Source organism: Undibacterium sp. Ji83W, from assembly GCF_049340385.1.
In the GTDB taxonomy this organism is placed as follows: Bacteria; Pseudomonadota; Gammaproteobacteria; order Burkholderiales; family Burkholderiaceae_D; genus Undibacterium.
In genome coordinates this window covers 57,672-115,342 of the sequence record NZ_JBMPOZ010000011.1, presented here as the reverse complement: position 1 = coordinate 115,342, position 57,671 = coordinate 57,672, and the positions used below count along the sequence as shown (strand labels likewise).

Genomic DNA, 57,671 nt, shown 5'->3' with positions numbered 1-57,671 from the left:
CACAGGCAGTGGCGCCACATTCAGCATGCAGTACCGCGCAATGACCGATGCTGAAGTCTACCAGCATAGCTCTTCCGGTTTGTCCCCCACTGGCTTGCAGGGAGGAGGAAGCACGGCTATTGGTGCCACCTACACCCCTTCGTCAGGGCAAATTCTGGCTGGATCAACTGGCGCAGTTGCTCCTGTGATGACGGCAGCATTTCCTAAATACGTGTTGTCCTCGTATACCAAATCTGATGGGCGCGGCAATGCTCACGAGTACCGCTATGGCTACAGCAATGCCGCTATTGACATTGTCAGCGGACGTGGCTGGCTGGGATTTCAACAGCAAAAGTCCTGCGACATGGATGTAGGAACAACGACCCTAAGTTCGTTCCATCAGCAATTCCCCCTTGCCAGCATGATGAGCGAGAGCACAGTTTCCCGTACGAGAGATGCTGCACGCCTCAATCATACCGCCATGCATTACCAGATTTTGCAACCCGACAAGAAAACATACTTGCCGCTTTCCTCAGAGATAGTGACGCAGTTATTCAGCTTCGGCCATCTTGATGCAACGCAGCGCAGCACGACCAGTTATGATGCCTACGGCAATCCCGTACTGAGCTGTGAATTTGGTGATGGCAGCGGAGCCGCCCTATTTACCCATCGTAGCTTCATCAACGATAGCAAAAACTGGCGGCTGGGATTTAAAACTTCAGAGAAAAAAACAGCCGATATGGAGGGAAGAAAAATCCTCTCCTCTGAAAAAACGGAATTTTCTCCCGGATTGATGAACGCCATCACACACAGTGTATGGCACGATCATCAAGAAGTCTGGCTCAATGCGCATATGTCCTACGATATGTTTGGCAACATCATTGCGCAGACTGATCATGCTGGTGCAAAAAAAACGACGGTCTATGACAGTCTCTTTCATACCTTCCCCGTGTCCGCTGAAGGGCCGCCAAATGCAGATGGCCTGAGCCTTACCACCTCCTATGAACATGAGCCCTGCTTCGGCGAACTGATACGTGCGGTGGACAGCAATAAAGTGCAGACACGTCAGCGCATAGACGGCTTTGGACGGGTCACCGCCAAACTTGGCCCGGATAACCAGGGTAAGGAAGTCGAATTATTGCTGACCGAATGGAAAGAAGACGACACCGGCGCCTACCAGGAAAACCGCGAACGCTTCGACTGGCAAGGTGGCAGATGGACCTGTATCCGTGAGTATCTCGATGGGTTTGAGCGCGTCTACCGCACAGTGTCCCTGGCCGCCGACGGCATCACGCCGGTCACGGTTGACAAACGCTACAATAGCCGCAATCTCGTGACTTATGAAACCCTGCCCTGGTCACCAGGGGAAAATATTTTATCAATCAAGCGCACCTTTGATGAATGTGACCGGGTGTTACGCGTAGAAAGACCGTCAGGCGATGGCGCCGTGCGCACCGACCTTTTCAGCTATCCTGACATCCATACCTTGCAACTGACCGCCGGAGCAGGAAGCACGACAGAGCGACATACGACATCCGTGCAAGGAAGTTACAACGGCAAACAGCTACCAGTACGTATCGTCGATGGTTCCGGGAATACCGCCCAACTGGCTTACGATGCGCTCGGACGTACTATCCGTACCGAAGATGGCGTCGGCAACATAACCCTGATTACCTACGACTCACTCGACAACAAAGTCAGCGCCAAAGTGAGCAATGGCACGCACGTGAGCCGCGCTGAAACTGCCAGGTACAATATGTTGACACGCGAAGTGTCAAAACAGGATGCGCGCGGGCATATCACTGTCATGAAACTTGATGCGCTTGGCCGCCCCCTGTCCAGCATGGAAAATGGCAAGACCAGCACCACTTACTGTTATGACGATAGTGATAACGGCCATGGACTGGGACGATTGACTTCCGTCTCTTTGGAGCACGGAGCAAAATATGCGTTTGTATATGATGCCTATGGTAACCAGACCAAGGTAAGCGTCACGCTGGGTGGTGAAAAATATCAGTTCAAACGCAGTTTCCTGCCATCCAGCCGGCCTGAATCCATCGTCTATCCTGATGGCGCGGTACATGACATGCGCTATACGGCTGGCGGCATGCTGGAGTCATTGACAGCCACAGCAGAGAATGGCAACCAAGAGGCATCAATCAGTATTGGTGCTTATAATGCCTCCGGCAAGCCAGCGAGCCTGCGCCACGGCAATGGCTTTATGGAAACGCTGCAATACAATGTTGCCCAGCAACTACGCAGCCAGCAGATAGTCGATGCCAATAAAACTCCGGTACTTCATCAGCTCTTCAAGTGGAATGCGATTGATGACCTGATCGCCATAGAAGACCAGCTGGATCAGGCGAATAGCTATGCTTTTTCATATGACCTGGCAGGCCGTCTGCTCAAGGCCGATGGCCCCTATGCCAGACCACAGCAATTTTCCTATGATGCCGCCGGCAATTTGACGATGAAGGACGATGCCAGCCTGCTGTACGCAAATGGACTACTGGTTGGTGCCGGCAAACTGGCGTTTGAATACGACAAAATGGGCAACACCACCCGTATCAAAGGGAATGGCAGCAATCAAGAACTCGATTACGATGTTGCGGGCAAATTGACAACGGCCAGCGGTTGCAGCTTTACCTACGATCATCAGGGACGCCGTCTTAGCAAGCGTCTGCCCGATGGCAGCACCACATGGTACATCGCACCTGACTATGAAGTTGTCACCCGCCCCAACGGCAGCCGTCAACATACCAGAGCTTTGCGCACACCTTTTGGTCTGGCTGCAACGATCACCGCAATTGACAAGGGTATAGCTGCCGATCCCGTACAGGAGCCCGGCGTGCCCTCTCCAGGAGTTTGCTATTTCCACCGCAATCAGGTCAATAGCACAACGATCGTATCTGATAGCCATGGTGCTATCGTAGCAAACGTGGAGTATTTGCCATTTGGTGACATATCACGTATCCGGGGAATACAAAGCTTCAGGGCGAAATTTGCCGGACGTGAGCTGGACCACGAAACCGGGCTGTATGATTTTGGGGCGCGCTACTATCTTCCACAGATAGGCCGCTTTATCACTGCAGATGACGGCTTTGGCGGGCCCCTGGATAGACATGACACCCTGAACCCATATGCCTACGTACTGAATAGTCCGGTATGCAACGTCGACCCTAGCGGCAGAAACGTGTTCGACGCGATACGCGACGGCTTCAATACAGTGGCAGGTGCGGTAGAGACTGGCGCATCATGGCTGGCGAACAACCCAAAAGAGTGGGCTCCTTATGTTATAAGCGGACTGCTGGTAGTGGGCGGTATCGCGATATTGGCGACCACGCCATTTGGCGGCGCAGCATCAGCGGCTATTGGCGGCATGTTGCTTGGCGCTGGCATTAGCGGCATCGTGTACGCAGCGACCCATCATGGAGATAATTTCAACTGGAGTAGCTGGGGCATACAAACGGGGGTCGGTGGCGCCGTAGGCCTGGTATCAGGCGGACTCAGCTTTGGCGCAACGAGTGCCTCCAATGCCTTGATGGCTGGTGGCAGGGCAGCTTTTGCCCTCGGTGCAGCAGGACGGGTTGCCTTGCAGGTTGCCGCAGGTGTGGTGGACGGTGCGGCAGGAAATGCCTTTGCTGCCTGGATTACCAATCTGGATAATGGGCAATCTGCTGGGCAAGGCGTAGGATGGGCTGCCCTGGTAGGCGGCATTACAGGCGGAGTAGGAGCAGGAATTGCATCCAAGCTCGCAGGTAGCGCACGCTTTTCCAGGGGGGCAAATTACGCCGAGAGAGTGAATTTCATGCCCGAATTTGGCGGCAGAGGTATCGCTAATGCAAGGGTGGCAACCTCTTCCGGTATCATCGGCAAAGCTGTATTGAGAGCCCCGGCAATGCTGTTTGGTGCGGGCGGGAAAGCACTCATCAATTTCGGCCCTCAGCAAAGCTGGTAAGAACAGCTTTGCTTCATTAATAGAGGCTCATGAACTCTCCATTCATGAGCCTCTATCTGCATGTAAATCTGCTGCGGCTACCCAGGCATCTGCCAGCCTGCACTCAATCGTCCAGCAAACGCCAGGCACCTTAGCCCTATTACAAATCGTGGACGGCCGATATCCGCGCCCGGCACGCACTGGCTGAAATTGAGCCAGACCTTGATGATTGCCTGGCCGGGACATCAAGAACTATGTACACAAGGAGGTGGCTCCGTATGTCAGCGCTTCTACCCCGCAAGATATGAATATTTGATAGCGCTGACATCAGTCCGGTTCGCGCAAAATTGCGGCCCTCAAAGCAAGCATATTTACCTGTCTGAATTCTTGATTGACGAGGCATTTTCCTACATACAAACAAATATCGACGGCGCACTATTACTCCAAGGAAAAATCAGTGCTAACCACAAAAGAGTCAACAAATGCAAATTAATCATATCAATATTGCAGCGATATAGACAATTGCATAATATAAATGTAAATTTGGTAATCATGATATATAAGCACTGATTCATGTCTTACTTTCAGGCTATGAATAACGCTGGTTTCATAGGTAAATTGTGTTGCCGCTGAGATTTGTTTCACATGCTCTGTTACAAATTTCGCGTTGCAATAATGTTGCCTTGGAGTATTATTAATCATTGTGCGCAGGCGAAAGGTGTCAAATGAATGACAGCATTCCGCAAACCAGACCGGTCACTATCCTGGTCGTCGATGACGACGATGTTGATGTGCTGGGTATAGAGCGCGCACTGAAAAAACTCAAGATCGCCAACCCCATCGTGCGTGCCCATGACGGCGTCGAGGCGCTGGAAATCCTGCGCTCACCCGAGGGCTTGCCACGACCCTATCTGATTTTGCTGGACATCAATATGCCGCGCATGAACGGGCAAGAGATGCTGGCAGAGCTGCGGCAAGACAAAAATCTGTCGTCCGCAGTTGTATTCGTACTGACCACTTCACAGGATGACCAGGACAAGCTCATGGCTTATTCCAAACATGTGGCCGGTTATATCGTCAAACAGCATGTTGGTGATGGCTTCATGCGTGTGACGGAAATGCTCGACCATTACTGGCGGGTAGTTGAACTACCTGTCGCCTGAGGTGTAATCATGATGCTGACCGCGCCACCGCAAACTTCTACGCTCGATATCCTCATCATTGATGATGATGAAATCGACAGGCGCAATGTTATCCGTGCGCTGAAACAGGTTTCTGTCAGCGTCAAAATCGTTGAAGCCAATAATGCCCTGGATGGTTTACTGAAAGCCAAGGAGACTCTGTTTGACGTTATCTTGCTCGACTACCGCCTGCCTGACCGTGACGGCATCGAAGTATTAAAAAGTCTGCGTCTGGATAAAACCCATCACGCTGCCATCATCATGCTGACGCACCAGGAAGACGTGAGCCTGGCCGAGCAAGCCATAGAAGCCGGTGCGCAAGATTTTTTGCTGAAAGAAGAAGTCAATGCACGCCGCCTGATGCGTGCGGTGCACCAGGCACGCCACCGCCACAAGCTCGAATCTGAACTCAGCCGCAGTTATAACCAGCTGCGCGAACTGGCTGAACATGATGCACTCACTGGTCTTGCCAACCGCTATGATTTTGAACGGGCGCTGGCCTTTGCCGTCAGCCGCGCCAAGCGTGAAAACCTGCATGGCAAGATGGCGGTGCTGCTGCTTGACCTTGATCGTTTCAAGAATGTGAATGACACCTATGGCCATGCGATAGGTGACCAGTTGCTCATCAAGGTGGCGCGCCGCCTGGGCACCACCACGCGCGGCAGCGACTTGCTGGCGCGCCTGGGTGGGGATGAGTTTGTGGTGCTGGTGCAGGACATGGACAGGGTTGATCAGGCGATTTTGCTGGCCACCCGCATTGTTGAAGCATTCAAAAAACCTATCGTGCTGGATGGCATCGAATGGCATGTCACCATGAGCATAGGCATTGCCGTGTTTGGTTCTTGCGCCAATGATGCGACTGAGTTGATGAAGTGTGCCGACATTGCCATGTACCGCGCCAAGCAAGAGGGCCGCAACCAGAGCCATTTTTATTCTGACCAGTTGCACCAGGCGGTGCGCCATCGCATGTACCTGGAACGTGATTTGCGCCATGCCCTGCGCAACGAGCAGTTGCAAGTGTATTACCAGGCCAAGATCAATCCCTTTGATGGTCGCATAGGTGGCATGGAAGCGCTGCTGCGCTGGCACCACCCGGTAGAAGGCGTGCTGACGCCCGGCATTTTCTTGCCCATGGCAGAAGAGTTGGGCCTGATGTTTGAAATAGACCAGTGGGTCATGCGCACGGCCTGTGCGCAGTTGCAGGAATGGCGTTCGCTGCCGTTCCTCCATGCGCAAGACCTGACGATGGCGGTGAATGTATCAGCCATACAATTGCAGGGTGATAACCTGATCTATACCGTGGACGAAGCCTTGCGCACCAGTGGCCTGGACCCACGTTACCTGGAGCTGGAAATCACCGAGAATGCCCTGATCCGTGACCCTGGCCATGTTGCCGCGATCTTGCACAAGCTGGTCGGGCGCGGGGTCAAACTGTCGCTGGATGATTTTGGTACTGGCTATTCATCTTTCGGGCATTTGAAGTTATTCCCTATCCATGTGCTGAAGATAGACCAGAGTTTTGTCGCCGGTGTTGGCAAGGGTGAGTCGCAAGAACGGCTGTTGTCTGCCATGATCGCCTTTGCCCAGACCATGGAATTGTCGCTGGTGGCCGAGGGTGTAGAGACTGAGCGGCAGGCACAGTTCTGTGCTGAACGTGGTTGTGAACTGTTGCAGGGTTACTTGTATTCGCGCCCTATTCCATCGAGTGAATTTGAAGACCGCTACCTGACCGGAAGCTTCCGCCATGACCCAATCGGACCGCAATGAAGCAGATAGTAATCTCAAGTCGGGGCACAAGTCAGAGCGCGTCAATGAACAACATGCCTTGCTGGCGGCCATCGTCGCCTCAGCCGACGATGCCATCATAGGCAGCGACCTCAGCGGCAACATCCTCAGTTGGAACCATGCGGCAGAAATCCTGTTTGGCTATAGCGCCACGGCGATTTACCAGCGTCCGTTCGCCAGCCTCTTCCCCGCCGGGCAATTACCTGACCATCTCTCGCTCATCAAGCTCTTGCAGCAAGGTGCCTCGATAGGTCATTTTGAAACCATGCGGCGCTGCCAGGATGGTACAGAATTGCCGGTAGCACTGACCATCTCTGCCATGCGTGACGAGGGCGACAATATCATCGGCCTGTCGCTGATTGCGCGCGATTTTAGCGTGGGTTACCGCATGGCTGCCCGTCTGACACAAAGCGAGCGCCATTTCCGCCAGGTGGTGGATGCGGCACCCAATGCCATGGTGATGATAGACCGCCGTGGCCTCATCGAAATGGTGAATTCGCAGACCGAGACCATCTTTGGTTATACCCGCTCTGAGCTGCTGGGCAAGCCGCTGGAAATTTTGATCCCATCACGCTTTCAGCGCCACCACCCCAGCCTGCGCACCGGGTACTTTGCCAACCCTGTCAGCCGCGTCATGGGACGCGGGAGTGAACTATTTGCCCTACGCAAGGATGGTACAGAATTCCCGGTAGAGATAGGCCTTAACCCGATAGAAACTGCCGATGGCATCAAGGTCTTGTCGGCGATTGTGGACATCACGGAACGCAAACGCCAGGAAGAACGCTTCCGCCTCGTGGTAGAAGCTGCGCCGAATGCCATGGTGATGATAGACAGCCAGGGCATCATAGAAATGGTGAATGCCCAGACCGAACAAATCTTTGGTTACGAGCGTGAAGAATTGCTGGGCCAGGCCATGGAGATCTTGATACCCGCGCGCTTCAGGGCGCATCACCCCGGTTTGCGTACCGACTTCTTTATGCACCCCAGCAGTCGTACCATGGGTACCGGTCGCGACCTGTTTGGCTTGCGCAAAGACGGCACAGAATTCCCAGTAGAAATAGGCTTGAACCCGATTGAAACCGCCGATGGCCTCAAGGTCTTGTCTGCCATTGTCGATATCAGCGAACGCAAGCGCCAGGAAGAACGCTTCCGTCTCGTGGTGGAAGCTGCGCCCAATGCCATGGTCATGATAGACAGCCGTGGCATGATAGAAATGGTGAATGCGCAGACTGAACACCTGTTTGGTTACCAGCGCGCAGAATTGCTGGGCCAGCCTATGGAAGTGCTGATCCCTGCACGCTTTCGCCCGCAGCACCCGGACTTGCGTGCCCATTATTTTTCCAGCCCCAGCACCCGCGCCATGGGCACAGGCCGCGACCTGTTTGGCCTGCGCAAGGACGGTAGTGAATTCCAGATAGAGATAGGCCTGAACCCCATACAAACTGCGGATGGTTTGAAAGTACTGTCTGCGATCGTCGATATCTCGGAACGCAAACGCTTCACCGATGAGCTGTCAAGGCGTAATCAGGAGTTGAACAATTTTGCCTATGTCGCCTCGCATGATCTCAAGTCACCCCTGCGTGGTGTTGATCAACTGGCTACCTGGCTGACAGAAGACCTGGCTGGCAAGATCGATGACGAAACCAATGAACACCTGCGCCTGATGCGCGTACGTATCAAACGCATGGAAAGGTTGCTCGATGATTTGCTGCTCTACTTCCGCGCCGGACAACTGGGCGGTTCGGTAGAGCACATCGACTTTGCCGACCTGGTACGCGATGTGTTTGACCTGTGCTGCCCTGACCAGTCTTTCAGGCTGGAGTTGCAAGGCGATTTCCCGCGCTGCCATACCCACAAAGTACCGCTGGAACTGGTGTTCCGCAACCTCATCAGCAATGCCATCAAACATCATGATACCAAACGCGGTTGCATCGCCATCCACTCTATCCCGAATGAACAGTGGCTGGAATTTGCAGTCTGTGATGATGGCCCCGGCATCGCGGCAGAACACAATGACCGGGTGTTCGCCATGTTCCAGACCCTGCGCCCGCGTGATGAAGTCGAGGGCAGCGGCATGGGCCTGGCCATCATCAAAAAAACCATAGAGTCACTGGGTGGCAACATCAAACTGAGCGCCAACCAGCCACGCGGCGCCATGTTCAAATTCACCTGGCCGCGCAATACGGCAGAGGCGCTTTAAAATTATGGCAAATACCAACACAAATACAAACACAGATACCAGCGCAGATACCGGCAACCACGATGCTCCGCTTACATTATTAGCCGCGATTGTCAATTCATCCGACGATGCCATCATAGGTAGCGACCTGAATGGCCGCATCATCACTTGGAACAATGCAGCCAGCGGGCTGTTCGGGCATGTGCGTGATGTCATCCTCGGCCAGCCGTTTGAATCGCTCTTCCCTGCCGGGCAATTACCTGATCATGTCACCCTGGCACAGCTACTGCAGCAAAACAGCGCCATAGGCCAGTTTGAGACCATGGGCAGGCGAGCCGATGGCAGCGAGGTACCGGTGTCACTGACCATCTCTGCCATACGCGATGCCAGCGGCAATATCTTTGGCCTGTCGCTCAGTGCACGCGACTTCAGCAATGGTTACAAGATGGCCGCCCGCCTGACGCAAAGCGAACGACATTTTCGGCAGGTCGTGAATGCCGCCCCCAATGCCATGATACTGGTGGGCAGCAACGGCTTGATAGAAATGGCGAATGGCCGTGCCGAACAACTGTTTGGCTACACCCGCGCAGAACTCATGGGCCAGCCGCTGGATATGCTGGTGCCCGAGCGTTTTCGTGAACCAGATCCCGGCCTGCCCGCCACTTGCTTTGCCCAGCAAGAAGCCGCCACCACCAGCAAGGCCAGTGAGCTATATGCCCTGCGCAAGGACGGCACAGAATTCCCGGTCGAAGTCGGCCTCAATCCCATCGACACTGCTGATGGCGTCAAGACCCTGTCAGCCATAGTCGATATGTCTGAACGCAAGCGCTTTACCGACGAACTATCGCGCCGCAATCAGGAACTGAAAGATTTTGCCTATGTCGCTTCGCATGATTTAAAAGCCCCTCTACGCGGCGTCAACCAGCTGGCGACCTGGATCACAGAAGACCTGGAAGGCCAGATCAATGAAGAAACCAGCGAACACCTGCACCTCATGCGTGTGCGCATCACCCGCATGGAAAAACTGCTGGACGACCTGCTGCTCTACTTCCGCGCCGACAACCTGGGCGGCAGCACAGAATGCATAGACTTTGCCGAGATGGCGCGCGATGTCTTTGAGCTGTGCTGCAGTGACGCCTCGTATGCACTGGAACTGCAAGGCAGCTTCCCGCAAGCTGACACCCACAAAGTCGCCCTGGAACTGGTCTTGCGCAACCTCATCAACAATGCCATCAAACACCACGACAAAGCCAGTGGCCACATCATCGTGCGCTCGCTGCCTTCCCCTGATGACCAGTTTTACCTCTTCGAAGTCGCCGACGACGGCGCTGGCATCGCCCCAGAACATTATGAACGCGTGTTCGCCATGTTCCAGACCCTGCGCCCCCGCGACGAAGTAGAAGGCAGCGGCATGGGCCTGGCCGTCATCAAGAAAACCATAGAGTCGCTAGGTGGCAGCATCAGCCTTGCTGCCAACCAGCCACGCGGGGCGGCGTTCAGGTTTAGCTGGCCGCGGGTGGTGGGATAGCCTGGCTGCTATGACTCTGGATTTTTTTTGGCGAGCCGAGTTGAATCCAGCCTGGCTGACGCAACTCAATCACCATTAGCTTAGTTAACGTCGCTCCAGCGCAGGCTGGAGGCTACCGGGCTGGCGCTCCAGCGGCGTTCGTTGATCGACGAAGAGACTTCGCAAATCTGAATATTCATAGCAAACAAAGTGCGGTGCATCAAAGCACACGAAAAAAATGCGATGGATTCCTGCCTGCGCAGGAATGACGATTGAAAAATATCCAGATAAACAAATCACTCGGTTTGCACAAGCAAGAATTAGACGAGGCGACAATATTCGCAAGCTGCGATATGTCGCGCGTCTGCGTAACGAACATTACTTGGAGTTAGTCTTTTCTTCCTCCGTGTGCCTCTGTGTCTCAGTGTCTCTGTGGTGAGATTTTTGGTCTTGCTTTCACCAATTAATGGAGCATTACAACGCAGTACTTCACCGCACTTGTCTGTCTATCCAATGCAAGGCGCTTTGCCCGACAAAAGCACAAAACGCCCGTACAGCCACTACTTGGGAGGAAAGGTATAAGTCACCGTGTAATTCCCGACACCAGAATACGATTTAACCTGCACATAGTAGTAACCTGCAGCTCCTGCATAGCTGATAGATTCAGTCGAAGCACTGCCCTCGCTGCTGGCTACCTTGACCCAGGCGCTGCCCGAATATTTGTACAGGTACAGGTCAAAGTCGGTGCCCGCCGGGCCGTTCAACTGTACGCTATACGTGCCATTGCCTGCCTGGATATAACCGGGTGATGCACTGGGTGCATTGGCCGTCGCACCGTTAGTCAGACTGCCGGTCTGGGTTACCGGGCCGCCTGTAACTGGTGCATACGAGGCAAACACAGTCCTGGCCAAGCCTTCATTGACTGCATGCCATGGATAGCCAAGCGTGCGCATGCGCGAGTTTTCTGTTGGACGGTATTTCCCGGTCTGGCAATATTGCGCGCCCTGGAAAGTGCCAACCGTTCCATTGGGATATTGCCCCAGGCCAGTCGGCACGGCGGTTGTGGATGCGATCAGCCGCCCCCATTTGACATTGCGCGTGCCGTTCAGCGAGACATCACCTGAAGTGGGTTCTGCACTCAGGCTGCAGGTGCCGTAGTCATATTCATCGGCCAGGGCAAAGGCGGTGTGGCCTATCTCATGCAGGGCAATTTCCACTGACTGGGCATGCATGGACAAGGTGCCGATCTCGCCACCAGAGCCGCCATAACGCGTGGAATTGGACACGACGACAATCACATCACGCTGGTCAGGTGCCAACACTGAACCGACGATGTTGTACACCTTGGTTGAGTTGACGCAGAGCAGGCGATCGATGTTATAGCAATAGAAGCTGCCGTCCATGGCGGTGTCGCGGTAGATGCCCTTGTCCGGTTCGTCCGCTCCCGATTGATTACTGGCGACATCGACGCGATGTACGTTCATGCTGGCGCGGTTGGCAGAAAACAAGGGGTCGGCCATGAAGCCATCGATCACCTTCTGCGCATCTGTGTGCCATTTATCCATCTCGGCAGCCGTGTAGCCATCACCGACAAAGACGACATCCATGTGCGCATTGGCCGGGCCGTTATTGATGATGGTCGTGACGGTGGCTGCGGGCGGCGGGGCCTGCAGGCGTGCCGCCTGGTTACTACGCACCATTTTCTCCAGCGATGCACGGTTGAATACCGTCAACTGCGGAGGCACAGGTGCCAGGCGTGAATCGACTGCGGTTTGCTGCTGGATTTCTATGCTGGCGATCTTCTCATCAAACGGCAGCGACACTTCAAAGACACCGTCGCTCTGCCTGACTTGCTGCGAGATGTCGATGGCACCGGTTTTTGGGTCGAACACTTCAACATGACGCTGCTGGGCGTTACGCACCAGCACTTCATGGATGATACTTCCCTGTGCGTTTTTTGCGATGACACGCCATTGATCGCCCTGGCCGCTATCTGGCTTACTCGGCGTCAGGGAAAAGTCGCCCAACTCGGCATGCACAGGCGTGAAGCTGGTGCCCTGCCGACCATCGCTATAAGCGAAGCGCAAAGATATATTCCCGGCATGCGCACTGATGTGAAGCAAGCTGATTGCAACGAACATAAAAATAATTTTTAGTGAATTCATACTGTCTCCGAATAAAATTAGATGAATGTCTGAACTGTCGATGCTGATGATGGTGGTGCTGAGCTGCTGATGCTACGGACAACGGATGACCCTTCCCCCTATGTTAGAGAACTGTTGATGGAAGATGCTATTGAGGTGGACGCTGCGAGAAACGCTGGCAGCTGGAGATCAGTATAGTAAAATAAATATATTAAACAAATATTAATGTAAGCAAATGTGAGCAAGCTGGCGGGATGCAGGCGAACAAGAGCCAGGCGATTTCTGATGCTGTCGATATTCACGGTACCAGATGCGGCAGACCAGCCACGCAATACCTGCACGGCTCAAGGAGATCAGACGGCTGCTCCCTGCCTTGCGGACTGTTATGTCACAATAGCTGGTCAATCCAAGTCCTATAGCCTGCATGAACCGCATCACACGCTCTGATCTCTATTTGTTCCTGATACTGCTGTTGACCAGCCCTGTCACTGTGCCATGTGCACTGATCTGCCTCATGCTGTTTGGTCTTTTCTGGCTGCTGAGCCTGCTAAAGATAGAATTGATAAACGGTTTATTATTCATCTCGTTCATGGTGATAGGGTATCCATTTATTATCGTATTGCAGCTAAGTACTGGCGCACTGTATCACCTGCTGCGCGCACGTCCGCAAATCAACGATACCGGTTTCACTTTCCATCGCAGCTTTAAAAAAGTGACGGTCTTGTGGACTAGCATCAAGTTCATTCGCGAGGTCTGGGCGCCACCGATGGGGACGGCATATCAATTCCACTTCCATGAAGGCCAGCAGCTACAAATAACCGTCACTGACGAAAGCACGCCTGTCATGGAAGAAGCAAAGAAGCTGGGTATTCCATTTGAGCAGGACAATGTCAGCAAAACCTGGCATGACAAGAAGCGTGCAGCACACCTGCACCCCACGGGCAAGCCAGACCCGGGCTAAGCCTCGTCCGCTATACTGCGACAAACTCATCTTTTTTGCGAAAACCAATACCGCGATAGCATGGATCAACTCCCGATTATCTTCTTCCCTGGTATCAACGGCGATGCACGCATATTTGCTGAACAGGTAAAAGCCTTCCCCACCTTAAGGGTCGCTCACTGGCTGCCGCCAACCAGCTCAGAAAGCATGGCGGCCTATGCACAGCGCATGGCGCGTGCCGTTGATCCGGGTGGTCCATGTTTGATAGGTGGCGCATCTTTTGGCGGCATCGTCGCACTGCAAGCCTCCCGCCATCTACAAGCGCAAGCCTGCCTGCTATTTGCGTCCAGTCGCGATGCACATGGCCTGCCCACCAGCTTGCGAATGGCAAGGCACCTGGGCAAACTGATCAATACTGACGCCATCTGGAAATGGACAATGCTGTGGCAAGATGCGGCCATCGCTACCATACCGTCGGCACGCCAGCGGCGCAAACGCCTGTCAACAGCGCAGCAGCATTTTCGTGACTGGGCCTTGTCGGCACTGCTGGGCTGGAAGCCTGCTCCTGCAGCATGCCCGATCATGCAGATACACGGCAGCAAGGATAATGTCTTTGCTGCGCGACGCAGCAAGGCAGACAGCATCATCACCGGGGCAGGACATGTGCTGACGCGTACGCATAGTGAAGAAGTCAATCAGTTCATCATAAAAACCCTTGAACATTGCAATGCGTCAGAGACTGACATCACCAGCAGGCAGGCAAACAGGTATCACCATGAATGACCGCATCACATTTTCAGATGCCATGCTTTTTCTGGCCTTGCTGCTAACCTGCCCCATATGGCTAGGTTGCATGCTCATAGTGTGGGTATTCGCCTGCGTTTTCATGCATCTTCTAATAAGAATAAGCCTGCCACTGAATATCGGACCCATTTTTATTAATGCGATGACGCTCATAGGCTTGCCATTTTTTTTGCTTGGACATCTTGGGAACAATGGTTTTTTTCACCTGATACGAAAACGCCCGCAAGTCAGGCAAAACGGATTTACTTATCGCCATTGGTTTAGCTCAAGAGAAATTACCTGGGCAGAAATTGCATTCATAAAATGGACAAACTTTATACCTGATGGCGACGCATATGAATTTACCCTTATTGATGGTAGCGTATTTAGCTTCAACTCTTATGTGAAAATCCAGTATCTGCTGGAAGAAGCGCAAAAATCGGGCGTGGAATTCAGGCGTTGGGACAGATCGAATAAACCTGCGGTAAGAGACAAGATATGGGATGAGATATTGTGATCTGATTTATTGCCACATCCGATTGAATAATCTTGTATGAGCATACTTACTTGTTGAATACAGGTAGAGTAAACGTTAATCTGGAGAGATTACTTCAGATTTACTCAATATCGATTGTTGGAATAAATCCCCAAATTAGAGGCGATTAGAAGCGGAGCGTAATCGCACGAGTCATATCACCGCAAGTGCCCCTTATCGTATCACTCACCACTATCAAAGACAGGGTAAATTGACGGCGCAAGTATGCAGTTACGACTGCCTTCAGCATACTTGGGTGCTGACTATTCAGGTATGATTTGAAATTTCTCGAGGTAAGCACTGCAACAAATGACAACAGCAATTTCATATTTCCGCTGGCCTGATCTCCCCTTAGTCAAATTATCATTTGCTGAATTACGCCTCATGACTTCACAAATATGAACTCAATAAAATCAATGAAATCTTTCTTTGCTATCTGTTTGCTTTCGCTAGCATCCTTTAATACATGCCTTGCAGCCAGCAACAGCATTCTGGACGAACTCATGTTTGAGGCTACTTTACAGGCCCACTACAAGAATTACGAGGGAGCCTTAAAAGTAAACGATCTCGCACTCAAAATGGCGGAAGCCAACAAAAGTACCTACTTCACTTATCTTGGATCTATTTATGGATTCCGCTTTCATCTGCTCAAGGATTTGAAGAAGTATGACGAGGCCTATATCATGGCACTCAAGACCAAAGAAATTGATAGCACGGACCCTGCGAAAGATGGCGTGAATTATTCCATGTTACTGCGAGACATTGCTGAAATGCTAATGGAGCAAGGTAAATATGCCGCAGCAGAAAAATTTGCATTCGAAGCAGTAGAAAACCTTGAATCCAAAGGGCCTAAAGGTGAATTCCTCATGCCGGACCTTTACAGGGTATTAAGCCGTGTATATGTCAAATTGGGAAAATTAGAGCAAGCAGTGCTTGTATTGAAAAAAGCAATCGCTTTTTCAGAGCAACACGGTAAAGAAGGAACGGGACAAAAATCTGCCTCTTTAGATGAGTTGAGCAAAGTGTATCGGGCTTTGGGGTGGACAGACTTGGCAGAACTTGCCTATAAAATGAGTAATGAGGCCAAGCCGCCTATGGGGTACATTTCTGTCGTCGGGCCACAAAGCCCGAAAAATTATTCGCCCGCCACTCTTGATGGAAAATCGTGCACTCTACCCGAATATCCTCAAGAAGCCTTACAGAGGCAGTTGCGTGGTACGGTAAAATTCCGTTTCCTAATTGAAGAAAGCGGAGACATTTCTGCAAAATATATATCTATCAGCAGTGATTCTTTACTTTTAGATTCAGCGGCGCTGCAAGCATTTTCCAAGTGCAAATTTTACCCTGCCACGCAAGATGGTAAAGCAATTCGGTCATGGTATTCTGGTCAGTTCATCTGGAATTTGCCGAACTAAAGAGTCTCTGATCATAGCTTCAAGAAATCAAATACCCCTGCTCATGGAAAGGTCATCTCAGCGAAGGCTGAGATCCATCTGGGCAAAATCCGTTTGTTTGAATGACCAGCAGCCAGTGAGATGTGCCATGCGCACCGCTCCGGCAATGATCACGGATGGAGCCTCTCTTGGAAATAGAGAAGCCCCGGTCGTAGGACGCATTGCAATGCGACCTACTTTTCGGTGATGTCGCAATTCGCGGGGATACAATTAGCGGAGCTTTATCTGACGTTAATGCAGTGCGCGCTATGTTCAAACGCATGGCTTTGAACACGATGGATTCCTGCCTGCGCAGGAATGACGATAGATAGGGTTTCCAAACAAGTAGATGACACGGTTTGCCCCGGCTCAAGTATAAGAACAGGGAAAATGTGATAGATGCTTGCAGCATACAAATGTAGGCACATTACAATGCATCCTGCGTTACAGAATTAATACCCCAAGAAATCAGATAAGTCCTGCCCTTATTAAGGTCATCCCAGCGCAGGCTGGGATCCATCTGCGCAAAATCCGTTTGCATGGAATGAGCAATTGCCTGCAGGGTGTGCCATGCACCACAAAGCATATTCGCACCAGCTAATCCAGTTTCAAATAAAGGTATTTCTGGCCATTATCCGGGCTCGCGTCATAGCCCTGTTCTTGCACAATGCGGCCTGCTAGTTTAAACACTTTCTTGCGCATGTCACTATCTTGCGGTAATTCGATCACCAGATGCCCGGTATTTTCATACGGACTATCAATGCGGTCTATGTCACAGGCAAATACGCTGCCACATTGCGCATTTTGCAGAGTCGTCAGCATGCGCCTGCTCTTTGCCCTGCTCATCAAACCCAGAGTTGCTTTGGGATTATCAAACCATGCAAAGGCATCTTCCCCGCTCGTCTCAGCAATCAGATTGCCGCACCATTCGTCATGCTCCAAACCTGCTGCCACATCGGGTAATTGAACTTTCGATTCAGTTTCAGTGAGCTTGGCACCTTCTTTTAGCGCCCTGCGAAACGCCGCATCAAAATCAACAATATTCTGGTCGGCAGCGGGCATGTCAGGATAGTTTACTCTGGCTAATTCATACTTCTTCTTTGATGCCACTTTCTTCTTCACCGTATAGCTCACTATAGGCTGTGAGCAGGTGAACTCAATATTTATCATGATATCCAGGAAGCCATACCAGTGCTTCTCCCGCCACTGCTTGCCATGTCTGTCAAATTCTTTGCTTATAGATTTACCTGACGGAAGTTTCTCCATATGCTGAACATCTGTAAGGATGTCATTCTCATAGCGCCCACTGATGTGAACGCCATTGACTTCACGGTGCTCATGCCGGACTTGCATTATTACTTTCCTCATCAAAAATTATTTAACCCACCCAACAGTTTACATTGCAGAGCCTTACTGTCGATGCTGCTTATATCTGCGCCAGACGTTTTATCTCTAATAAAATCTCATTGAAATCACCGTAGATATCAATATCAGCATCAAACAATGCTTGATTTTTTGCGAGGTATTCGATTGCGGGCATTAACTCCTTCATTAGTGGAGAAATCGAAACAGGGTCGTCGCTCAGTTTGCTTTCGACTAGTCGTAAAAAACAACTTGCGGCATCTGGCGCATTACGGTTGCTCAACACAGCAGGCGATGTTACATATTGATAGTAGGCACCGATATAATATTGAAACGGAATTACTGGCATGAACCTGAGTTCTTCTGTTCGCTCGATGACCGCCCCTTGAAAAAGATGTCTAGCCTCTTCCAGGTTTTTTCCAAAAAATATTTTATACGCATATTTCTGGTCAAGGTCGCTTTTATAATCACCCCAGTCTTTTTCAGTCGGGATTTTCAGGATTTGTTTCATTTTTTAAACCGGTCTATGTTTTTGGTAGACTCATCAGTCAATTCCGTTGGCTATCATTTTGAGCTTGCTCAGGTACGAATAGTGTAACGCAATCGCGTGCAAGCGTTGCCGAAATTGACTACCCGTAGAGCGCATTGTAGTGCGCCGTATGTGAGCGACGTGCACAGCAAAGATATCTTGCCACGGCATGCTGCATTTCCATGCGCCCTACCTTACGGCAATCTCGTAGTTCGCGCAGATACGACTAGCGGAGTTTTATCTGACGTTAATGCAGTGTGCACCATGCTCGCGATGATCACGCGCATGGATATGAATATAATGGATTCCTGCCTGCGCAGGAATGACGATAAAGAGAGTATTCAAATCTCTGGCTGACACGGCTTGCGCAGACTCACCTGGAGCAATGAGGGAAATGGGGCGATCGTCTGCGAATTGCGTTAATGCGCCCTACGCACTACCGATCAATGACAATTCCAAATCCTTTCCATACACTCGTATCAACTCCTCCACAGGCTGCGGCCTGCTCAGTACAAAGCCCTGTATCAGCGTATCACCAAACTGCCGCAGAAAGGCGAGCTGGATATCTGTTTCTACGCCTTCTGCAATGACATTCAAACGCAGGTTGCGCCCCAGCTCTATGATGGTGCGGACGATGGCGCGGTCTTCACTTTGTTGTGGCAAGCCTTTGATGAAGGAGCGGTCTATCTTCATCGATGAGATGGGCAGGTTTTTTAAATGGGCGAGTGAGGAATAACCCATGCCAAAATCGTCAAGGCTGATGCCAAAGCCCAGCCGCCGCAGCGTGCTCATGATGGGGATGACGTGGTCGGGCTGGTGCATGAGCATGCTTTCTGTCAGCTCCAGGCAAAGATGATGAGGTTTGATGCCAGATTTATCGACGACGGCGCGCAATTCGTCCGGCAAGGTGCTGGAGGTGAATTCAGAGGCGGCCATGTTGACATGCACTTTCAGATTCTCAAAGCCGCAACGATGCAGGCGTGCCAGGTCGTGACAGGCACGGTGCACAACCCAGTTGCCAATCTGTATGATCAGGCGGCTTTCTTCGGCAATGGGGATAAAGGTATCGGGGCGCACAATGTCGCCATTGGCGCGACGCCAGCGTATCAGGGCTTCTATCGCATGGATCTGGCCGTTGCCTGCGAAGATGGGCTGGTATTCCAGATACAGGCCTTGTTCTGCAATGGCCTGGTGCAATTCGGTTTCCATTGTCAGGCGCTGGGCCAGGTCGGACTGTTGCACGGCCAGCGTATACGAGGTGCTGCTGGCAAAATAGCTCATGGCATTGCGGCCACTTTTTTTGATGCGGTACATGGCGGTATCGGCACCGCGCAAGAGTTCTGGCCCGGTCAGGCCATTGTCGGGGTAGATGCTGATGCCTATGCTGGCTGATACGGTAATTTCATGTCCGTTGAACATGAAGGGCAGCTGCGCCGCATGCAGCACTTGCTTGACCAGACTATCAAGCTGTTCAATAAATGGCGTGGCCGAACCATCGGGCTGGTACAGTATCGCAAATTCATCACCGCCCAGCCGCCCGATCAGTTTGCCGGGTATGGCCAGCGCCTGCACGCGTTGCGAAAAACCGCGCAAGACCACATTGCCAGCTTCATGACCAAAGGCATCATTGACGGGTTTGAAGCGATCGAGGTCAATAAAAATCAAACCAAATTCGGTGCCATTGGCGGCGCTTCTTTTACAGGCAGCATCGAGTATCTGATAAAAATGGCTGCGGTTGGCCAGCTCGGTCAGACCATCGATTTGTGCCAGCTGGCGTATGGTTTCTTGCTGTTCCAGCCTTTGTGCCGTTTGCGCGATCAGTGCGCCTATGGTGGCAGACAGGGTAGGCAATTGCGCTTCGCTCTGGCGTGTCAGGCGACTATAAAATTCCAGCACGCCGGGGCAATGGCGATAGCCTTCATCGGTGATATACGCCACCGGGAAGATATAGCCAGAACGCAGCTGGCACTGGTCCGCGCTTTTATTGCGCAAAAAATCTTCATCGCTGCTCATGTTCTCGACCCAGCGTGGCTCGCCTTGCTGCCACACCTGCCCTACCAGGCCAGTGCCCGGGCGCACTTGCATGGCCTGGCTTTCTTGCGTGAACAAACTCAGTGTTTCTTGCTGTCCATGCCAGCAATTTTGTAGCTTCAGTTGACTATCCCCAAGCGTATCAAGCTCAACAGTCCAGTACGCACCCCAGTCCCAGCCCAGGTTTTCACACACCAGCTGTATGACCTTGGTGACGGCGACTCCAATGGAATCTGCCCCCACAAACAGCCTGGTCGTTTCAAAACTCAGGCGCTCACGCATGGCGGCATGCTTGGCTGCCGTGATGTCGGTCAGTATGCCTTCGCAAATATCAGATGCACCAGATGCTGGTGCTGGCGGCAGGGATTGCAAACGCAACCAGCGCAACCCGCTGGCTTCATTGAAAATACGGAATTCATATTCCATTTGCGCCCGTCCGGCAGCCGCATTGTGCAGCATGGCATGCAGTTGCAACAAGTCGTCCATCAGTACTTTGGTAAACCCGGCCCCCAGCGCGGCATGCCAGCCAGATGCCACACCCAGCATGTTGGCCGCAACCATGGAAAACACAATCTCATCACTGCCAGCGTGATACCACCAGCGCCCAAAAGCTGCCGCCTGCTCAACCGCATCCATGCTTGCCGTTTGCACAAGCAAGGCCCGCAGTTCTGGCGTGATGCAGTGTTCTACATATTCTGGCAAGAATGAAGTATGGGACAGGGGGATGGATTCATGCATGGCGTGAAATACTTCCAGATATGCAATGGGAATATTAATAGTCAGCAATTTTTGTACCAGTCAGTTCAGCAGGAATGCTGATCTTTGGTGCGGGAAAGTTTAATCAATTGACCAAGGAAAGCAAGAGCAGGGTGAAATCACGCTTAATAAAGTGCATGCGAGAGAATATGCACCATGAATGTGCCAACTTGAAAATATAGTAAAGACATAACAGTATCAAAGGAACCCTGAAATGCGTGCTACCTATCTGTTATCATTTTAAAATCCTATTATGGAAATCTACTTCTTGCCTTTTTACCAGTATGCCGATACAAGCACCATGGCTGCATTTTGGTAGCGTCGTTTTCGTGAATCAATTCTATGAATAAAATCCTGCCATTAAGCCTATTTCTTTCCCTACTGTTCTGCTTTGCCGAAAATGTTCAGGCACAAAATCTGGCACAGCTTACGCAGGATGAAGCGACGACGAAGCGTTCTTCAGTGTCAAATCAGGAGCTTCATAAGCGCATTATAAAATCAGCGGCCTGGCTCAAATTACTTGATGTCCTCGACAAGAAATATCTTGGGGCTGTAGACGAAACAGCGCTTTCCACATTTTGCAGACTGGCACTGGAATCTGTTGACTCTCACACAGATAAAGAAGCAAGCGATTTATGCTACAAGACAGTCATTAGCTATCTATTGCCGTTAGCAGAATTTATCCCTGCGGAAAAATTTGCTGCGCTCAAGAAAAAGCCCGTTTTTTTTGGTATAGGGCTGGAACTGGGAATTCAAGATGAGTATCTGAAAGTCGGCTCTACCATTGAATCTGGTGCAGCACACCGTGAGGGCGTCATGGCAGGAGATGTGATATTAGCTCTTGATGGGGTCTCGACAAAATCACAATCTCTGGACAGCCTGGTCAGTCGCATGCGAAACACATCGGCTTCATACACCAATTTAAAGATTGCCCGACAGGGTATAGATCAAGTACTCAATTTTGATATTCCTCGCGAAGAAATTCAAATTGTAAGTTGTAAGGGGCGTCTGTTAGCTCCAGACACTGGCTACCTTAGCGCGAATCAGTTCATTGCTGAAACGCGTTCTCAGGCATTGATGGTAATCAGAAGAATGGAGAAAGAAAATCAAGGTCCATTGCGCAATCTGATCCTGGACTTGCGCGGCAATCCCGGTGGCATACTGCCTGCCATCGCTGGCATGGCTGAGCTTTTTATTCCATCCAATAAATTAGTGTTGATCATCAAAGACAAACTGGGAGAAAAGCGTGAATATCGCGCAAATGCCGAAGGATTGAGCACAAAATCCGCGTCCAAACTTGATCCCGAAGTAAAAAGTGATCTCAAACAAATTCGCTTGGTCATCTTGACCGATAAGCTCTCAGGTGGCGGCAGCGAAGCCTTGATTGCTGCCATGCGCGAACACAGGCCAGTGACACTCATGGGTGAAACAACATCTGGATCAAACAAAGTTACAGAAATTGTCGAGATCGGTAATGGTAGCGCTATTAAGCTGGCAACAGCGACACTCTATGCACCAAACGAAGTAAGCCTGTCAGAAGATGGAATTGTTCCTGATATGATGGTAGCTTCTCCCGGCCTTTCAAAAGCCGATTACGGCAATTCAAACAGCGATCCAGTTTTGCGGGCAGCACTGTTGTCAATTCAAGGAAATCGCAAAGATCAAGTTACACACAAATTGGATTAAGTATTTTCAATATGTGCGATTCTCACTGAGAGTCTGCATAAAAACTTGAGCAGCATATTTACGCTTGAGTATTTGCCTCCGCCTCTGGCCAAAGCCGTGGAAAAAGATAGCGAAACAGATGCAAAGGTGCAGCCAGTTCAACCGGGCCTTTGGGGGTTGGTGAAGTGATCACACCCAGTTTGAACAAGTCTGCAAGCACGCGGTCAGCGGTGCGATCCGCCAGGCCCATCATGTTTTTAAATTTGCTTCTTTCCAGAAATTTGACGCTACCCAAGTAAGCCAATGGCGCTGCCGCCTCCAGCTTCAAATACCTGGTTTCTTTACGGGTTGATTCGGCCGCCAGCATTTGCGCAAGACGATTTTCAAAACCGGCAATATCAAGCAAGTTATTCATGAAAGAAATCTGATCAAGGCAAACCTTGATGAAAAATTCAATAAACGCGACCAGGCCTTTTTCAGTCAAATTGCCCCTGCCATCCAGGTCACCCTGACGTACCCGGTCAGCGCTGATCAGGTGCTCATAATAACTTTCTTGCTGACGTGCCAGACCACGCATAGGCGACCATAGACCTTGCGTCAAACCCAGTGCATTCAATCCCGCATGTGTATGCAGGCGCGCAGTACGGCCATTGCCATCTAAAAAAGGATGTATCCAGGCCAGCCAGTGATGTGCCGCAAGCAAGGCAATGACCGCAGTTTCACCCGCCCGCGCATTTTGGTAAGTCTCATGCCATGCTTTCATGAACAAGTGCACAGTCACCGGATCTGGAGGAATATGCTGCCCAACGATGACCCCCACGTCACGCCACATGCCTGGCAACACCACTTGCCTGACACCATCCTCATTGAACTGAATCAGGTCTTCAGGCAAAAGTTGTGCATGCAAATGACGATGAATGGCTTGTGTTACCTCTGCTTGAAAAAAAATAGACGCGTTAAAGTCTGGATAAGTTGCTTCTGCCCAGCGCTCGGTTTCTATATGGGCAACGGCAACACGTTGCTTGCGTGCCTCATCTGGCTGGCTGGAAAAATCCTTGTTCATCGCCCTTTCTATCAATAAGGGTTCTGTGTGCTGCCCTTCTATCTTATTGGTATAAAAAGAATTCATGGGCCTCAATGTTTCCCGCAGCAAAGCACGCAAATGTGGCATGCCCTGCGCAGCAAGATCCTTGGCCTTGTTAATAAGATCAGCCGCCAGTGGCCGTAAATCATTTAATTTTGATTCACCTGGAAGCATGGGCTGCATCTGGTGAGGATTGCTGTAATGATATTTACTCATATTATTCCCATGTAAACTTTCCATGCAGCAAAACTTCATCGTCAAAATGACGCATCATATGGCGGATTATTTTACATATTTAAAATTAATAAATTTGTTTAAAAACAATGGCTTATTAAAATAATGGCGGATTATTTGGCGGATTATTTGGCGCATAGAAAGGAGGAGTATACCTTAATTTGGTGTGCAAGAGCTCAGTGGTACACTATGTGTACCACTGAGCTCTTGCACACCATAGGACGAAGTATTACGTCTATTCGAAATGCAAAGAAAAAAGCCAGGGCATCCGCCCTGGCTTCTCTCCTACTTCTATCATCCTAGCTTGCAGACAACAGGCAAACCAAACTTCAGTCCATCCCTCATCCACATTCAACACAAGCTACACAAACGACGCCTCGTTCACATCACAAGCCGCATGACGTGCATAGACTGCGCTGGCAAACGCCCTGCCCTGTGATAAAGAACGCAGGTCATTCGTGTGACCGAACAGCTTGGTCAAAGGTACATCAGCGATCACTTCAACACGGCCTGTGTTTTCTGTGATGCCCAAGACACGACCACTGCGTTTTTGCAAGTCACCGATGACATCGCCAGTGTTGATGGCAGGGGCATCGACGGTGACTTTCATGACGGGTTCGAGCAAGACCGGGTTGGCCTTGCGCAAGCCTGTCAGCACCGCTTCTTTGGCAGCAATGATGAAAGCCATTTCGTTACTGTCAACGGCATGGAAATCACCATCGAGCAAAGTGACTTTGACGCCTGTCACTTTTTGCCCCAGCGGGCCTTGTTGCATGGCCTGCTGTACACCTTTTTCAACAGCCGGGAAAAACGCCGTTGGTATCACGCCACCTTTGACGACATTGGCAAAGGCAAAATCGCCTTCATCAAGCAACTCAAGCCTGACGACAACACGGGCATACATGCCTTTGCCGCCGTTTTGCTTGTCCAGCTTGCCTTCTGCTTCGACCATAGGCAGGCCCATGGTTTCTTTGTAGGCCACATGCGGCGCGCCGACACGTATGTCCACCGCGGCTTCACGACGGGCACGTTCCAGCACCACATCCAGATGCAATTCACCCATGCCCCACAAAATGGTCTCGCCAGTTTCAACATTGTTTTCCAGGCGCAAAGACGGATCTTCACGACGGAACTTGTCCAACGCTGCCAGCATCTTGGCACGGTCAGTGCCACTGCCTGGCTCAACCGCCAACGCCACCACGGGTTCGCCAGCATGGATAGTTTCCAGCGTCCACGGTTGCGACTTGCCAGACAAGGTTTGCCCTGTCAGCGCGTCTTTCAGGTTGGCGATGGCGATGATACTGCCCGCGCCAGACTGCGTGGTACTGGTACGTTCATCCGCATGCACGACATACAGACGACCTATGCGTACAGAACTATCCAGACTGGCATTCCAGATGGTTTCACCTTCATGCAGGCTACCACCATAAATGCGTACAAACGCCAGCGAGCCATGTTCATCATGCGTCACCTTGAACACCAGCGCTGCCAGAGGATCGGCATCGCCAGTTGCCACGGTCACGCTTTCACCGTTCAATGTAGCAACGGGAGCAGCGCGGTCGTCAGGCGCAGGCAGCCAGTCAATCACGGCATCGAGCAGCGGTTCTATACCTGCGTTTTTATACGCAGAACCAGCCAGCATGGGCGTGGCTTTTCTGGCCAGCGTCAGGCTACGCAAACCTTGCAGGATTTCTGCATGGGTCAGCGTGTCGTTCGCCAGATAGGCATCCGTCAATGCATCACTCGCTTCTGCCGCAACCGAGGCTGCATAAGCATAGGCAGCCTGCGCTTGCGCCTGCAGTTCTGCGGGCAAAGCCAGCACCATCATATTACCCTTGGCATCCCATTGCAAGAAACGCTGTTGCAAGACATCGATAACACCGGTGAACTCATCCCCAGCACCAACAGGAATCGCCAGCGGCACAGGGCGCGCCCCCAGGTGCTTGCGCACTTGCTCTGTCACACGGGCAAAGTCGGCACCGGTCTGGTCCATCTTGTTGACGAAGATAATCATCGGCACGCCATGTTTCTCGGCCTGGTGCCAGACAGTCTCGGTCTGCGGTTGCACGCCAGCGACGCCGGACAAGACAGTGATGGCACCGTCAAGCACGCGCAGCGAACGTTCAACTTCAATCGCAAAGTCGATGTGGCCTGGTGTATCAATCAACGTGAACTCATGGCCGTTCCAGACGCAACGGGTCGCCGCTGCACCAATGGTGATGCCGCGTTCTTTTTCCAGTGCCATGGTGTCCATGGTGGCATTGCCTTCATGGACTTCACCAGTACGGTGGATTTCGCCGGTTTTAAACAGGATGCGTTCAGACAGCGTGGTCTTGCCAGCGTCTATATGCGCGATGATGCCAAAGTTGCGCCAATGGTTGCGCACGGGGTGAGCAGATGCCTTGTTGGAAGCGGCACGGGGTGTGGTGTTCGTCATGATGGGTCTTTCCTGAACTCATTTCATCAATAGGGATGAGATGCGTTCTGATAGCGAGCGGTCATAATTGTCTGGGGTGACAGCGCTGCGGGGCCATGCGACCACCCTCATTTCAGTGGACCCGCGCGCGTTCTACATCTGCTGACTTCATGTTATATGGCTCCTCAATGAGAGAGTGTTTGGTACCAGGTACCGTTAAAAGTGCTTACTAAAGTGGTGCTGAGTTTTTGGATATCAAGGGCAAAAACAAAACACAAAAACAAAGTACTGGAAAACAAAAAAGGCCCTTGTGGGCCTTTGTTTTAATTTCTGATTCTATCTGATCAGAGTTTCAACGGGCACACATCAGCGGCCCCGGGATGTCGCCTGACATGCCGGGAGGGCGGAGGTAAAAAAGAGTATGCTCAATGATTTCATTTTCATAGAATAATCCTGTTTTTATGAGTTGTCAAATGGGTCTTTACTGATCGAGTCATAAAAACTGCAGGCACAGAAATGCCATCCTCATAGGTAAAACCTGCGCATTTCTGCCTTAATCACCTTGCCGATAATAAAATTTAATCGATCTGATATAAACTATCAATCGCCATGATGTGACACAAATACCAAGCGTAAAATTCAGAAAATTTTTCTCTCCTGATTTTTTGATGTTGATGTGGTGCATTAAAACGTAGCTCACTTTTCAATTACCGCCCATACAAAATAATTCAACATGAAAAAACTTGCTCTTTTTCTTGCACTCGTCTTGCAAGCTCAATTTTCCTTGGCAGCCGCCCCTTCAACCGCCACGATGGAACGTTTTCTCAATGCCTATCAGTTCGAACCGATACGGGAGCAATGGGTATTTTATATAGAACGCGAAGCAAAAAGCCAAATCACAAAATTGCGCACCATGCCTGATCTGAATGAATCAGGAAAAATCGCCGTCGACAAATATGAAAACGCAGTCATGCAGGAGCTTGAGAGCAGTCTTTCCGCATCAAGTCTGAGACAACGATATGCAAATATTTTTTCCAAAGTGTTTACAGAATCTGAAATGCTGGAAATTACAAAATTCTATGAATCAGAAGTAGGGAAAACCTCCGTCAAAAAACGCTCTCAAATTGGTGCGTTGATCAAGGAAGAAATGACTTCTCTTTCAGAGTCTATCAAACGGGATCTTTCAAAAGCACAAGCAGAGCTTGAAACGTCCTTGCGCAACGCAAAAAAGAAATAATGATCTGGCATGCTGCAAGTATGCATGCACGCAAGCTGCGTTTTAAAGCACCCTGCGCCACTGTGACATCCCTCTACTCCACCCCATAAACCGCCGACACCCGCGTCCCTATCACCAGTAAAAAATGCGTGACCGCACAAGCACTCAGTATCCAGGCCAGCGGCAAATCCCCCACCAGTGCCCCCGACAGCACCAGACTTACCGGCATCAGCAGTTTGAACAGCGAGCCGGTGAGACCGGATATCCTGCCTATGTAGCGGCTGTCTGTACTTTCCTGTCGATATCCCCAGATGCAGACATTGCCGATGACGGTGCAAAAGCTGTTGATGGCCAACGCCAGCAGCAACAACGGTATGCTGTTGCCCCAGGCCAGCAAGAGCATGGAGCAGGCTTCGACGCCGAGTTCCAGCGCCAGCAGGCGGCCCAGGCCAAAGTGGTGGCGCAGGCGGCTGGCGAGCAGGCCGCCGATGACGCCGCCTATGCCTGCCACGCCATACATGAGGCCCACTTCGGCTGCGCCCAGTTGCAACTGGTCACGTGCGCGGAACAGGAAGAGTACATCCACCACACCTGCGCTGCCATTGATGATGACCACCAGCCATGCCAGATGCCACAGGGGTTTGTTGGCGACCAGCACGCGCCAGCCGTCGCGCCATTCATTCCAGAAGCCATCTGCATCGGGCTTGCGCACCGGCAGTTGCAAATCCCTGAGCAACCAGGCGGCCAGCAGCATCGCCAGCATGGGCAACCACAGGCCCAGGTCCATGCGCATGGAAATAACGGCACCAGCCAGTGCCGGGCCGAGTATGCTGAAAACCTGGCTTAACACCGTCAAATGGCCAGTGGCAGGCAAGAGCAATTGTTCTGGCAGCATTTCCTTCAACATGCCCATGCGGCAGATCGCATACAGGTAATGCAGGGTCATCAGCAAGAAGGCGGTGATAAAGAAAAATGACAAGGCCCGCGCACCGTTCTCCAGCAACACCGCCTGCATGCCGGTCAGCACGACGATGCCGACGATGGCAAAGCGAGCCCAGCGGCCACGGTCTATGCGGTCTACCCAGACGCCGATGAACATCGCCAGAAACAGGTTGGGCAGCAATTCAACCGCACGCATGCCTGTCATGACACCTGCAGATTGTGTCAACTGGTAGAGTATCAACGGCATGGCGAGCTGGTAGATTTGCGTGCCCAATGAAAAGCTGATGGTCGATGCATACAAGCGGCGAAAACTGGCGTGCTGCCAAAGCGAGGGTGTGGACATGGAAATATGCAAGCAAAATTAGATAATGCCGCTAGCGTATATCAAAGGCGGAAGGGTAAAAACGGATAGAATCAGGTATTTCTTTCCTCCTTTATTAATACGTAAAGATGCGACTGCTTGATCACTTCCAGCACCTGGCCGAATGGTACCCCAGCGCCGATGCGCCCGACCTGGCCCAGATTGCTGCGGCCTTGTGTTGTAGCGAACGCAATGCCCGCTTGCTGCTCAAGCGCATGCAAGAGCAAGGCTGGATAGACTGGCAACCAGGCAACGGGCGCGGCCATCGCTCACGCCTGAATCTGCTACAAGACCATGAAAGCCTGCGCCTGCAAAGGCTGCATCATTTGCTGGCTGACGGCAAACTCGAAGCCGCCTTTGATGGCTTGCCCAGCGCAGGGCGTGAACGCCTGAAGCAATCGCTGCCTGGTTATCTTGGTGGTGGCCGCGCAGGCAGCTTGCGCATGCCCTTCTACCGCCCCCTGCATGCGCTGGATGCAATCCACATCAACCGCCGCACAGAGCAACACATCATCATGCAGATCTGCGCTGGCCTGACGGAATATGACCGCGCCAGCGAACAGATCATCCCGGCGCTGGCGCACAGATGGGATGCCAGCGCTGACGGCAGTAGCTGGGAATTTGTCTTGCGACCCGGCCTGCAATTCCACGATGGCCGCCCTGTGCGAGCAGAGGATGTGGTCTATTCCTTGCAACGCGCTCGCGACACTGACGGCCCCTACCGCGCCATGTTTTCCCATCTTGCCAGCATCAGCGGCACTGAGCGCAGCGTGAAGCTGCAACTCAACAAGCCCGATCATTTGCTGCTGCATCTGCTGGCTCACCATGCCGCCGTGATCATGCCCGCCGACGATGCAAGGCGCGCAGATTTTGCCGCGCTACCCATCGGTGCCGGGCCATTCAGACTCATTCGCAATAATGAACACCGGGCAACGCTGGCAGCTTTTGACGGTTACTTCCGTGAGCGCGCCCTGCTTGATGAAATTGATTTATGGGTAGTACCACATGGCAGCCCCTTGCCTGAAGTTGACCTGCACCTGGCGCATGCCTCGCCTGAAAAAGTGTTCGCACCTGCTGATAGCTGGTCGCAGATACGTGCGCTTGAACAAGGTTGTGACCTGGTCATGCTGAACCCGGCACGCGCAGAATTTTCTGCGCCCGCTGCACGTCTTGCCATTGGAGCCTGGTTGCGCCCCGCTGCGGCTGAACTGGCGGCGAAAGAAACTCGCGCCATGGCTTTTGGCATGCTGCCGCAGTGGAATCATTTGCCTGAGCAAACGACAACCAGCGCACCCGCATTGCCAGCACACCTGGACGTCGTCACCTATGAACTCGACAGCCATATCGCCCTTACCCATTGCGTAGCAGCCAGATTGCGCGAGGCCGGAGCAGATGTCAGCATCCACATCCTGCCCTTCCCCGAATTTGGCCCCTACCACTGGCGGCACTGGGCCGATGTCGTCATCGCAGGAGATGTGCTCGACAACGACATGGAGTTTGGCCTGTATAGCTGGCTGGCGGGAGAATCACTGGTCAAGCAAATGATGGACAAAGCAGCCCGCACCTGGCTGGCGCGAGCGAGCGCCGACATTGCCGCAACAGCCGATACAGCACAACGCGCCAGCCTCATCGAAGCCTGCTTCGCCCGCATGGTAGAACAAGCCTGGATACTACCCATGCGCCACACCCGCCACGGCATAGACTATGGCCCGCAACTGGGCGGCGTGACCCTGGCGCGCTGCGGCTGGATGGATTTTCGCAAGCTGTGGTTGCGGCCCTGAGTTCTAAAAAAATAACCGATAGCCTAAAATATCCGACATCACATGAACGAACTTATCCAACAATTTGACACAGCTCTTGTGCCGCAATGGGAACGTCATCCAGTCCCCACCAGTAACAGCATTACTCATATAGAATCATGTCTTGATTTTCGCATCCCATCTGAATTGATTGCATTCGCACGTTTGTCTGCAAGCTATGGCAGCTTCTTTCTCAGCCTGGGAGAAGACTATGCATCGGATTCACACATCCTGGAAAAAAATCGCTCTATACGTATGAATGAACATTGGCTGGAGCAAGGTCCGCCCGCTCCCGAGCATTTAATCTTTATCACTGATAATTTCATGACTGATTCGTTCTGGTGCTTAGACATCAGTGAAAAAATTGGTACATATCCTGTGGTACTCTGGTCACCCGCCATGACACCAAGACAAAAAAGCAGAAGGTATGGCAATTTTTGTGAATTTGTTTCTGATCAAATTAAGTACTATGAAAAAACGAAATGATCTCTATTGATCAGGATCACCAAATTTTGAAAGCACGATATATGGCTGTTAAGCGAGACTACGGTACATTTTCAAAAGCTGCACCCAAACACTTAAAACCCTTGATCACCAATCTGGATTTTCAGCAAACGACAGGTGCATACTTCTTGCGTAAGCGTGAGTCTTGGGAAGAAGGTTTTTACTTGCAACAATCCGGATATGGTAGTGGCAATTTCTGGGTCGAAATTGGCCTGAGTGTCCCCGGCATGGATACCTATTGGCAAACTGACCCAGCTGAAAAGAGCTTTGGTTTCATCGTAGGGCGAAGATTAGGGATCAATCTGGCAAGCTACCATTCAGAGGTATATCCGGCAGAAAATGCTGAAGAGCTGAAGGCAAGTCTGCAGCTTGTAGCACAACACCTGCAAACCGCAGAAAGCTGGTTTTCAAACTTCAAGACGCTCAAAGATGTCGCGAAATTCTACGGCAAAGGCAACAATAACGAACTCTCTGCAGCCAACCATGCCTATTTCTTGTTACTGGCAGGCGAACCAGAAAAAGCAAAAATCAAGCTGGAGTATGCAAAAAGAAAAATGCAATTAACCGTCGTTGAACATGAAGCTAGTTTTAAAAAGAGAAAACCCGGCAAAGAAGCCTTGCACATCTATGAACTTGATCTCCACCGCCTGAAATGTGTAGAAGCAGCCTTGCGTGAATGCAACTAAAAAAAGAAATTTTGGCGCTACACTAATGCCAACTACGAAAATCTTCCATTGCGACAGCCCTTGACAGCCATGACAAACAACGCCGACATCATCGCCGCAGGCAAACAGCGCTTGGCTTATCTTGATATTCTCGAACTCGCTTCAGCGATTGAAGAAGATGAATTTCGTACCATCACTTACACCTTCACGACACCGGTGGCGACGATACAGCTTATTGATACGACGCTGGATGGCGATGTGACAGTCAGCGTTTTTGTTGCAGGCCAGGATACACCCTTATTGCATCTTGAACTCATAGACTGCAAGAACATCAGCGCGGTCGATGACAAGCGCGGCAAGTATATGGAATTTTTAGGACAATTGAAGATCGGTGAATATTCAAGAGGCAGCTCAAGGAAAGAGGCAGGGTTCAGGCTTTATCTTGAACCTTTTGTGCTTCTGGAGCCTTATTTTAGAAGCGGCGTTTGATTTGCAAATCAGGGACAATGGTGCCGAACCTATAAAAATCAGGATAAACCTTCTCCATGAAAAAATTTTACAAAGATGCCGTGTTTTTCTTGCTGCTCCATACTGCCTTTATCCTCATCATTGAAGGAGCACATTTGCTGAACCTGGACTGGCACTTCAATGAGAACACTGGCCTGGCGCGTTTGCTGGCGCACCCAAACGTAGCAGCAATACACCTGGTCTTTTCCAGCAGCCTTCTACTCTTGCTGTGGTTCAAGCATGAGAAAACCTGGAAACTCATGTTTGCCGTTGCCCTGGCAGCCTGCATCTACGGTGTATATGTCACTTTTGTCTATGCCACAGGTGCGGACTTTTTATTCCTGTATGGCGCAGGCAGAGTCATCGGTTACAGTGCACCTTTAGCTTTTCCAAACGGCCTGGGCATTTTTTCCAAACCTATCCATCGTGCCGATGAAGATGGAAAATGAACCCGGCATGCACCAGCAATAACCCGAATACCCAGATGCAGACACAAACACATTACCTTCACGGCTATCACGTCATCGTATGGACAGATATCTTCGATCCCTCACTGACAACACTGATTCAGAGTTGCCCTGAACTGGTCCTCGGGCGGCAAGTAGCAATCGTTGCTTGTGATGGCGGCCCTTACCAGCCTGATCAGGCAGAAATGGCAAGAGGCTGGGTAGTGCACAATACGCTGGCTGTCAGTCCGTGCGTGCAAGACATAGCCGATTTGCCGACGCCGGGTTTTGATGAATGGTATGTGTATGAAGGTGAGGTACCTCGTACGCCGCATACGATATCTGTGAGTCATTTTGATTTTTCGGTACTTGATGAACAAAGTGAGCAAGCGCAGATTTTCTGGTCGCAAGTCGAGAATTTCCAGCCTTTGCATGTATTGGGGGCTGGTGCCGGTTCCATGTTTGTGCTGAGCCGTGATGAGCAGGTCCACAAGCAATTGCAAAAGATATTCATCATGCACGCTGACATACCAGATCCCGCAGCGTTTTTCCTCGCGCTTGGCGGGCTGCATGATGCCAGGTTTCATGCAAACGCAAATCCATCTGACAAGACATTGACGCTGGAGATAGAGGACATCAATATCAACTTGATAGGTCTGCCTGAATATCCGGGAAAAGAGCCAGCCCTCTTCATTTTCTCAAATGTGGCAGGCGTAGATATGAATTATGATGTTGACGAGGCCAGCAATTGCCGTATCTACGACCTGGAAATAAAAACAGAATGGGATGCACGCAGAAGCACAATGAACATCTCCATATCCCCGGGTGGCAGGTTGTCTTTTCTATTTTCAACTGTAAAACGCGTAGCATACTTCAGCAAGTCTCAGCTTTGAACATCGGCCATACAGAAAAAATCTACATGGAAAACGCCCGCAGCAAGGCACTTATATTTTTGTCAGTCCACACGGTAGCTACCCTGGTATTGAGCCTGGGGCAGATGATGGATGTGCACTGGTTCAACCTGAATGAACACCAACTCAATAAACTTCACCTCCATCCAGCGCTCGCAACGGCATCCATCTCAGTGTCATTTATACTGCTGTTCCTGCTATGGCTGAAAAACGAGCGAACTTACCGCTTCGCGTACGTTCTGGCACTGGCTGGCTGTATTTATGGGGCCTTGCTGGCAATAACGAACGGCATACTATTTGGCTTCATGCTTGCTTACGGTGCGGTTTGCATTATTCACCTGTATGCGCCCTACGGTTGGCCTGGTGTGAACAAGATGTTTGCCCATCCTGGCCGTCGTACTGATGGAGATAAAAAATAACGTACCTCACATCAGAATGAAAGAGGCAGATACCTTCACATTACTGTTATTTGAACACGGATAAAAAACTACATGGCCGAGATATTCCACTGTATTAATGCGACTCCCGTAAAACTGGTTTCGAGCAACATTGCTTATGAACCGGCACCTGTCATCCATATTGATGTCTGCGAAGGTGAGCAGGTCGTGGCCGCTGCCCGTATCATGTATCCTTACCATGGCAGCATGCTGGGCTGCAGCACCAATAAAGCAGAAGAAGAGCTTGAACTGGCGGTGCTGACGCTGTTCAGTAAAGGTTTGCTGCCATTAACGCTGGGGCGCGTGATGGAACTCAGGCAACTGATGCAATCGATAGGGCATCATGAGATCGCGCCCATGTACCAGCACCCGGCAGACGTGGATGGCTGAGTGGCGGTATTACTTTTTACTCCACCCCATTCTCAAAATCAGTAATGACCTGGTCAAAGAAAGCACGCAGGCAGGCGGTTGAACAAAAAAAGGCATCATCGATATTCTCGAACAACGTAAATCCTTTTCCAGAGGCATTCACGCCATGGTCGCACAAATGGACTGATTTAATCACGTCGGCAGGTCCAAAAGAATCGGTATTGCCAATTCTTTCCATCGCACTGAAAGTCAGGCAGGCAAATTTTCCATTGTTAGACTTGCCGCAGTGACCGCAACAGCCACTGGCTGGAAAGAACATGCCTGTCTTGTGTGTTTTTAACGGGTACTTCATATTTTCATGGGACATTTTCATGGGTTAGAAAATCCCGCCAAAGGTGCATAGCGAGGTTTTATTCAGCATAATATATGCCGAAAGGCAACGTAATGAAATCGCACAAAAAAAAGTATCAATCCCTTTTCCTGCGCCCCATTATCATGGAAAAATAGGTAATCACTACCATGACCAGCCAGAAATAAAAGGAGCCGCGTACATCACGCTTCTCTCCTACCCAGCGTGTTGTTTCAGGTACGGTACTCAGATATTCGATATCGACCTGATCATGTCTTTGGTATTTTTCCAGAATGTCTTTTGGCAGTTTTTTATTGACGCTGATTTTTTGATTGCCCGCCGTCGTGAAATTGATCATGGCTTCGTTTGTCACGGTCACATCAGGACTATGTCCACGCGATTTTCGTGTGTGAACGCTCTGCTCATATTTTCGGATTTGTTCGGTCTCGGCGACCTTCCCATACTTGCCGAAGTTACGATTTTCGAAAAAGCCGGTCACAGTCTCATAGCTACTCAATGCCAGGAGGATGAGTATGAACAAATTTAAAAAGAAGCGCGTAAACATGAAATTTATCTCAGATAGTGGCTACTGGATACAAGGCCGGGTATTTTACGGTAGTGGATAGATTTTTGTTGATTTCTGATGTGTGTGGCGCGTAGAAGCAGGAAATTTCCTGAATCACTTCTACAAAATTGTGATTGCGTGATTGCACTTCTTAGCGTCACGCCAGCTTAACGATCTCCGGCATCAAACAACAAAGGCAATAGCCGCGCGATATTGCGCGCATCGTCTATGCCACGATGGGCAGTACCCTCAAACTGCATGCCTGCCTGGCGCAGAGCCTGGCCCAGGCCCAGCTTTTTACTCAGGTTCAGGCGTTCAGACATCAAGGGCTTGAGGTTGATGTGCGGCGCACCGACAGGATTAGAAACGCGATGAAAGGCGCAATCCTGCTGCAACTGTTTGCGGTCATAATCGCCCCAGGAGCAAAATACAAAGCCCTGGTATTGATGCAGCCATTTCTTGAATTGAACTGCCACATCCTTGAACAAGGGCGCACCATCCACATCGTGTTGTTGTATCGATGTAAGCTCTGTGCAAAAGCCAGTCAGCACCGGATGCCTGACAGGCTGGACAAAACTCTGGAACTGGCTGAGCACCTGGAAATGGCGTGCTTCGACCATGACTGCACCGAATTCTATGATTTCCATTTGTTCACGCGGCACACTGCCCTGGTCGCAGCAGGTGGCTTCAAAATCGATGACGAGGTAATAATTTGTTTTCATGTTTTTTTATTGTTGGGCGCACGGTGTCGCTGGCACAAGCCACGGGCCATGCGCATTTTTTGATTTATTGAAATGAGTTTCAGGTTTTTATATCGTAAGTCTTTGTCGATGCTTGCAGAGTGAATCTGCGATATGGCATCGCGCTGAACATTTCATGCGGTATTGTGTCGTACCAGGTATTTTTTTTCTTCTTGTTTTGACCTGGCAAACATATCCGGGATTGGGTGTTGATCACATAATGTGCATGTGCGGTATTGCTACGATGAGCGGATTGTAGCAATACTTGTTTAAGCAATGAAAGTTTATTTGCGATGGATGTTGCGTGTTTGCTGCATTCACCGTCTGGGACGCATTACGGCTTTGATACTGCGATATTTGATGTCGTCGTCCTGCTGCTTGAAACCTCTCACCACAGAGACACAGAGTCACAGAGCTGGCACAGAGAGAACATCAACGCTCGCACAGCCGACATCTCAGAAAATAGATAGGCGTAGGGTGCATTGCAATGCACCGGATGTGATCTCTGCATGCCGCAATTATACCACTTTGCCGTGAGCGAAATTTGCATGCGGCGCATTACAATGCACCTCCCGTTACGGCTACATCACGGCTTTGATTAGGCGATATTTGATGTCGCCGTCGTACTACTTGGTGCCTTCCATACGCAAGAAAGAAATCAAAGCCTGCAAGGCTGCCGTCATGTGTCGTCGGCTGGAATAATACAAATGAAAACCTGCACGTGTCGTCGCAAAATCAGGTAGCACTTCTTGCAGGCGGCCGCTTTGCAGATAGGGGCGTACGTGGTCTTCTGCCAGGGCGGCAATGCCTGCGCCGTTCAGGGCGGCGGCCAGGGCAAGGTTGGCGTCGTTGACGATAAGGTGGCCATCTACGGCAATTTCCAGTGCCTGCCCTTTGTCCATGAAAGCCCAGGGGACATGCACCTCGGTCGTGGGACGTTTGATGCGTATGCATTCATGTTTTTGCAAGTCACGCGGTGTGTGCGGCATGCCGTTTTTGGCGATATAGCTTTTTGAAGCGACACAGACAAAGCGGCGCTCCGGGCCTATCTTGATGGCGATCATGTCTTGCGCCAGCAATTCACCCTGGCGTATGCCTGCATCGAAGCGGCCCTTGGCCAGGTCTATGGCTTTATCTTCTACCGAGATATCCAGCACGATGTTTGGAAATGCCGTGCGAAATTCTGCCAGCCTGGGGGCCAGCAATAGTTCTGTCGCTACCCGTGGTGCTGTCAGGCGCACTGTGCCCGCAGGCGTATCGCGAAAGTCATTGATGGCCTCTGTCGCTTTCTCCAGCCCTTCGAGCACAGGCCGTAAATGATCGAGCAATTGCTGGCCCGCCTGCGTCAGCGAGACGCTGCGTGTAGTGCGGTGCAAGAGCCGCACACCGACACGGGTCTCCAGTTGCCGCAACACCTGGCTCAGGGCAGATGGCGTGACTTCCAGAAAAGCTGCCGCCCTGGCGAAGCTCTGCCTTTCTGCTATGGCCACGAAGGCCTTGAATTCTGCAAATTCACTCGCACGCATCAGTTAGTCCAATTCATTAGCACTGCTACATAGTTTGATAATATATTACTACATTATCTCATCATAATAACTCTCTATACTGAAGCCCTGTTCAACATCAGACGAAAAGGCTTTATCATGAAAACCACCATCAAAACCGCTCTCGTACTTGCCAGCACGCTGAGCCTGGCAATCGCCATCGCAGGCAATGCCATTGCGCAAGCCCAGGTGCCAGAAAAAAACCGGGCAGCAATACCCATGGCCAAATTCCAGGCACCCGGTTTTTACCGCATGATGCTGGGCAGCTTTGAAGTCACGGTCTTGTCAGATGGCACAGCGACCCGCCATGTCGATGAGATCATGAGCAAACCGGAAGAAGTGCGCGCAGCCTACGCGCATCAGCATGAAGAGCTGCCTGCAGAACTATCGATCAACACCTACCTGATCAACACCGGCAGCAAGCTCTTGCTGGTTGACACCGGCGCGGGCGAGTTGTTTGGTGCTGCCAGTGATGGTAGTGGCAGCAGCAACAGGCTGATACGCAATCTGCGCGCTGCCGGTTACCAGCCTGAACAGGTCGATGCGGTATTGCTCACGCATATCCATGGTGACCATTCAGGGGGCCTCTCCGCTGGCGGCAAACGCCTGTTCCCCAATGCGGATGTGTATGTTGATAAAAACGACGCCAACTATTGGTTGAGCACGGCCCAAGCCAATGCCGCACCGGCAGCAAAACAACTGACATTTACCCAGTCACGCGCGACGGTGAACCCATATGCCGATGCTGGCCGCCTGAAAATTTTCAACGGTGCGCAAGAGCTGTTCGCAGGTGTCAGCAGCATCCCCTCTTACGGCCACACACCGGGCCACACCGCCTATCTGATCAGCAGCCAGGGCAAGAGCCTGCTGTTGTGGGGTGATGTGATACATGCCGGTGCAGCCCAGTTCAAAGATCCGACGATTACTATCGCCTATGATTTTGATGCATCCGCTGCGGTCAAATCGCGCCAGTATTTATTGCAACTGGCTGCCAGCAAAGGCTATTTGGTTGGCAGTGCGCACATATCCTTCCCTGGTCTGGGTCATATAGGCAGCACGGCAACAGGGTTTGAATGGCTGACGGCACCGTACCAGATTCAGGGGACGTATTGATCACAGGGGTGAGTTGAACATGGCAAAATGATGGGCGGGAAAGCGCTAATCTGCTACCATGGCTGGGCTCTCCACCACTGTCTGCGCCATGAAAAACCCCCTGCAACTGTGCCTGTCTGCCGCCCTGACCATGGTCTGCCTGCCAGCCATATCGCAAACCCTGGCAGAAGCCGATGCGGCCTATGCGCGCCAGGATTTAAAAGCCGCTTTTGAGATGTACCAAAAACTGGCAGATGAAGGCGATGCTGCGGCCCAGTACCAGGTTGGCCATTTTTATGAAAGTGGCCGTCATGTTGCACAAAGTTTTGACAAGGCTGAGCCCTGGTACCGGAAATCTGCCATACAAGGTTATGCCAAATCGCAGGCCAATCTGGCCTGGCTGTATGTGAATGCCAAAGGTGGCCTGCCCAAAGATATGGTGCAAGCAGTGCTGTGGTATGAAAAAGCGGCAGCCCAGGGTGACAGGGAGTCGCAGGAACGCATAGACAATCTGTATAATTTTTATCCAGATTTGATGGCCTCGGTCAGAAACTATAAAGTCGCCATACTGGACAAGCAACGCCAGGAGATCGCAGCGCAGCGACAGGCAGCTTTTGATGCCGAGTCTGAAAAAAATATACAAGAATCCCGCCTCTGCCTGAACAAGCTCACGGAAGATGCCAGGACAAAATCCTTGGCCGGTAAATTCTCTCCCTTTGGCAGCAACACCGTGCCTATGGAAATGCTGGCCAATACCGGCAAACCAAATGCGAAAGAAAAAGCCGCACTGTCTTATGTTGTGGCCGAATGGGAAAAATGCATAGACATACAGGCAGAGCCACGCAAGAAATATCTGCCGCCAGAGGCCAACAATATTATCAGCAGTTACCGCCTCGACTTGCGTTCTGGTTTCGCTGATCTGTATAGCGGTAAATCATCGTATGGCGACACAGCCAGAATGCGGGCAAAGCTGGACATAGAATTCAAACAAAAAATAGATACCCTGAGTGCCAAAATCCAGGCGCAGGAATTTGCCGAAGCCAAGCAAAGGCAAGAAGCCGAAGCACAAAAACGCTATGCCGAGGCACAGAGCCAGCAACAGCGTGAAGCAGAAAAACAAAGGCAGGCAGAAGCCCGCCGCATGCTGGACATGCAAGAAGCCCAGGCACGTGCGCAACTGGAGCAGACCAGGCAGTTGCAAAGGAATGTCGATTTCTTGCAGGGCATGCAAATGCAGCAAATGTTCAGACCGCCTCCACAGCCCGTGATCATACAGCAGGCACCAGCACAGCATTATTCAACAACTTGCTATACAACAAATTATGGCGGTGTGCGGCAGACTGTCTGCAATTAATACACTGATTACATGCTGCAAGCCATTCATCAACAAATACAGCAGCTCATCCCCTGATATTTTTTCAAACAAAGACCTTATTATGCATTGGCGTAATCACCCTGCACTGAAAAGCAAACTGCATCCTGAATACCCTGACGACCTACAAGTCATCGTGCACGATGGTGGGCCACGCTTGACAGAGCGCCGTCCGGAACTGGTTTGGGTCAGGATAAACGGTCTCGAACATGAAGTGCTGAGCGGCACGGTCTTGAATGCGCCAACACAATTACAGTCTGTGCGACAAAATCAACACATACAATTTGCGCTGGCTGGCGTAGAACACCCGGTCATGCTGACTGTAAAATACCTGCAAGAGAAATCCGCCTGGAATATTCAGCCTTGTGACAAGTGCGGTTTTACGCACATGTTTGATGCGCCGTCAGACTTGATCAAAGTCATTTTTCCCAACATACCAGCAGATGCAGAGATGGAAGGTTTTACCAGCTTTTGCCCTCTTTGTGGTGGAGTGCAAATCATAGAGTCCAGGACCGTTGCGCCACTGGCTGAAGTCAAACGCCCGTGGTGGAAATTCTGGTCATCCTGAACACAAATGCCAGATGTGATACCTGAGCAGCAAAGACAGTAGCTCATCGCCCGCATTTTTTGCATCAAACAAGAGCGCGACACATCAATGGCATACCAAAGGCGCAGGAACAGACACGCACATCCGGCATGTCTGTTCCTGCTTACTCTCACCTTTCTACGTCAATCAACACAAAATCAACTCAAGGGCAATTACCAATGATGTAATAGCCCGCAGTAGTCTGCGCCAGGGTCTTGGTATAGAACAAGTTGTCCAGCCCCATGTTCTGGTTGGAGCCATTGGCCAGTGCATAACCACCACTGTCATGTGCCCGGCCTGCCTGTACGTGGGCATAGTTGTTGGCGGTGACCGCGTTGCAAGTCCAGCTGGACGCGGTGGTGAGGCTGACTGTTGCAGACAATGCGCTTTCACCGCTGCTGCCCACAGCAGAAACAGCAAAGCTATAGCTGGTGCTGGCTGTGAGGCCGGTGACAGTATAACTGGTAGCACTGAGCGGAGACGCGGTGATCTTCGCGCCATTGCTATACAGGTTATACCCGCTTGCGCCGCTGACTGCATTCCAGCTCAGCACTGCACTGGTGGCGGTGACTGCACCAGAGGTCAAGCCAGTTGGTGCCTGTATCACAGGTGCAGTGCCCACCAAAAATTGCGGGATAGTGCAACTGGCCGATACCTGGCCAAGATTGTCAGTGGCGTTGACTGTACCCACGTAATAGCCACTGGAGAGGTTATAGCTTTTGCTAAAGCTGCCGCCGCTGCCTGCTGCTGCATCGTTGACAATGCTGGGGCCACTGAGACTGACGGTGTAGCTGCTGATGCTGCCACTGGCAGTAGCAGCACCATTGATGGTGGCGCTGGTGGCCGTAATGCCTGAGCTGGAACAACTATTCATCACAGGTGCTGGTACAGTGGATGCGCGCAGATTATTCTTGAACCAGAAATCCATCAAAAACGCCGGATAGTTGATCTTGGTGCTGTCAACATAATGGCTGTTCTGGCCGCCGCTGCCAGCGGGCCAGGCATGGCCCATGCCGCTGACGGTAATCTCATGCGTGCGTACTTTGCCATTGGCATCGGTATAGGGGATATTGGTGCCACCAGTTGCGATGCTGACACTGCTGCCCTGGGTAAAACTGCCGCCATACACCTGGCGCATGGCTGCCACATCCATGGGGCCATAGGCCTGCGCGACTGTATAGTCGCTGGTGCCCCACACTGCACCTGCGATCTGGGTAGCAAATTTTGCGGCATTGCTGCCTGCCATGGCCTGGCATTTACTGGCGGCCGTGGCAGCAGTATAGCCCGATGGTACGGCCCCGATCTGCAAGGTGGTCGTGCCTGGAGGTGGCCCGGCATTGATGCCTGCACCGGCAAATATATCGGGTGCCAGGCAAGCCAGTACCATGGTTTCACCACCGCCGGACGACAAACCCGTCACATACACCTGGTTGGGGTCAATGGCATATTGCGGGTTGCTGACAAAGCGGTTGACCAGGTCCAGCAAAATTGCATCATGCCCAGGCGCGCTGCGGGTGTGGGTGGTATTGGCATAGTCCCAGCAATGGTTGCTATAGACATTGCCGGTGGCATTCGGGGCCAGGATGACGGCACCATATTGCTCGGCCACCGCTTTCCAGTTAAAGCCCTTGTCGCTGGTCTTGTCTATCACGTCACCAGATGCGGTCTGGGTGCAGCCGTGCAACACCAGCACCAGTGCGCGTTTGCCTGCCAGCACGGGTTGTGCTGCTGGCCAGTAGAAATAACCTGTCAGGTTGCCACCATTGACGGTGTCAGCCGCCCAGGTTTGCTGGCTACTCCAACTGCCTGGCCCGGCAGTTACTGCATGCGCAGTCAGGCTGGCCAGCAATGTGCAGGCGATCAGCATGACTGCCCGCAGCGCAATTTTTATTTTGTTCATTGATGTCTCCGTTATTTTATTTATGTGATTTGAAGCAGCTTGTGGACTATGGTTTTTGAACACCGATTGCGTTCGACTTGTACGGCTATTTTCATAGCAAAGTGTTTATCCACAGACCAGGCAACCAGGACAGACGTACGCGCCTCATTCCTGGTTTTGTTTTAATGATGCACGCAAGTGCGCCAGCTCAAAAGATGAGCTAAAAATGAAAGCAGTTGAAGTTGTTGTCTCCTGATTTTTTTGGAATTCCATCTGGGCAAGCGCGGGCCGAACCAGATGCAGACCTGTACAGGTAGCAATCATGGTAAATCATTTATTTGCTAATACAAGGAACATTGGCTGTGCAAATCTGCACACTTGGCTGGAGAAAAAAACGCATGCTTTTTGCATGTATGTGAGCAAGTAGCAGGCCAGCAGTTTGATACAACAATAGCTGCTGCCTATGGACAGGACTGCCTTTTTATCACCTTGCCTTGCCCGGACACGGGTATCATGCCTTCATGTCCAGCTCGCTTATCCTCGCCATGAAAAATCATCCAGGCCCTATTCCAGGCCGCATCATACCCAGTCTTGTCCTGGCCTTGTTCGCCGTCCCCTGCCATGCACAGACCAGTGTCACACCGGCACAGCCCATGATGATCAGTGCAGAACGTTTCGCCAGCTTGCGACAAGAACCCGCACGCTGGGCAGCATTGCGCAAGCGATGCGATAAAGAATTGACGCAACCCAGCCATGCCGTGGCTGATTACAGCCCGGCGCGCCATTACACGGCTGACGGGGTCAGCCATGACCCCAGCGGCAAATACCTGAACACAGATGCAGGGATAGCTTATCGCGCAGCCCTCTGCTACCAGCTTACTCACGACATCGTCTATGCGCGCCACACCCAGCAGATCGCCGATGCCTGGGGCAAGACGCTGGTACATGTCTCAAAAGACCAGGGTGCGGCTGAGCTCAATTTCAATATCCCGCAATTGGTGATCGCAGCCAGTTGGGTGCGCAATGCCAGTCCCTGGGATGACAGTGACTTCATCACCATGCTGCAAAACCTGGTGCTGCCGCTGTCACATGCCGACAAGGCCAACAATCACGGCAATTGGGGGGTGCTGATGGATGCCAGTATTGCCGCCTATACCGGCAACGGCAAGCAGCTGGAACGCGCACAACAGCGCTGGCAAACCCTGTTATCCAACCAGGTTGCAGAAGATGGCAGCATGCCGCTGGAAATTTGCCGCAGCAACACCAATAATTTTTGTGATGGCCCCGATAAAGGCATCAACGGTATCAGTTACACCCACTACACCCTGCATCCCGCCACCATCACGGCAGAAATTTTTATGCAACTGGGAAAAAATTTATACCAAACGGACGCGGGCAAGAAACTGTCCCTGGCTTACCAGCGCGCTGCGGAATGGACGCGCTACCCTGAACGATTCCCCTACTATGCCAGCAACCAGGGCAAGCTCAATGGCATCAGCAACACGGCCTATTTCCTGATCCTGCAAGCTCACACCATGAATGACGATGCCGCAGAAGTCATAAAGCAAGGGAAACCGGGTTCAAATAGCCTGGAACTGGTGCTGCTGTATGGCCATTGAGCAAGCTTGATAGCAACGCCAGGTTAGTTTCGCAACAGCCTCTAAGTTACAATATCCCCTGCATACCGCATAAGCCCTTCAGGAATCCACCACATGAACACCGTATTCGCCGCCCCCGTCTTTGACACCACCGTGATTTTTGAAGGCAAGGAACTCTTCAAAGGCAAGAGTGCCGCCGAGAACTGGGCCAAGAAACTGGGCGCAGAACTAGAGTGCGTCACCACCGTAGAAAAGATAGGCACAGGCTGGGCCATCTTTGGTAATGTCGATGGTGAAGATTGTATCTGGGCGATAATGGGGCAGAGATTGAAGAGGATTAATCGGGAATGAGAGGCACGAATAACAAACCGGTATCAAAAGGCGCCGTGGCGTAGGGTGCATTGCAATGCACCGCATGGATCATCGCATACCCGGAGAAAATTTCTGTGCCGTGCGCATCGCGCGCATGCGGCGCATTACAATGCACCTCCCGTTACGGCTACGACGCCCCTGCTTCCGCCATCGCCGTGCATCTGTATTTTAACGATCATCCTGCCCTGCTCACAAAAACTCCACCAGTTGCCCGCTCACGCTACGCAGGCGCTGGCTCATGAGTTTGGCCAGCCGGGCCAGGATTTGTACTGCCAGCGCTGGTTTTTCGCGGATGATACGCTGGTAATTGTCCTTGGTCAGCAGGAGCAGGATGCTGGTTTGTGAGGCGATGCAGGTGGCTGAGCGTTTTTCGCCATCGATGATGGACATCTCGCCCACAGTCTTGCCGTGGCCGACAGATACTATGCGGTGCGGCGTGCCGTCAAGGTCGGTCTTGAGTATCCCGATTTCGCCCTTGACCAGGAGGCCCATGTAGGAGCCGGATTCGCCCTCCCTGAAAATGATGCTACCTGCCGAGACTTCATAACATTGCAGATAGACCGCCAGGGCCTCGATGTCTTTCCACTCAAGGTCGGCAAACAGCTGTGATTCGGCGACCATGTCGCAGATATCGTGCGACTGGAAGGTCGTACCAGCGCCGACGAGGCGGAAACCTTGCAAAGCTTGATCTGGATTCATTTTTTACTCGCTAGTTTCAATATGCCTGCTTGTCAATTTACAGCTCTGCCATAGCTGTGAAGAGCTCCTGCTTGCATTTGTTAGTTTATCTTAATCCAGGCCAAGTGACAGCATGACTAAAGCCGCTGGCACCACATATGCGCTTATTGAAATTGCAAATAATTGTATGCGGCATGCGCAAGCACCAAGGATCCAGTCAGTACAGTTCACTGAGTCGTGAATCTCACTCTCAGCTTAAGCACGCCATGCATGCCGATGAAGTATAATTTTTATTGCGCTATAGTCAACAAATAGCAGCATTATCGCCAACCAAGGGAAAAAATGCCAGAAATGTTTTGATTCATGCAGGGCCAAGACAGACCGTTTTACTAGAAGCAACTCACAAAAAAACAGATGAAAAAATATGTCAACCCGGTTTTATTCTCGCTTGCTATTGTGACAGTATGCGCAGCTTACTCCCAAAATAATAAACAGATCGGACTTGAGAGAAAAGCATCGCCATCGATCCAGCAAGAGGTAGATAGAGATGAAGTAATCCAGGCTAAAAGAGCCTTAGCCTATGCGGAAAATCTTGACCCCGATCATTTTGATATCACAATTATCTCCAGTCACCTTGCTCACTTATACATAGGCCTGGGTAGATATGCCGAAGCAGAGCCCCTGTTTAAACGGGCTCTGGCCATCACGGAAAAAGTATCGGGGCCTGCTCATCCCGGTGTTGCCCATATCCTCAATGATCTTGCAGGACTTTATAAGACCCTTGGAAGATATAAGGAGGCACAATCCCTGTACGAACGGGCCTTGTCAATTTGGGAAAAAGCACCTGATTCAAACGACAATCTTGTTGCTACCGGACTAAACAATTTGGCAGTAGTGCTCGGAGCACTTGGCAAGCATGCGGAAGCAGATGCATTATTTCAGCGTTCCCTGGCAATAAAAGTCAGGAGACTTGATGCCGATCATCCTTCAGTAGCGATCACGCTGAGCAACATGGCTATCTCTTTTGATCATCAGGGAAAATACACAGATGCCGCTCCTTTATATGAACGCACATTATCTATTACAGAGAAAGCATTTGGATCAAACCATCCCAGTGTAGCCCTGGCATTAAATAACTTGGCAGAGTTTTACCATAAGCAAGGTAAAGACGCGGACGTAGAGGCATTGCACAAACGTGCTTTGACTATCAAGGAAAATGCACTGGGCCCTGAGCATGCGGATGTCGCGGCGAGCCTGAATAATCTTGCCGCATTTTATGCTGATCAGGGTAAATATGCAGAAGCTCAGAATCTGTATCTGCGCTCGCTGAAAATACTTGAAAGGGCATTCGGTAACAATCATCCCTCCACAGTAGTGGTAATGGGCAACCTGGCCTTGCTGTACCGGAAAACAGGCAAGGAAAATGAAGCAAGGGAAGTAGAAAAAAACATCCCCAAATCAAGACAGAGTTGAACAAGCAAGCTGAAATCTGTTTCCCCAACTCTGCTATTCCCCTCACACCGCCATTCGCATGCGCTTGATATCCCGCAATGGCGGCTCACCAAACAGCCGTGTGTATTCACGGCTGAACTGCGATGCGCTTTCATAACCTACTCTTAGCGCGGCGCTGCTGGCGTCGATGTCTTCATTGAGCATCAGTTGCCGTGCATCTTGTAGCCGCAAATGCTTCAGGTATTGCAAGGGGCTCATACCTGTGACCGCACGAAAATGCTGGCGGAAGGTGGATGGGCTCATGTGGGCTTTGTCTGCCAGCTCATCCATGGCGATATCTTCTGTGTAGTGCAGTTTCAACCAGGTGATGAGCTTGGCGATTTGCTGGCCAGGTGAACCAGCCGTCATCAGATGGCGCAATGCCGGGCCATGTTCACCATTGAGCAGGCGCACGATGATCTCTTGCTGTATCAGCGGTGCGACCAGGGGTATCAGTTGCGGTTCATGTTGCAGGCGCACCAGACGGGTAATGGCATCGAGCAAACCATCGTCCACGCTCACGACCGACATTGCCAGTGATGTCGATGCTTTCAGCGGTGCAGAGAAATTCATTTCGGCAGCGCATTGGGTAATGACACGGGCATCCAGTGCCAGGCCCATTCCCAGAAATGGTTGCGCACTGCTGGCACGTGTCACATAAGACACCACGGGCAAGTCCAGCGAAGTCACCAGCGATTGCCCGGGTGCGTAGTCAAAAATCTCTTCCCCCAGCAAGACGCGCTTGCCACCTTGCACGGTCACGCCCAGGCTCAGGCCATAAATGCATGGCATGGGGTCGGTCGTTTTGCTGCGTCTGTACATCATCAAGCCAGGAATATGGGTCGTATAGTCGCCATCGGTTTGGGCAATATTGCTGACCAGTGCGGCCAGTGCCTGGCCATTCACAGTGAGGGTTTGATGTCCGGTTTGCATGGTGTCGCCAGTGAATTCTTGAATAGCCATAGCCTACCATTTTCAATGCCATGTTTCTCATTTCTGCTGATGAATCATCAAATTGGGCAAGAAATGCATCGGATCAGGCAAACGGCTTTTATGACACCTGACAGACAATAGCCGTCAATAAAAGTATTCCGGCAAATCAACAGGACTTATCAATGAAACACGCACTGATCATCAACGCACACCAGTTTTATGAGGGCATGTCCAGCGGCAAGCTGAACCACAGCATGGCCGACATCATCAAGACAGAACTGCAAAACCGCGACTACCAGGTCAGGCAAACCCAGATCGAGCAAGGCTATGACATCAATGCCGAAGTGCAGAATCACTTGTGTGCTGACCTCATCATTTTGCAGTCGCCGGTGTACTGGTTTGGCATGCCGTGGATATACAAGAAGTATGTTGATGAAGTTTTCACGGCAGGCATGATGCAGCAAGGCTTCCTGGATGGCGATGGCCGCACGCGTGAAGACCCCAGCAAGCAATACGGCAGCGGCGGCAAGATGCAAGGCAAGAAGTATATGTTGTCGCTGACCTGGAATGCACCTGCAGCAGCCTTTGGCGACACCGCGCAATCTTTATTTGAAGGCAAGACGGTTGACGATGTCTTTGTTGCCAACACAGCCAATTACAAATTTTGCGGGGTTGATGTCTTACCCGCTTTCTCTTGCCATGACGTGCTGAAACAGCCCGATATTGAGAATGATATCGCAAGGCTGCGCGCCCACCTGGCAAATGCCATCTGAATAAATACCAAGGCTCTTACCCATACCGGAGGTTTTCATGATCAACACTACCATTAATGGCAAGAATACCAGCGTCGATGTCACGCCCGACACACCTGTGCTGTGGATGCTGCGCGATGCGCTGCAACTGACAGGCACCAAGTTTGGTTGCGGAGCCGCCTTGTGCGGTGCCTGCACCGTGCATCTGGATGGCCAGGCGATACGCTCTTGCGTCACCCCTGCTTCTGCCGTGCAGGGCAAGAAGCTCACCACCATAGAAGCAGCAACCGGTGGTAACGACAAAGTGGGTAATGCCGTCAGCGCGGCCTGGATCAAGCATGATGTGGCGCAATGTGGTTATTGCCAAAGCGGGCAAATCATGAGTGCCACTGCTTTCCTGAAATCCCTGCCACGCGGCAAACAACCGACTGCTGCTGAAATCGACAGCGCCATGGCAGGCAATATCTGCCGCTGTGGCACCTATGCCCGCATCCGCGCTGCCGTCGCCGATGCAGCCAAAGCCATTATCTGAAGGAGACAGCATGTTACCGAATATCGATTACAGCGAAATGCCGCGTGCCCTGCAACACATGCTGGAGCGCGACCAGCCCGCTAAAGTTCTCCCTCTCAGCCGCCGCAGTTTTCTCAAGTTTGCCGGTATAGGTGGCCTGGCGCTGGGTGCCTTCCCCCATCTTGCGCTGGCGCAGGCAAGTACTGCCCTGAAGCCTGCGCAACAGCCATCTGCCTTCGTACAAATCGCCACGAACGGCGAAGTCACCGTCATCATCAACCGGCTGGAATTTGGCCAGGGTGTGCAGACTGCCTTGCCGATGATACTGGCAGAAGAACTGGATGCCGACTGGAAGCTGGTACGCAGCCATCATGGCAATAGCGATGCGGCTTATCATGACCCTTTCTTTGGTATCCATATCACTGGCGGTTCCAACTCCATCAAGAACAGTTTCATGCAATACCGCGAACTGGGTGCGCGCGCCCGTGCCATGTTGCTGGCTGCGGCGGCAACGCGCTGGAATGTCGATGTCAGTACCCTGCGCACTGAGGCAGGCATTGTGATTGCCGCCGATGGCCGCAAGCTTGGCTATGGTGAACTGGCAGAAGCAGCGATGGCCTTGCCTGTACCTGAAAAAGTCGAACTCAAAAACCCCAAAGACTTTCGCCTCATCGGCCAGCCAACCAGCCGCCTGGATGCCCGCGCCAAAAGCAGCGGCAAACAGGATTATGGTATTGACATGCACTTGCCCGGCCAGTTGACCGCCGTGGTAGCACGCCCACCAGTATTTGGCGCAAAACTGAACACTGTCGATGACAGCGCAGCGCGCGCCATCAAGGGCGTGAAAGCAGTTTTCCGCCTGCCTCTGGATCGTGGTGCCGAAGGCGTGGCCGTAGTGGCCGATGGCTATTGGGCCGCCAAACAGGGGCGCGATGCCTTGAAGCTGGAATGGGACACTGCCAGCGCCAGCGTTGAAAAGGTCGACAGCACCAAACAACTGGCCGACTACCGCAAGCTGGCCAATGAGCCCGGCGCGCGCCGCTTTGATGCCGACATGGCAGCACTGGACACTGCGCCCAGACACCTGGAAGCGGAAATTATTTTCCCTTACCTCGCACATGCAGCGATGGAACCGCTGAACTGCACGGTTGCCCTGAAGGATGGTGCGGCGGATATCTACACGGGCTCACAAAGCCCCGGCCTGGATGCAGCAGCTGTGGCACGTACGCTGGGCATCAAGCCTGAGCAGGTCGCCATGCATGTGCAGATGGCGGGTGGTGGCTTTGGCCGCCGCTTTGCCAGCAGCAGCGACTTTGTGGTCGAAGCCTGTGAAATCGCCAAGGCCACCCGCGCTGCAGGTTTGAATGCGCCGGTGCGCACCGTCTGGAGCCGTGAAGACGACATGCGCGGCGGCTATTATCGGCCCATGCACTTGCACCGCGCCCGCATAGGTTTTGATGACAAAGGCAAGGTGCTGGCCTGGGACCATGTGATCGTCGGCCAGTCCATCACCGCTGGCACCGTGTTTGAGCAATTCCAGGTCAAGAATGGAATTGATGGCACAGCCACCGAAGGCATGCGTGACCCCTACCCTTTCCCCATGCGTTTAACTGTGCATCACCCAAAACTGAATGTGCCAGTGCTGTGGTGGCGCAGCGTGGGTTCTACCCATACCGCCTTTGTCATGGAAACCCTGCTGGACGACATTGCCCGCGCCACCAAACAAGACCCGGTGGCTTATCGCATGAGCCTGTTTGGCGACAAGCACCCGCGTCACCGCGCAGCCCTGCAACTGGCCGTGGATAAAAGCGGCTATGGCAAGAAGCGCCTGCCAGCCGGGCGCGCCTGGGGTGTGGCCGTGCATGAATCATTCTCTACCGTAGTGGCCTATGTGGTAGAGGCGGCCATGCAGCAGGGCCGCCCCGTGCTCAAAAAAGTCACGGCTGGCGTGCATTGCAACCTGGCAGTCAACCCGCGCACTATCGAAGCACAAGTGCAAGGTGCTGCGGTAATGGGGCTGAGCATGTGTTTGCCGGGCGCAGCCATCACGCTCAAGGATGGTGTGGTCGAGCAAAGCAATTTTGGTGACTATACGGTGGCACGCATCACCGACATGCCCGCCATTGAGGTGCATGTGGTACCCAGTGCAGAGCCGCCAACCGGCATGGGTGAACCCGGCCTGCCACCTTTGGCACCGGCCTTTGCCAATGCGATAGCCAAGCTGACTGGCAAGCCTGTGCGCCAGTTGCCGTTCAACTTGGCGTAGTCTATCCATAACCCGATTCAGTGACCAATATGAGCAAACTTATTACACGCATCGCCCCCAGACTCACCCTTGGACTTACCCTCGGGCTTGCCATCGCATTTGCCACTGCCACCGGACATGCGCAGGAAGCGACACCGTCTACGGACGCGCCTATCCCGGCTGGCAAGACCGTGCCAGGCTACCTGATCGCCAACTTTACGATCCATGATCAGGCGATGTTCCAGAAGTACCGTGACGCCGTCCGCCCAATCTCGCTGAAATACAAAGGCAAGGCTATCGTCTTCAATCCGGATGCAAGAAAGGTCGAAGGGAATCCACAGATGGTAACGGTCGTCGTCGAGTTCCCCAGTCTGGCCGATGTCGAGAGCTTTTACTTTTCGCCTGAGTACACTGAGGTAAAAAAGCTGCGTATTGCATCAACCGAAGGTTCGATCGTGCTGACCCAAGGTTTAATTCCACCCGTGAATTGAGTACCCACACCATGGAAGACATCGACACCCTGGTCCTGCGCACTGCGCTGGCCTGGCATGCGCAGGGCTTGCAAGTCATCCTCGTCACGGTCGCGCGCACCTGGGGTTCTTCACCACGCCCACCAGGGTCGCTGATGGCGATCAATGGGCGCGGTGAAACCGTGGGCTCGGTATCGGGTGGCTGCATAGAAGATGATCTCATCCACCGCATCCGGGAAGAAGGCGTGCAGGCTGTCTGTGCAGGCAACCTGCCGCTGGTGCTGCGCTACGGCATCTCTGCCGACCAGGCGCACCGCTTTGGCCTGCCCTGTGGTGGTACGGTAGAGCTGGTGCTGGAGCCTGTCTCGACCCATAGCCGCCTTGATGAATTGCTGCTCGCTTGCGAACAACGCCGCAGTGTGGAACGCACACTGGATTTGCTAACCGGCCATGCAGCCGTGCAAGCAGGCCAGTATGATGGCTTGCCAAGGCTGGATGATCACAGGCTTGTCACCTGCCTCGGCCCGCAAGCCCGCATCATCGTCATCGGTGCCAGTGACCTCTCGCGTTACCTGTGCCAGTTTGCACTCAGCCTGGGTTTTGCCGTCATCGTCTGCGACCCGCGTGAAGAATACCGCGCCAGCTGGCAATTGCCTGGTGTTATCGTCAGCGAAGAAATGCCGGACGACCTGATACTGCGCCTGCAACCAGATAACCGCACCGCCATCATCGCCCTGACGCATGACCCCAAGCTTGATGACCTGGCCCTCATCGATGCCCTGCAATCAAATGCCTTCTATGTCGGCGCCATCGGTTCACGCCGCAACAGCCAGCAAAGACGCGAACGCCTGCACACCCATTTCGATATCCCCGAAGCCGCCCTGCAAACCCTGCATGGGCCAGCAGGCCTGTACATAGGCAGCAAGACCCCGGCAGAAATTGCACTGTCCATCATGGCTGAAATTGTGGCGCTGAAGAATGGCATACCGCAAACTGCAAGCACACCCGTCGTGCTTGGCAAGACGATGTATGAAAGCCAGCAGCATCAGACTACAAACACTGCGCCTTGCACCATTTGACCGTGAAAGGCATTGCGTGAATTGATTTGGCCCCGGGCTTATCTATAGACCAGTCCAAGGGTCATGCGGCTTGCCTGCTGCAGCCATCCCATGCGCCAATGACATACTCTGTCCATCGACGTACACTTGAGTCAATCACCCTGGATGTCATCGTTCGCCTTGGCATAGGCAGGCATTAATACAGGCATTAAATCAGTCGGGCCCCAAAAGTGCTCACTGCAAAATCCAGAAAACTTCTCAGCTTGGGAGTCATTCGCCGGTCCGGCGCATAGAGAATGTGCAAAGGTCTGGTTGGCACCTCATAATCCTGTAACACAGGTACCAGGCGACCTGAGTCCAGTTCGGCCTGCACCAGCTCTATCGGCTGCAGCATGATTCCAAGCCCGGAAATGGCGGCGGCTAGCAATGCTTCGCCACTGTCCACCATCAAGCGTCCTGATATGGGTACTGAAATACGACCATCCGCACTATCAAATAACCAGTGGGTCCGCAGAGTGGTATGTGAAAACATCAGGCACTCATGTTGCTGAAGATCCATTGGCGTTGTGAGCGGCGGGCCAGACGCGAGGTAAGAGGGGGCAGCACACATCATCAGGCGATAGGGTGCCAGTGATCTGGCCATCAAGCCGCTGTCTGATAATTCACCTATCCGAAAGATGGCATCATAACCTTCGTCAATGAGGTCAACCATGCGATTGGACAAGGTGAGTTCGACCGAAACATCAGGAAATTTTTTCAGGTATTCATGAAGTTTAGGTGCCAGAGCGTGAATGCCGAAAGTACTGGCGCATTGACCCGGATACGCCCACGCGGTACAGCGCGTGTTTCCGCCACAAGCGACTCTGCAGCCTCAACCTCGGCCAGGATAATTTTGGCGCGTTCATAAAAGAGCTTGCCTATTTCGGTCAGGCTATGGCGTCTGGTTGTGCGGTTCAGTAATCGTACCCCCAGGTTTTGTTCCAGCACCATGACGTTTTTCCCGACTAGCTGTGGCGAAATCTTCAGTTCATCGGCTGCAGCCGAAAAAGACCCCAGCTCTATGGCTTTGACGAAGATGTGCATGCTGGTGAGCCTGTCCATTACAAACACCTTGTTTTTAGTGATTAAATATTATAGATATTTATCACGAATTGTTTTCATTTTATAGTGAACTCCTCATAAATACTTTTGGAGAAATCAAAATGAAAATCGCTGTTATTGGTACTGGCAACATGGGAACTGCTCTTGCCAGCCTGTTTTCTGAGGTAAATCTTGACGTGGTCATTGGGCATCGCGAACCTGCCAACGCGGCGGCATTGGCTGCCAAGTTGGGTGCCCACGTGCAAGCTGGTGGCATTGAGGCAGCATGCAGGCTGGCTGATATCGTGTTTTTGGCCTTGCCTTTTGGGGCGGTGGCAGACGTGTTGCAAGCGGCAGGCGACCTGTCAGGAAAGGTGATCGTCGATATCACCAATCCCATCAGCGCTGATTTCAAAAACCTGTTGATTGGTCACACGACATCCGCTGCGGAAGAAATCCAGGCGCTGGCACCAACGGCCAAGGTCGTTAAAGCATTCAACACAATTTTTGCTCAATTGCTGCCTGTTGAAGCGCGCAAGCAAAATATCTTGCAGGTGTTTGTGGCGAGCGACGATGCCATCGCCAAAGACGCAGTATCACAACTGGTCAGTAAGGTCGGTTTCGAAGCAATTGATGCTGGGCCGCTGAGTAATAGCCGGTTTATCGAACCAATTGGAGAAATGAATATTCATTTCGGGTACTTCCTTGGCTGGGGTCCCACGGCAGCACCAACGTGGACCAGGCTTGGGCAGAGCTAACGCATTTCTCACACCACACGCTTAGCGATGTCGGTTACCACGGATGCTGCAAACTCCCAACTTTTTTCGACACGACTGGATTAATGATGATTACTTCCCGTATTAAATCTACAGTACTGATGGCTTTTACTGTGCCACTCATAGCAATGGCAGCAGAACCCGCCACGACAAAAAAATTATCTGCTCAGCAGGTAAAACTCAATGCGGACGTCATTGCAGAAACACAGGCAAATCGCCTGTTCATGCAAAGCTTTGTGGAATTTATTAATACCGCGGATGTGAAGCTGGCTTCTGAACTGGTTTCGCCCAAAGCAATATTTTATGTGCCGGGCCGTGCAGAACCTGTGAGTGGCCCTGCAGGTTATCTGGACATCATTCACATGATGCGCTCCGGTTTCCCCGATATTCAATGGACACTGGAGGAGACCGTTGCTGAAGGCGACAAAGTGGTAGCCCGCTTCACCATGCGTGGTACCCACCTGGGGGCTTTCTTCGGTGTACCAGCATCTGGCAAGAAGATCGCAGTACAAGCATTGAATATCTATCGCTTCGCAGGTGGTCAGATTATTGAAGAACGCGGCCAACCAGATTTGCTGGACTTAATGCGACAAATTGGTGCCATTCCAAAGTAACCGACAATCAGGCATTCACGCATTGTCTTTGAGCCAGATACAAACCCACTCAAGCTGGGCGTAAATATCCGGCATGAAATACGTGCAGCATGAAGGCATTAAAAAATTCCGATTGGATCAGCGATACGAGAAAACCGGCAACGCAGGCCTTAATTACCTGCGTTGTTACATTCTCCCACCTGCCCTGAATCAATCTGTACATAGGCAGCAAGACGCCAGCAGAAATTGCCCTGTCCATCATGGCTGAAATTGTCGCGCTGAAGAATGGCATACCGCAGCCAGCAAGCACACCTGTCGTGCCTGGCAAGGCGATGTGCACACATCCTCTTGTGCCATCTGACACTGATGAGTTGCATTCTCACTTGAATTTCCCTGATTTTCCCCTCCTCCTGCCTTGATTTTGCCTGGCCTGTATCCCGCTTTCGCGACGTCCCAAAAACCAAATCCATGCCCAGCGGCAATCTCATGCCAAAAACAAACAATTGACAATAAGTGAATAATATTGCAAGATTTTATAGCAATATTTTTTGCATGCCCGATCATCTCAAGGAGGATGTATGACATTTGAACGCAAGGACGTATCAAAACTAGGTTCTGACTGGAACGATACGCTCATCTGGTATGCAAAGGCGGTGGGAAAACTGAAGGAAAGGCCGCTGGCATCGCGCACCAGCTGGCGGTTTCTGGCGGCCATGCATGGCTTTAATGAAGTACTCTGGGCAGCTCATGGGTATTATCGTAATGGCGAGGCCCTGCCCTCAGACAGCGACAAGGCCAGGTTCTGGGACCAGTGCCAGCATCAGAGCTGGTATTTTTTGCCCTGGCACCGTGGTTACCTGGCATCGTTTGAAGCCATCGTGCGCAGTGTCGTCGTTGAGCTCGGTGGCCCAGCTAACTGGGCGCTGCCTTACTGGAATTATTTCGATCCTGATTCGCGTTCTGTGCCACCGGCTTTCTTGCAAAAGACCATGCCGGACGGCTCACCCAATCCCCTGTTTGTCGAAGCCCGGTATGGTGACGGCCAGGGCAACTTCATCGTCCTGCCTGGCGACGTCTCGCTGAATGCCTTGAAAGACCATGCCTTCATCGGTGGTAACACCGGTGGCAATACCGGTTTTGGCGGGCCAGACACCAAATTCAATCATGGCAAGGGCGTTAACGGCCATCTCGAATCTGACCCGCACAATACCGTGCATGGCCTGGTGGGCGGCCTGGAAGATGAAGATCATCCAGATGACAGAACTACCTATGGCCTGATGTCCATCCCCGCCACCGCCGCGCTTGACCCTATCTTCTGGCTGCACCATGCGAATATAGACCGCCTGTGGGAAGTCTGGCGCAACCGCGACCCGCAAAATCTTGATCCCACCGATCCCAGTTGGCTCACCGGCCCGGCCGACCGCAAATTCATCGTGCCTGATGCTATCGGCGAAGGTATCAGCTTCACTGCATCGCAGATGCTCGATACCAAGGCAGCACCACTGAATTACACCTACCAGGACATCAGCGACCCGCTGGCAGGCAGCACCCGTAAAAAAATCCGGCTGACAGGCTTGCGTCTGCTCAGCGATGCGCCTATGGTGAACTTTCTGGATATCAAATCTGCAGGAGGCCAAGTGGCGACAGAATTATTGGGTGCAAACAACAATGCCATCAAACTGTCCGGTGGCGTTTCACAAACCAGGGTGACTCTGGATAAAAGCAGCTCTGACAAGGTCAATGACAGCTTCGAGAGCGTCAAACTTTTCAGCGCCACGCCCAAAGAACCAGACCGCGTTTTTTTGAACCTGGAGAACATACGCGGCAAGAATGATGCTGCCATCTTCTATGTCTATGTCAATGTACCCAACGGTGAAAACCCGCAAGACCATCCGGAGAACAAGGTCGGCGTCTTGTCACTGTTTGGCGTATCCGACGCCAGCAAGACAGACAGCGCACATGGTGGTGCAGGCATTACCCAGGTGTTTGAGATCACCAGCCTGGTAGATAACCTGCAACTCGACCAGACACAACTCAGCGATGCCCTGCAAGTGCAATTCGTGCCGCGTAATACCGTCAAGCCTGAACACAACATCACGGTAGAACGCGTCAGCGTATTCAGAGAAAGCCTGTAATCGTGTTGCGGCCAGTTTTACGCGCTGCCCTGCTGAGCTGCCCCCGCCCCCTGCTGTTGATCAGCGTGGCGGGCTGGCTGGGCTTGGTTGCGCTGCAATTTGGCCTGCGCGTGCCAGACTATTGCGGCAGCCTCGCCAACATAGACCTGGCATACTTGGGCGATCGCCTGGTCTTTGTCTGGCACACCAATTCAACTGGCAACATGATGGCCAAC

Annotated in this window: 51 protein-coding genes (2 of these 51 cut by a window edge); 34 read left to right on the top strand and 17 right to left on the bottom strand. The window is 51.9% G+C overall.

Features of this window, described 5'->3' with window-relative positions; all coding sequences use genetic code 11:
• The 5 genes from ACO0LD_RS18580 to ACO0LD_RS18560 all read left to right on the top strand — a co-directional run.
• Positions 1 to 3,937, top strand: the 3' portion of a protein-coding gene (locus ACO0LD_RS18580; protein ID WP_423009482.1) for an RHS repeat-associated core domain-containing protein. 2,069 nt of this gene lie to the left of the window's left edge; 3,937 of the gene's 6,006 nt are visible here — the last part of the coding sequence; its start codon lies off the left edge, out of view; the stop codon is at positions 3,935 to 3,937.
• 704 nt (positions 3,938 to 4,641) lie between these two features.
• Positions 4,642 to 5,079 carry a response regulator gene (locus ACO0LD_RS18575; RefSeq protein ID WP_423009480.1) on the top strand — a complete coding sequence of 146 codons (438 nt, stop codon included), beginning with the start codon at positions 4,642 to 4,644 and terminating at the stop codon, positions 5,077 to 5,079.
• A gap of 9 nt (positions 5,080 to 5,088) precedes the next feature.
• Entirely contained in the window at positions 5,089 to 6,864 is a 1,776-nt protein-coding gene (locus ACO0LD_RS18570; RefSeq protein ID WP_423009477.1) for a GGDEF/EAL domain-containing response regulator, read from the top strand.
• Positions 6,842 to 9,082, top strand: a complete 2,241-nt coding sequence (locus ACO0LD_RS18565) for a PAS domain-containing sensor histidine kinase (RefSeq protein ID WP_423009475.1) — start codon at positions 6,842 to 6,844, stop codon at positions 9,080 to 9,082. The genes ACO0LD_RS18570 and ACO0LD_RS18565 overlap by 23 nt, the downstream gene beginning before the upstream one ends.
• 4 nt (positions 9,083 to 9,086) lie before the next feature.
• Positions 9,087 to 10,589 carry a sensor histidine kinase gene (locus ACO0LD_RS18560; RefSeq protein WP_423009473.1) on the top strand — a complete coding sequence of 501 codons (1,503 nt, stop codon included), beginning with the start codon at positions 9,087 to 9,089 and terminating at the stop codon, positions 10,587 to 10,589.
• Between the two features lie 539 nt (positions 10,590 to 11,128).
• Here the strand turns inward: ACO0LD_RS18560 and ACO0LD_RS18555 are convergent.
• A complete protein-coding gene (locus tag ACO0LD_RS18555) occupies positions 11,129 to 12,733 on the bottom strand; it encodes a M64 family metallopeptidase (protein WP_423009471.1) in 1,605 nt (534 codons plus the stop codon).
• Between the two features lie 403 nt (positions 12,734 to 13,136).
• On the opposite strand from ACO0LD_RS18555, the gene ACO0LD_RS18550 reads away from it, so the two are divergent.
• From ACO0LD_RS18550 to ACO0LD_RS18535, 4 genes are all read left to right on the top strand, one after another.
• Entirely contained in the window at positions 13,137 to 13,673 is a 537-nt protein-coding gene (locus ACO0LD_RS18550; RefSeq protein WP_423009469.1) for a hypothetical protein, read from the top strand.
• A gap of 60 nt (positions 13,674 to 13,733) precedes the next feature.
• Positions 13,734 to 14,435: an alpha/beta fold hydrolase gene (locus tag ACO0LD_RS18545; protein ID WP_423009467.1), complete on the top strand. Its 702-nt coding sequence runs from the start codon at positions 13,734 to 13,736 to the stop codon at positions 14,433 to 14,435.
• Positions 14,428 to 14,952, top strand: a complete 525-nt coding sequence (locus ACO0LD_RS18540) for a hypothetical protein (protein WP_423009465.1) — start codon at positions 14,428 to 14,430, stop codon at positions 14,950 to 14,952. Before ACO0LD_RS18545 ends, ACO0LD_RS18540 begins: the two co-directional genes overlap by 8 nt.
• Positions 14,953 to 15,473: 521 nt before the next feature.
• The gene (locus tag ACO0LD_RS18535) at positions 15,474 to 16,385 is read left to right on the top strand and encodes a TonB family protein (protein ID WP_423009463.1); all 912 of its coding nucleotides are present in this window, start codon (positions 15,474 to 15,476) and stop codon (positions 16,383 to 16,385) included.
• A gap of 615 nt (positions 16,386 to 17,000) precedes the next feature.
• Here ACO0LD_RS18535 and ACO0LD_RS18530 read toward each other — a convergent pair.
• The 3 genes from ACO0LD_RS18530 to ACO0LD_RS18520 all read right to left on the bottom strand — a co-directional run bounded on the left by ACO0LD_RS18530 (position 17,001) and on the right by ACO0LD_RS18520 (position 21,063).
• Complete coding sequence (locus ACO0LD_RS18530; protein WP_423009461.1) at positions 17,001 to 17,756, bottom strand: hypothetical protein; 756 nt, start codon at positions 17,754 to 17,756, stop codon at positions 17,001 to 17,003.
• 73 nt (positions 17,757 to 17,829) lie between these two features.
• On the bottom strand, positions 17,830 to 18,276 hold the full coding sequence (locus ACO0LD_RS18525) for a hypothetical protein (RefSeq protein WP_423009459.1): 447 nt from the start codon (positions 18,274 to 18,276) through the stop codon (positions 17,830 to 17,832).
• 447 nt (positions 18,277 to 18,723) lie between these two features.
• Complete coding sequence (locus tag ACO0LD_RS18520) at positions 18,724 to 21,063, bottom strand: putative bifunctional diguanylate cyclase/phosphodiesterase (RefSeq protein WP_423009455.1); 2,340 nt, start codon at positions 21,061 to 21,063, stop codon at positions 18,724 to 18,726.
• 360 nt (positions 21,064 to 21,423) lie between these two features.
• Between ACO0LD_RS18520 and ACO0LD_RS18515 the strand changes: the two genes are divergently transcribed.
• Complete coding sequence (locus ACO0LD_RS18515; protein ID WP_423009453.1) at positions 21,424 to 22,767, top strand: S41 family peptidase; 1,344 nt, start codon at positions 21,424 to 21,426, stop codon at positions 22,765 to 22,767.
• Between the two features lie 58 nt (positions 22,768 to 22,825).
• Here ACO0LD_RS18515 and ACO0LD_RS18510 read toward each other — a convergent pair whose 3' ends face one another.
• Positions 22,826 to 24,046: a Fic family protein gene (locus tag ACO0LD_RS18510; RefSeq protein WP_423009451.1), complete on the bottom strand. Its 1,221-nt coding sequence runs from the start codon at positions 24,044 to 24,046 to the stop codon at positions 22,826 to 22,828.
• Between the two features lie 379 nt (positions 24,047 to 24,425).
• A complete protein-coding gene (gene fusA / locus ACO0LD_RS18505; RefSeq protein WP_423009449.1) occupies positions 24,426 to 26,501 on the bottom strand; it encodes an elongation factor G in 2,076 nt (691 codons plus the stop codon).
• Positions 26,502 to 27,213: 712 nt separating this feature from the next.
• Between fusA and ACO0LD_RS18500 the strand changes: the two genes are divergently transcribed.
• A complete protein-coding gene (locus ACO0LD_RS18500) occupies positions 27,214 to 27,717 on the top strand; it encodes a DUF2059 domain-containing protein (protein ID WP_423009447.1) in 504 nt (167 codons plus the stop codon).
• Between the two features lie 73 nt (positions 27,718 to 27,790).
• Here ACO0LD_RS18500 and ACO0LD_RS18495 read toward each other — a convergent pair whose 3' ends face one another.
• Entirely contained in the window at positions 27,791 to 28,981 is a 1,191-nt protein-coding gene (locus ACO0LD_RS18495) for an MFS transporter (RefSeq protein ID WP_423009445.1), read from the bottom strand.
• Between the two features lie 107 nt (positions 28,982 to 29,088).
• Between ACO0LD_RS18495 and ACO0LD_RS18490 the strand changes: the two genes are divergently transcribed.
• The 8 genes from ACO0LD_RS18490 to ACO0LD_RS18455 all read left to right on the top strand — a co-directional run bounded on the left by ACO0LD_RS18490 (position 29,089) and on the right by ACO0LD_RS18455 (position 34,658).
• Entirely contained in the window at positions 29,089 to 30,780 is a 1,692-nt protein-coding gene (locus ACO0LD_RS18490; protein ID WP_423009443.1) for an ABC transporter substrate-binding protein, read from the top strand.
• A 42-nt stretch (positions 30,781 to 30,822) separates the two neighbouring features.
• Positions 30,823 to 31,284 carry an SMI1/KNR4 family protein gene (locus ACO0LD_RS18485; RefSeq protein WP_423009441.1) on the top strand — a complete coding sequence of 154 codons (462 nt, stop codon included), beginning with the start codon at positions 30,823 to 30,825 and terminating at the stop codon, positions 31,282 to 31,284.
• Between the two features lie 41 nt (positions 31,285 to 31,325).
• The gene (locus tag ACO0LD_RS18480; protein ID WP_423009439.1) at positions 31,326 to 31,988 is read left to right on the top strand and encodes a hypothetical protein; all 663 of its coding nucleotides are present in this window, start codon (positions 31,326 to 31,328) and stop codon (positions 31,986 to 31,988) included.
• Between the two features lie 69 nt (positions 31,989 to 32,057).
• Positions 32,058 to 32,456, top strand: coding sequence for a hypothetical protein (locus ACO0LD_RS18475; protein WP_423009437.1), 399 nt, complete (start codon positions 32,058 to 32,060; stop codon positions 32,454 to 32,456).
• A 56-nt stretch (positions 32,457 to 32,512) separates the two neighbouring features.
• Positions 32,513 to 32,923, top strand: a complete 411-nt coding sequence (locus tag ACO0LD_RS18470) for a hypothetical protein (protein WP_423009435.1) — start codon at positions 32,513 to 32,515, stop codon at positions 32,921 to 32,923.
• Positions 32,920 to 33,813, top strand: coding sequence for a hypothetical protein (locus ACO0LD_RS18465; RefSeq protein ID WP_423009433.1), 894 nt, complete (start codon positions 32,920 to 32,922; stop codon positions 33,811 to 33,813). Before ACO0LD_RS18470 ends, ACO0LD_RS18465 begins: the two co-directional genes overlap by 4 nt.
• A 26-nt stretch (positions 33,814 to 33,839) precedes the next feature.
• A complete protein-coding gene (locus ACO0LD_RS18460; RefSeq protein WP_423009431.1) occupies positions 33,840 to 34,250 on the top strand; it encodes a hypothetical protein in 411 nt (136 codons plus the stop codon).
• 72 nt (positions 34,251 to 34,322) lie between these two features.
• Positions 34,323 to 34,658, top strand: a complete 336-nt coding sequence (locus ACO0LD_RS18455; protein ID WP_423009429.1) for a hypothetical protein — start codon at positions 34,323 to 34,325, stop codon at positions 34,656 to 34,658.
• 16 nt (positions 34,659 to 34,674) lie between these two features.
• On the opposite strand, the gene ACO0LD_RS18450 is transcribed toward ACO0LD_RS18455, so the two are convergent.
• From ACO0LD_RS18450 to ACO0LD_RS18435, 4 genes are all read right to left on the bottom strand, one after another.
• A complete protein-coding gene (locus tag ACO0LD_RS18450; protein ID WP_423009427.1) occupies positions 34,675 to 34,989 on the bottom strand; it encodes a hypothetical protein in 315 nt (104 codons plus the stop codon).
• A gap of 115 nt (positions 34,990 to 35,104) precedes the next feature.
• Positions 35,105 to 35,551, bottom strand: coding sequence for a hypothetical protein (locus ACO0LD_RS18445; RefSeq protein ID WP_423009425.1), 447 nt, complete (start codon positions 35,549 to 35,551; stop codon positions 35,105 to 35,107).
• Between the two features lie 167 nt (positions 35,552 to 35,718).
• A complete protein-coding gene (locus ACO0LD_RS18440; protein WP_423009423.1) occupies positions 35,719 to 36,273 on the bottom strand; it encodes an exonuclease domain-containing protein in 555 nt (184 codons plus the stop codon).
• Between the two features lie 644 nt (positions 36,274 to 36,917).
• Positions 36,918 to 37,817 carry a LysR substrate-binding domain-containing protein gene (locus ACO0LD_RS18435; protein WP_423009421.1) on the bottom strand — a complete coding sequence of 300 codons (900 nt, stop codon included), beginning with the start codon at positions 37,815 to 37,817 and terminating at the stop codon, positions 36,918 to 36,920.
• Between the two features lie 117 nt (positions 37,818 to 37,934).
• On the opposite strand from ACO0LD_RS18435, the gene ACO0LD_RS18430 reads away from it, so the two are divergent.
• From ACO0LD_RS18430 to ACO0LD_RS18420, 3 genes are all read left to right on the top strand, one after another.
• Positions 37,935 to 38,948: an MBL fold metallo-hydrolase gene (locus tag ACO0LD_RS18430; RefSeq protein ID WP_423009419.1), complete on the top strand. Its 1,014-nt coding sequence runs from the start codon at positions 37,935 to 37,937 to the stop codon at positions 38,946 to 38,948.
• 88 nt (positions 38,949 to 39,036) lie between these two features.
• Positions 39,037 to 40,281 (top strand): hypothetical protein, encoded by a 1,245-nt coding sequence (locus ACO0LD_RS18425; RefSeq protein ID WP_423009417.1) that lies wholly within the window; start codon positions 39,037 to 39,039, stop codon positions 40,279 to 40,281.
• A gap of 82 nt (positions 40,282 to 40,363) precedes the next feature.
• Positions 40,364 to 40,867, top strand: a complete 504-nt coding sequence (locus ACO0LD_RS18420) for a hypothetical protein (RefSeq protein ID WP_423009415.1) — start codon at positions 40,364 to 40,366, stop codon at positions 40,865 to 40,867.
• A 181-nt stretch (positions 40,868 to 41,048) separates the two neighbouring features.
• Here the strand turns inward: ACO0LD_RS18420 and ACO0LD_RS18415 are convergent, their stop codons facing one another.
• Positions 41,049 to 42,785, bottom strand: coding sequence for a PHB depolymerase family esterase (locus ACO0LD_RS18415; protein WP_423009413.1), 1,737 nt, complete (start codon positions 42,783 to 42,785; stop codon positions 41,049 to 41,051).
• A gap of 500 nt (positions 42,786 to 43,285) precedes the next feature.
• On the opposite strand from ACO0LD_RS18415, the gene ACO0LD_RS18410 reads away from it, so the two are divergent.
• Entirely contained in the window at positions 43,286 to 44,383 is a 1,098-nt protein-coding gene (locus ACO0LD_RS18410; RefSeq protein WP_423009411.1) for an alginate lyase family protein, read from the top strand.
• A gap of 93 nt (positions 44,384 to 44,476) precedes the next feature.
• Positions 44,477 to 44,713 carry a hypothetical protein gene (locus ACO0LD_RS18405; protein WP_423009409.1) on the top strand — a complete coding sequence of 79 codons (237 nt, stop codon included), beginning with the start codon at positions 44,477 to 44,479 and terminating at the stop codon, positions 44,711 to 44,713.
• A gap of 210 nt (positions 44,714 to 44,923) precedes the next feature.
• On the opposite strand, the gene ACO0LD_RS18400 is transcribed toward ACO0LD_RS18405, so the two are convergent.
• On the bottom strand, positions 44,924 to 45,433 hold the full coding sequence (locus ACO0LD_RS18400) for a Crp/Fnr family transcriptional regulator (RefSeq protein ID WP_423009407.1): 510 nt from the start codon (positions 45,431 to 45,433) through the stop codon (positions 44,924 to 44,926).
• 393 nt (positions 45,434 to 45,826) lie between these two features.
• Here ACO0LD_RS18400 and ACO0LD_RS18395 point away from each other — a divergent pair, with 393 nt between their 5' ends.
• Complete coding sequence (locus ACO0LD_RS18395; RefSeq protein WP_423009405.1) at positions 45,827 to 46,885, top strand: tetratricopeptide repeat protein; 1,059 nt, start codon at positions 45,827 to 45,829, stop codon at positions 46,883 to 46,885.
• A gap of 42 nt (positions 46,886 to 46,927) precedes the next feature.
• Here the strand turns inward: ACO0LD_RS18395 and ACO0LD_RS18390 are convergent, their stop codons facing one another.
• Complete coding sequence (locus ACO0LD_RS18390) at positions 46,928 to 47,866, bottom strand: AraC family transcriptional regulator N-terminal domain-containing protein (RefSeq protein WP_423009403.1); 939 nt, start codon at positions 47,864 to 47,866, stop codon at positions 46,928 to 46,930.
• Positions 47,867 to 48,018: 152 nt separating this feature from the next.
• On the opposite strand from ACO0LD_RS18390, the gene ACO0LD_RS18385 reads away from it, so the two are divergent.
• The 5 genes from ACO0LD_RS18385 to ACO0LD_RS18365 are packed head-to-tail and all read left to right on the top strand — an operon-like array spanning position 48,019 to position 52,893.
• On the top strand, positions 48,019 to 48,609 hold the full coding sequence (locus tag ACO0LD_RS18385) for an NAD(P)H-dependent oxidoreductase (protein ID WP_423009401.1): 591 nt from the start codon (positions 48,019 to 48,021) through the stop codon (positions 48,607 to 48,609).
• A 37-nt stretch (positions 48,610 to 48,646) separates the two neighbouring features.
• Positions 48,647 to 49,120 (top strand): (2Fe-2S)-binding protein, encoded by a 474-nt coding sequence (locus ACO0LD_RS18380; protein WP_422956992.1) that lies wholly within the window; start codon positions 48,647 to 48,649, stop codon positions 49,118 to 49,120.
• Positions 49,121 to 49,130: 10 nt separating this feature from the next.
• Positions 49,131 to 51,365, top strand: a complete 2,235-nt coding sequence (locus tag ACO0LD_RS18375; RefSeq protein WP_423009399.1) for a molybdopterin cofactor-binding domain-containing protein — start codon at positions 49,131 to 49,133, stop codon at positions 51,363 to 51,365.
• 29 nt (positions 51,366 to 51,394) lie between these two features.
• Complete coding sequence (locus ACO0LD_RS18370; RefSeq protein WP_423009397.1) at positions 51,395 to 51,835, top strand: DUF1330 domain-containing protein; 441 nt, start codon at positions 51,395 to 51,397, stop codon at positions 51,833 to 51,835.
• 11 nt (positions 51,836 to 51,846) lie between these two features.
• Positions 51,847 to 52,893, top strand: a complete 1,047-nt coding sequence (locus ACO0LD_RS18365) for an XdhC family protein (RefSeq protein ID WP_423009395.1) — start codon at positions 51,847 to 51,849, stop codon at positions 52,891 to 52,893.
• 187 nt (positions 52,894 to 53,080) lie between these two features.
• On the opposite strand, the gene ACO0LD_RS18360 is transcribed toward ACO0LD_RS18365, so the two are convergent.
• Positions 53,081 to 53,632: a LysR substrate-binding domain-containing protein gene (locus ACO0LD_RS18360; protein WP_423009715.1), complete on the bottom strand. Its 552-nt coding sequence runs from the start codon at positions 53,630 to 53,632 to the stop codon at positions 53,081 to 53,083.
• Positions 53,629 to 53,973, bottom strand: coding sequence for a LysR family transcriptional regulator (locus ACO0LD_RS18355; RefSeq protein ID WP_423009393.1), 345 nt, complete (start codon positions 53,971 to 53,973; stop codon positions 53,629 to 53,631). Before ACO0LD_RS18355 ends, ACO0LD_RS18360 begins: the two co-directional genes overlap by 4 nt.
• A 101-nt stretch (positions 53,974 to 54,074) precedes the next feature.
• On the opposite strand from ACO0LD_RS18355, the gene ACO0LD_RS18350 reads away from it, so the two are divergent.
• Both ACO0LD_RS18350 and ACO0LD_RS18345 read left to right on the top strand, forming a co-directional pair.
• Positions 54,075 to 54,710, top strand: coding sequence for an NADPH-dependent F420 reductase (locus tag ACO0LD_RS18350; protein WP_423009391.1), 636 nt, complete (start codon positions 54,075 to 54,077; stop codon positions 54,708 to 54,710).
• 83 nt (positions 54,711 to 54,793) lie between these two features.
• Positions 54,794 to 55,342 carry an ester cyclase gene (locus ACO0LD_RS18345; protein ID WP_423009389.1) on the top strand — a complete coding sequence of 183 codons (549 nt, stop codon included), beginning with the start codon at positions 54,794 to 54,796 and terminating at the stop codon, positions 55,340 to 55,342.
• 49 nt (positions 55,343 to 55,391) lie between these two features.
• On the opposite strand, the gene ACO0LD_RS18340 is transcribed toward ACO0LD_RS18345, so the two are convergent.
• Complete coding sequence (locus ACO0LD_RS18340) at positions 55,392 to 55,613, bottom strand: hypothetical protein (protein ID WP_423009387.1); 222 nt, start codon at positions 55,611 to 55,613, stop codon at positions 55,392 to 55,394.
• Between the two features lie 286 nt (positions 55,614 to 55,899).
• On the opposite strand from ACO0LD_RS18340, the gene ACO0LD_RS18335 reads away from it, so the two are divergent.
• Complete coding sequence (locus tag ACO0LD_RS18335; protein ID WP_423009385.1) at positions 55,900 to 57,456, top strand: tyrosinase family protein; 1,557 nt, start codon at positions 55,900 to 55,902, stop codon at positions 57,454 to 57,456.
• A 2-nt stretch (positions 57,457 to 57,458) separates the two neighbouring features.
• Positions 57,459 to 57,671, top strand: partial view of a DUF2182 domain-containing protein gene (locus tag ACO0LD_RS18330; RefSeq protein ID WP_423009383.1) — the start only. Its footprint extends 525 nt past the window's final position; 213 of the gene's 738 nt are visible here — the first part of the coding sequence; it begins with the start codon at positions 57,459 to 57,461; its stop codon lies off the right edge, out of view.

Bases quoted from the DNA above. Each gene is read 5' to 3' on its own strand.
- ACO0LD_RS18450 (WP_423009427.1), bottom strand. From the start codon at position 34,989: ATGAAGTACCCGTTAAAAACACACAAGACAGGCATGTTCTTTCCAGCC.
- ACO0LD_RS18415 (WP_423009413.1), bottom strand. From the start codon at position 42,785: ATGAACAAAATAAAAATTGCGCTGCGGGCAGTCATGCTGATCGCCTGC.
- ACO0LD_RS18455 (WP_423009429.1), top strand. From the start codon at position 34,323: ATGGCCGAGATATTCCACTGTATTAATGCGACTCCCGTAAAACTGGTT.
- ACO0LD_RS18535 (WP_423009463.1), top strand. From the start codon at position 15,474: ATGTTTGAGGCTACTTTACAGGCCCACTACAAGAATTACGAGGGAGCC.
- ACO0LD_RS18385 (WP_423009401.1), top strand. From the start codon at position 48,019: ATGAAACACGCACTGATCATCAACGCACACCAGTTTTATGAGGGCATG.
- ACO0LD_RS18495 (WP_423009445.1), bottom strand. From the start codon at position 28,981: ATGTCCACACCCTCGCTTTGGCAGCACGCCAGTTTTCGCCGCTTGTAT.
- ACO0LD_RS18470 (WP_423009435.1), top strand. From the start codon at position 32,513: ATGAAAAAATTTTACAAAGATGCCGTGTTTTTCTTGCTGCTCCATACT.
- ACO0LD_RS18430 (WP_423009419.1), top strand. From the start codon at position 37,935: ATGAAAACCACCATCAAAACCGCTCTCGTACTTGCCAGCACGCTGAGC.
- ACO0LD_RS18435 (WP_423009421.1), bottom strand. From the start codon at position 37,817: ATGCGTGCGAGTGAATTTGCAGAATTCAAGGCCTTCGTGGCCATAGCA.
- ACO0LD_RS18375 (WP_423009399.1), top strand. From the start codon at position 49,131: ATGTTACCGAATATCGATTACAGCGAAATGCCGCGTGCCCTGCAACAC.
- ACO0LD_RS18355 (WP_423009393.1), bottom strand. From the start codon at position 53,973: ATGGACAGGCTCACCAGCATGCACATCTTCGTCAAAGCCATAGAGCTG.
- ACO0LD_RS18370 (WP_423009397.1), top strand. From the start codon at position 51,395: ATGAGCAAACTTATTACACGCATCGCCCCCAGACTCACCCTTGGACTT.
- ACO0LD_RS18465 (WP_423009433.1), top strand. From the start codon at position 32,920: ATGAACCCGGCATGCACCAGCAATAACCCGAATACCCAGATGCAGACA.
- ACO0LD_RS18335 (WP_423009385.1), top strand. From the start codon at position 55,900: ATGACATTTGAACGCAAGGACGTATCAAAACTAGGTTCTGACTGGAAC.
- ACO0LD_RS18410 (WP_423009411.1), top strand. From the start codon at position 43,286: ATGTCCAGCTCGCTTATCCTCGCCATGAAAAATCATCCAGGCCCTATT.
- ACO0LD_RS18440 (WP_423009423.1), bottom strand. From the start codon at position 36,273: ATGAAAACAAATTATTACCTCGTCATCGATTTTGAAGCCACCTGCTGC.
- ACO0LD_RS18390 (WP_423009403.1), bottom strand. From the start codon at position 47,866: ATGGCTATTCAAGAATTCACTGGCGACACCATGCAAACCGGACATCAA.
- ACO0LD_RS18380 (WP_422956992.1), top strand. From the start codon at position 48,647: ATGATCAACACTACCATTAATGGCAAGAATACCAGCGTCGATGTCACG.
- ACO0LD_RS18405 (WP_423009409.1), top strand. From the start codon at position 44,477: ATGAACACCGTATTCGCCGCCCCCGTCTTTGACACCACCGTGATTTTT.
- ACO0LD_RS18515 (WP_423009453.1), top strand. From the start codon at position 21,424: ATGAATAAAATCCTGCCATTAAGCCTATTTCTTTCCCTACTGTTCTGC.
- ACO0LD_RS18400 (WP_423009407.1), bottom strand. From the start codon at position 45,433: ATGAATCCAGATCAAGCTTTGCAAGGTTTCCGCCTCGTCGGCGCTGGT.
- ACO0LD_RS18425 (WP_423009417.1), top strand. From the start codon at position 39,037: ATGAAAAACCCCCTGCAACTGTGCCTGTCTGCCGCCCTGACCATGGTC.
- ACO0LD_RS18485 (WP_423009441.1), top strand. From the start codon at position 30,823: ATGAACGAACTTATCCAACAATTTGACACAGCTCTTGTGCCGCAATGG.
- ACO0LD_RS18460 (WP_423009431.1), top strand. From the start codon at position 33,840: ATGGAAAACGCCCGCAGCAAGGCACTTATATTTTTGTCAGTCCACACG.
- ACO0LD_RS18340 (WP_423009387.1), bottom strand. From the start codon at position 55,613: ATGCCATTCTTCAGCGCGACAATTTCAGCCATGATGGACAGGGCAATT.
- ACO0LD_RS18490 (WP_423009443.1), top strand. From the start codon at position 29,089: ATGCGACTGCTTGATCACTTCCAGCACCTGGCCGAATGGTACCCCAGC.
- fusA (WP_423009449.1), bottom strand. From the start codon at position 26,501: ATGACGAACACCACACCCCGTGCCGCTTCCAACAAGGCATCTGCTCAC.
- ACO0LD_RS18365 (WP_423009395.1), top strand. From the start codon at position 51,847: ATGGAAGACATCGACACCCTGGTCCTGCGCACTGCGCTGGCCTGGCAT.
- ACO0LD_RS18560 (WP_423009473.1), top strand. From the start codon at position 9,087: ATGGCAAATACCAACACAAATACAAACACAGATACCAGCGCAGATACC.
- ACO0LD_RS18445 (WP_423009425.1), bottom strand. From the start codon at position 35,551: ATGTTTACGCGCTTCTTTTTAAATTTGTTCATACTCATCCTCCTGGCA.
- ACO0LD_RS18545 (WP_423009467.1), top strand. From the start codon at position 13,734: ATGGATCAACTCCCGATTATCTTCTTCCCTGGTATCAACGGCGATGCA.
- ACO0LD_RS18395 (WP_423009405.1), top strand. From the start codon at position 45,827: ATGAAAAAATATGTCAACCCGGTTTTATTCTCGCTTGCTATTGTGACA.
- ACO0LD_RS18555 (WP_423009471.1), bottom strand. From the start codon at position 12,733: ATGAATTCACTAAAAATTATTTTTATGTTCGTTGCAATCAGCTTGCTT.
- ACO0LD_RS18420 (WP_423009415.1), top strand. From the start codon at position 40,364: ATGCATTGGCGTAATCACCCTGCACTGAAAAGCAAACTGCATCCTGAA.
- ACO0LD_RS18345 (WP_423009389.1), top strand. From the start codon at position 54,794: ATGATGATTACTTCCCGTATTAAATCTACAGTACTGATGGCTTTTACT.
- ACO0LD_RS18530 (WP_423009461.1), bottom strand. From the start codon at position 17,756: ATGCAAGTCCGGCATGAGCACCGTGAAGTCAATGGCGTTCACATCAGT.
- ACO0LD_RS18510 (WP_423009451.1), bottom strand. From the start codon at position 24,046: ATGAGTAAATATCATTACAGCAATCCTCACCAGATGCAGCCCATGCTT.
- ACO0LD_RS18550 (WP_423009469.1), top strand. From the start codon at position 13,137: ATGAACCGCATCACACGCTCTGATCTCTATTTGTTCCTGATACTGCTG.
- ACO0LD_RS18570 (WP_423009477.1), top strand. From the start codon at position 5,089: ATGATGCTGACCGCGCCACCGCAAACTTCTACGCTCGATATCCTCATC.
- ACO0LD_RS18350 (WP_423009391.1), top strand. From the start codon at position 54,075: ATGAAAATCGCTGTTATTGGTACTGGCAACATGGGAACTGCTCTTGCC.
- ACO0LD_RS18575 (WP_423009480.1), top strand. From the start codon at position 4,642: ATGAATGACAGCATTCCGCAAACCAGACCGGTCACTATCCTGGTCGTC.
- ACO0LD_RS18540 (WP_423009465.1), top strand. From the start codon at position 14,428: ATGAATGACCGCATCACATTTTCAGATGCCATGCTTTTTCTGGCCTTG.
- ACO0LD_RS18475 (WP_423009437.1), top strand. From the start codon at position 32,058: ATGACAAACAACGCCGACATCATCGCCGCAGGCAAACAGCGCTTGGCT.
- ACO0LD_RS18525 (WP_423009459.1), bottom strand. From the start codon at position 18,276: ATGAAACAAATCCTGAAAATCCCGACTGAAAAAGACTGGGGTGATTAT.
- ACO0LD_RS18500 (WP_423009447.1), top strand. From the start codon at position 27,214: ATGAAAAAACTTGCTCTTTTTCTTGCACTCGTCTTGCAAGCTCAATTT.
- ACO0LD_RS18520 (WP_423009455.1), bottom strand. From the start codon at position 21,063: ATGCATGAATCCATCCCCCTGTCCCATACTTCATTCTTGCCAGAATAT.
- ACO0LD_RS18565 (WP_423009475.1), top strand. From the start codon at position 6,842: ATGACCCAATCGGACCGCAATGAAGCAGATAGTAATCTCAAGTCGGGG.
- ACO0LD_RS18480 (WP_423009439.1), top strand. From the start codon at position 31,326: ATGGCTGTTAAGCGAGACTACGGTACATTTTCAAAAGCTGCACCCAAA.